Origin of the sequence: Jejuibacter sp. L23 (assembly GCF_050815825.1) — a bacterium.
In the GTDB taxonomy this organism is placed as follows: domain Bacteria; phylum Pseudomonadota; class Gammaproteobacteria; order Enterobacterales; family Enterobacteriaceae; genus Jejubacter; species Jejubacter calystegiae.
This window is the reverse complement of record NZ_CP138199.1, coordinates 5,025,271-5,082,583: the sequence shown is the minus strand read 5'-3', so window position 1 is coordinate 5,082,583 and position 57,313 is coordinate 5,025,271. Positions and strand designations below refer to the sequence as shown.

51 protein-coding genes, 1 tRNA gene and 2 pseudogenes (2 of these 54 running past the window's edge) are annotated in these 57,313 nt (G+C 53.7%); 27 read left to right on the top strand and 27 right to left on the bottom strand.

Annotation, left to right across the window (positions count from 1 at the left end; all coding sequences use genetic code 11):
• From SCU88_RS24255 to SCU88_RS24245, 3 genes are all read right to left on the bottom strand, one after another.
• Nucleotides 1–31, bottom strand: partial view of an RNA polymerase sigma factor FliA gene (locus tag SCU88_RS24255; RefSeq protein WP_175340226.1) — the 5' end (the start) only. 695 nt of this gene lie to the left of the window's left edge; only the first 31 of its 726 coding nucleotides appear in the window; the start codon lies at nt 29–31; the stop codon falls past the left edge of the window.
• Nucleotides 32–177: 146 nt separating this feature from the next.
• Nucleotides 178–1,299, bottom strand: coding sequence for a FliC/FljB family flagellin (locus SCU88_RS24250; RefSeq protein ID WP_175340138.1), 1,122 nt, complete (start codon nt 1,297–1,299; stop codon nt 178–180).
• A 107-nt stretch (nt 1,300–1,406) separates the two neighbouring features.
• Nucleotides 1,407–2,483 carry a FliC/FljB family flagellin gene (locus tag SCU88_RS24245; RefSeq protein ID WP_138094896.1) on the bottom strand — a complete coding sequence of 359 codons (1,077 nt, stop codon included), beginning with the start codon at nt 2,481–2,483 and terminating at the stop codon, nt 1,407–1,409.
• A 408-nt stretch (nt 2,484–2,891) separates the two neighbouring features.
• On the opposite strand from SCU88_RS24245, the gene fliD reads away from it, so the two are divergent.
• Genes fliD through SCU88_RS24230 form a run of 3 tightly spaced genes read left to right on the top strand, consistent with a single transcriptional unit; the run spans nt 2,892 to nt 5,160 of the window.
• Nucleotides 2,892–4,340: a flagellar filament capping protein FliD gene (fliD, locus tag SCU88_RS24240; protein WP_175340137.1), complete on the top strand. Its 1,449-nt coding sequence runs from the start codon at nt 2,892–2,894 to the stop codon at nt 4,338–4,340.
• Nucleotides 4,341–4,400: 60 nt separating this feature from the next.
• Nucleotides 4,401–4,787 carry a flagellar export chaperone FliS gene (fliS, locus tag SCU88_RS24235; protein ID WP_138094894.1) on the top strand — a complete coding sequence of 129 codons (387 nt, stop codon included), beginning with the start codon at nt 4,401–4,403 and terminating at the stop codon, nt 4,785–4,787.
• A 13-nt stretch (nt 4,788–4,800) separates the two neighbouring features.
• Complete coding sequence (locus SCU88_RS24230) at nt 4,801–5,160, top strand: flagellar protein FliT (protein ID WP_138094893.1); 360 nt, start codon at nt 4,801–4,803, stop codon at nt 5,158–5,160.
• Nucleotides 5,161–5,243: 83 nt separating this feature from the next.
• On the opposite strand, the gene SCU88_RS24225 is transcribed toward SCU88_RS24230, so the two are convergent.
• Together SCU88_RS24225 and SCU88_RS24220 are read right to left on the bottom strand one after the other, a co-directional pair.
• Nucleotides 5,244–6,320, bottom strand: a complete 1,077-nt coding sequence (locus SCU88_RS24225) for a tartrate dehydrogenase (RefSeq protein WP_175340136.1) — start codon at nt 6,318–6,320, stop codon at nt 5,244–5,246.
• Nucleotides 6,321–6,336: 16 nt separating this feature from the next.
• Nucleotides 6,337–7,653: an MFS transporter gene (locus SCU88_RS24220; RefSeq protein WP_138094891.1), complete on the bottom strand. Its 1,317-nt coding sequence runs from the start codon at nt 7,651–7,653 to the stop codon at nt 6,337–6,339.
• 70 nt (nt 7,654–7,723) lie between these two features.
• Here SCU88_RS24220 and SCU88_RS24215 point away from each other — a divergent pair, with 70 nt between their 5' ends.
• Nucleotides 7,724–8,695: a LysR family transcriptional regulator gene (locus SCU88_RS24215; RefSeq protein WP_431810071.1), complete on the top strand. Its 972-nt coding sequence runs from the start codon at nt 7,724–7,726 to the stop codon at nt 8,693–8,695.
• A gap of 56 nt (nt 8,696–8,751) precedes the next feature.
• On the opposite strand, the gene SCU88_RS24210 is transcribed toward SCU88_RS24215, so the two are convergent.
• The gene (locus SCU88_RS24210; protein ID WP_175340135.1) at nt 8,752–8,916 is read right to left on the bottom strand and encodes a hypothetical protein; all 165 of its coding nucleotides are present in this window, start codon (nt 8,914–8,916) and stop codon (nt 8,752–8,754) included.
• 157 nt (nt 8,917–9,073) lie between these two features.
• Between SCU88_RS24210 and SCU88_RS24205 the strand changes: the two genes are divergently transcribed.
• Entirely contained in the window at nt 9,074–10,264 is a 1,191-nt protein-coding gene (locus SCU88_RS24205) for an MFS transporter (protein WP_175340224.1), read from the top strand.
• 646 nt (nt 10,265–10,910) lie between these two features.
• Here SCU88_RS24205 and SCU88_RS24200 read toward each other — a convergent pair.
• The 3 genes from SCU88_RS24200 to SCU88_RS24190 form a co-directional block, all read right to left on the bottom strand.
• Entirely contained in the window at nt 10,911–13,922 is a 3,012-nt protein-coding gene (locus SCU88_RS24200) for an autotransporter outer membrane beta-barrel domain-containing protein (RefSeq protein WP_175340134.1), read from the bottom strand.
• A gap of 117 nt (nt 13,923–14,039) precedes the next feature.
• A complete protein-coding gene (locus SCU88_RS24195; protein WP_175340133.1) occupies nt 14,040–14,519 on the bottom strand; it encodes a hypothetical protein in 480 nt (159 codons plus the stop codon).
• On the bottom strand, nt 14,516–15,391 hold the full coding sequence (locus tag SCU88_RS24190) for a winged helix-turn-helix domain-containing protein (protein WP_175340132.1): 876 nt from the start codon (nt 15,389–15,391) through the stop codon (nt 14,516–14,518). The genes SCU88_RS24195 and SCU88_RS24190 overlap by 4 nt, the downstream gene beginning before the upstream one ends.
• 539 nt (nt 15,392–15,930) lie before the next feature.
• Here SCU88_RS24190 and SCU88_RS24185 point away from each other — a divergent pair.
• The 8 genes from SCU88_RS24185 (at nt 15,931) to SCU88_RS24150 (ending at nt 25,296) form a co-directional block, all read left to right on the top strand.
• Complete coding sequence (locus tag SCU88_RS24185) at nt 15,931–16,458, top strand: fimbrial protein (RefSeq protein WP_175340223.1); 528 nt, start codon at nt 15,931–15,933, stop codon at nt 16,456–16,458.
• 60 nt (nt 16,459–16,518) lie between these two features.
• Complete coding sequence (locus SCU88_RS24180) at nt 16,519–17,184, top strand: fimbria/pilus periplasmic chaperone (protein ID WP_175340131.1); 666 nt, start codon at nt 16,519–16,521, stop codon at nt 17,182–17,184.
• Nucleotides 17,185–17,297: 113 nt separating this feature from the next.
• The gene (locus SCU88_RS24175) at nt 17,298–19,793 is read left to right on the top strand and encodes a fimbria/pilus outer membrane usher protein (protein ID WP_431810070.1); all 2,496 of its coding nucleotides are present in this window, start codon (nt 17,298–17,300) and stop codon (nt 19,791–19,793) included.
• A 52-nt stretch (nt 19,794–19,845) separates the two neighbouring features.
• Nucleotides 19,846–20,787 carry a fimbrial protein gene (locus SCU88_RS24170; protein WP_175340129.1) on the top strand — a complete coding sequence of 314 codons (942 nt, stop codon included), beginning with the start codon at nt 19,846–19,848 and terminating at the stop codon, nt 20,785–20,787.
• Nucleotides 20,788–20,908: 121 nt separating this feature from the next.
• Nucleotides 20,909–21,238, top strand: a complete 330-nt coding sequence (locus tag SCU88_RS24165; protein WP_175340128.1) for a hypothetical protein — start codon at nt 20,909–20,911, stop codon at nt 21,236–21,238.
• A 62-nt stretch (nt 21,239–21,300) separates the two neighbouring features.
• Nucleotides 21,301–22,593 (top strand): HlyD family efflux transporter periplasmic adaptor subunit, encoded by a 1,293-nt coding sequence (locus tag SCU88_RS24160; RefSeq protein WP_175340127.1) that lies wholly within the window; start codon nt 21,301–21,303, stop codon nt 22,591–22,593.
• Nucleotides 22,586–24,682, top strand: a complete 2,097-nt coding sequence (locus SCU88_RS24155; RefSeq protein WP_175340126.1) for an ABC transporter transmembrane domain-containing protein — start codon at nt 22,586–22,588, stop codon at nt 24,680–24,682. The genes SCU88_RS24160 and SCU88_RS24155 overlap by 8 nt, the downstream gene beginning before the upstream one ends.
• Nucleotides 24,679–25,296 (top strand): LuxR C-terminal-related transcriptional regulator, encoded by a 618-nt coding sequence (locus SCU88_RS24150; RefSeq protein ID WP_175340125.1) that lies wholly within the window; start codon nt 24,679–24,681, stop codon nt 25,294–25,296. Before SCU88_RS24155 ends, SCU88_RS24150 begins: the two co-directional genes overlap by 4 nt.
• Nucleotides 25,297–25,549: 253 nt before the next feature.
• Here the strand turns inward: SCU88_RS24150 and SCU88_RS24145 are convergent.
• The 4 genes and pseudogenes from SCU88_RS24145 to SCU88_RS24130 all read right to left on the bottom strand — a co-directional run.
• A pseudogene (locus SCU88_RS24145) lies at nt 25,550–25,765 on the bottom strand (DUF4942 domain-containing protein); the annotation flags it as partial.
• Nucleotides 25,766–25,771: 6 nt separating this feature from the next.
• Nucleotides 25,772–25,912 (bottom strand): annotated as a pseudogene (locus SCU88_RS24140) (Arm DNA-binding domain-containing protein); the annotation flags it as partial.
• A gap of 85 nt (nt 25,913–25,997) precedes the next feature.
• A tRNA-Sec gene (locus tag SCU88_RS24135) sits at nt 25,998–26,092 on the bottom strand.
• A gap of 31 nt (nt 26,093–26,123) precedes the next feature.
• A complete protein-coding gene (locus tag SCU88_RS24130; protein ID WP_175340124.1) occupies nt 26,124–26,285 on the bottom strand; it encodes a hypothetical protein in 162 nt (53 codons plus the stop codon).
• A gap of 808 nt (nt 26,286–27,093) precedes the next feature.
• Here SCU88_RS24130 and SCU88_RS24125 point away from each other — a divergent pair.
• Complete coding sequence (locus SCU88_RS24125; protein ID WP_431810069.1) at nt 27,094–27,774, top strand: prepilin peptidase; 681 nt, start codon at nt 27,094–27,096, stop codon at nt 27,772–27,774.
• Nucleotides 27,775–27,811: 37 nt separating this feature from the next.
• Here the strand turns inward: SCU88_RS24125 and fdhE are convergent, their stop codons facing one another.
• From fdhE to fdnG, 4 genes are read right to left on the bottom strand one after another with little or no spacing between them, the layout of a single operon-like run.
• Nucleotides 27,812–28,741: a formate dehydrogenase accessory protein FdhE gene (gene fdhE / locus SCU88_RS24120; RefSeq protein WP_175340122.1), complete on the bottom strand. Its 930-nt coding sequence runs from the start codon at nt 28,739–28,741 to the stop codon at nt 27,812–27,814.
• Nucleotides 28,738–29,373, bottom strand: coding sequence for a formate dehydrogenase cytochrome b556 subunit (gene fdoI / locus SCU88_RS24115; protein ID WP_138094888.1), 636 nt, complete (start codon nt 29,371–29,373; stop codon nt 28,738–28,740). Before fdoI ends, fdhE begins: the two co-directional genes overlap by 4 nt.
• Nucleotides 29,370–30,275: a formate dehydrogenase subunit beta gene (gene fdxH, locus SCU88_RS24110; RefSeq protein ID WP_138094887.1), complete on the bottom strand. Its 906-nt coding sequence runs from the start codon at nt 30,273–30,275 to the stop codon at nt 29,370–29,372. Before fdxH ends, fdoI begins: the two co-directional genes overlap by 4 nt.
• A gap of 12 nt (nt 30,276–30,287) precedes the next feature.
• The gene (gene fdnG, locus SCU88_RS24105) at nt 30,288–33,335 is read right to left on the bottom strand and encodes a formate dehydrogenase-N subunit alpha (protein ID WP_175340121.1); all 3,048 of its coding nucleotides are present in this window, start codon (nt 33,333–33,335) and stop codon (nt 30,288–30,290) included.
• A gap of 191 nt (nt 33,336–33,526) precedes the next feature.
• On the opposite strand from fdnG, the gene fdhD reads away from it, so the two are divergent.
• A complete protein-coding gene (gene fdhD / locus SCU88_RS24100; RefSeq protein WP_431810068.1) occupies nt 33,527–34,318 on the top strand; it encodes a formate dehydrogenase accessory sulfurtransferase FdhD in 792 nt (263 codons plus the stop codon).
• Between the two features lie 498 nt (nt 34,319–34,816).
• Here the strand turns inward: fdhD and rhaM are convergent, their stop codons facing one another.
• The 5 genes from rhaM to rhaB form a co-directional block, all read right to left on the bottom strand.
• Nucleotides 34,817–35,131, bottom strand: a complete 315-nt coding sequence (rhaM, locus tag SCU88_RS24095) for an L-rhamnose mutarotase (protein WP_175340119.1) — start codon at nt 35,129–35,131, stop codon at nt 34,817–34,819.
• Nucleotides 35,128–36,276, bottom strand: coding sequence for a lactaldehyde reductase (gene fucO, locus SCU88_RS24090; RefSeq protein WP_175340118.1), 1,149 nt, complete (start codon nt 36,274–36,276; stop codon nt 35,128–35,130). Before fucO ends, rhaM begins: the two co-directional genes overlap by 4 nt.
• Before the next feature lie 73 nt (nt 36,277–36,349).
• The gene (gene rhaD / locus SCU88_RS24085; protein ID WP_175340117.1) at nt 36,350–37,174 is read right to left on the bottom strand and encodes a rhamnulose-1-phosphate aldolase; all 825 of its coding nucleotides are present in this window, start codon (nt 37,172–37,174) and stop codon (nt 36,350–36,352) included.
• A 228-nt stretch (nt 37,175–37,402) separates the two neighbouring features.
• Nucleotides 37,403–38,662: an L-rhamnose isomerase gene (gene rhaA / locus SCU88_RS24080; protein WP_175340116.1), complete on the bottom strand. Its 1,260-nt coding sequence runs from the start codon at nt 38,660–38,662 to the stop codon at nt 37,403–37,405.
• On the bottom strand, nt 38,659–40,131 hold the full coding sequence (gene rhaB, locus SCU88_RS24075) for a rhamnulokinase (protein ID WP_175340115.1): 1,473 nt from the start codon (nt 40,129–40,131) through the stop codon (nt 38,659–38,661). The genes rhaA and rhaB overlap by 4 nt, the downstream gene beginning before the upstream one ends.
• A 323-nt stretch (nt 40,132–40,454) precedes the next feature.
• Between rhaB and rhaS the strand changes: the two genes are divergently transcribed.
• A complete protein-coding gene (rhaS, locus tag SCU88_RS24070; protein WP_175340114.1) occupies nt 40,455–41,294 on the top strand; it encodes an HTH-type transcriptional activator RhaS in 840 nt (279 codons plus the stop codon).
• A 72-nt stretch (nt 41,295–41,366) separates the two neighbouring features.
• The gene (gene rhaR, locus SCU88_RS24065; RefSeq protein WP_175340113.1) at nt 41,367–42,236 is read left to right on the top strand and encodes an HTH-type transcriptional activator RhaR; all 870 of its coding nucleotides are present in this window, start codon (nt 41,367–41,369) and stop codon (nt 42,234–42,236) included.
• A gap of 29 nt (nt 42,237–42,265) precedes the next feature.
• Here the strand turns inward: rhaR and rhaT are convergent, their stop codons facing one another.
• Entirely contained in the window at nt 42,266–43,300 is a 1,035-nt protein-coding gene (gene rhaT, locus SCU88_RS24060; protein WP_138094876.1) for an L-rhamnose/proton symporter RhaT, read from the bottom strand.
• 311 nt (nt 43,301–43,611) lie between these two features.
• On the opposite strand from rhaT, the gene sodA reads away from it, so the two are divergent.
• From sodA to yiiM, 5 genes are all read left to right on the top strand, one after another.
• Nucleotides 43,612–44,232, top strand: coding sequence for a superoxide dismutase [Mn] (sodA, locus tag SCU88_RS24055; RefSeq protein WP_175340112.1), 621 nt, complete (start codon nt 43,612–43,614; stop codon nt 44,230–44,232).
• A gap of 246 nt (nt 44,233–44,478) precedes the next feature.
• Complete coding sequence (locus tag SCU88_RS24050; protein WP_175340111.1) at nt 44,479–44,700, top strand: hypothetical protein; 222 nt, start codon at nt 44,479–44,481, stop codon at nt 44,698–44,700.
• Between the two features lie 64 nt (nt 44,701–44,764).
• Nucleotides 44,765–44,983 (top strand): hypothetical protein, encoded by a 219-nt coding sequence (locus SCU88_RS24045; protein ID WP_175340110.1) that lies wholly within the window; start codon nt 44,765–44,767, stop codon nt 44,981–44,983.
• A gap of 389 nt (nt 44,984–45,372) precedes the next feature.
• A complete protein-coding gene (locus tag SCU88_RS24040) occupies nt 45,373–45,603 on the top strand; it encodes a hypothetical protein (protein ID WP_138094874.1) in 231 nt (76 codons plus the stop codon).
• 137 nt (nt 45,604–45,740) lie between these two features.
• On the top strand, nt 45,741–46,415 hold the full coding sequence (gene yiiM, locus SCU88_RS24035) for a 6-hydroxyaminopurine reductase (RefSeq protein WP_175340109.1): 675 nt from the start codon (nt 45,741–45,743) through the stop codon (nt 46,413–46,415).
• Nucleotides 46,416–46,422: 7 nt separating this feature from the next.
• On the opposite strand, the gene SCU88_RS24030 is transcribed toward yiiM, so the two are convergent.
• The 4 genes from SCU88_RS24030 to SCU88_RS24015 all read right to left on the bottom strand — a co-directional run bounded on the left by SCU88_RS24030 (nt 46,423) and on the right by SCU88_RS24015 (nt 50,588).
• Nucleotides 46,423–46,788, bottom strand: a complete 366-nt coding sequence (locus SCU88_RS24030) for a YibL family ribosome-associated protein (RefSeq protein ID WP_138094872.1) — start codon at nt 46,786–46,788, stop codon at nt 46,423–46,425.
• Nucleotides 46,789–46,859: 71 nt separating this feature from the next.
• Nucleotides 46,860–47,393, bottom strand: a complete 534-nt coding sequence (mtlR, locus tag SCU88_RS24025) for a mannitol operon repressor MtlR (RefSeq protein WP_138094871.1) — start codon at nt 47,391–47,393, stop codon at nt 46,860–46,862.
• Between the two features lie 40 nt (nt 47,394–47,433).
• On the bottom strand, nt 47,434–48,582 hold the full coding sequence (mtlD, locus tag SCU88_RS24020; RefSeq protein ID WP_138094870.1) for a mannitol-1-phosphate 5-dehydrogenase: 1,149 nt from the start codon (nt 48,580–48,582) through the stop codon (nt 47,434–47,436).
• A 98-nt stretch (nt 48,583–48,680) separates the two neighbouring features.
• Entirely contained in the window at nt 48,681–50,588 is a 1,908-nt protein-coding gene (locus tag SCU88_RS24015; protein ID WP_138094869.1) for a PTS mannitol transporter subunit IICBA, read from the bottom strand.
• A 470-nt stretch (nt 50,589–51,058) separates the two neighbouring features.
• Between SCU88_RS24015 and SCU88_RS24010 the strand changes: the two genes are divergently transcribed.
• From SCU88_RS24010 to SCU88_RS23990, 5 genes are all read left to right on the top strand, one after another.
• A complete protein-coding gene (locus SCU88_RS24010) occupies nt 51,059–51,667 on the top strand; it encodes a glutathione S-transferase (protein ID WP_175340108.1) in 609 nt (202 codons plus the stop codon).
• A 73-nt stretch (nt 51,668–51,740) separates the two neighbouring features.
• Nucleotides 51,741–53,123 (top strand): L-seryl-tRNA(Sec) selenium transferase, encoded by a 1,383-nt coding sequence (selA, locus tag SCU88_RS24005; protein ID WP_138094867.1) that lies wholly within the window; start codon nt 51,741–51,743, stop codon nt 53,121–53,123.
• Nucleotides 53,120–54,961 (top strand): selenocysteine-specific translation elongation factor, encoded by a 1,842-nt coding sequence (selB, locus tag SCU88_RS24000; protein WP_138094866.1) that lies wholly within the window; start codon nt 53,120–53,122, stop codon nt 54,959–54,961. The genes selA and selB overlap by 4 nt, the downstream gene beginning before the upstream one ends.
• Before the next feature lie 302 nt (nt 54,962–55,263).
• Nucleotides 55,264–56,415: an L-threonine dehydrogenase gene (gene yiaY, locus SCU88_RS23995; protein ID WP_175340107.1), complete on the top strand. Its 1,152-nt coding sequence runs from the start codon at nt 55,264–55,266 to the stop codon at nt 56,413–56,415.
• A gap of 68 nt (nt 56,416–56,483) precedes the next feature.
• Nucleotides 56,484–57,313 carry the 5' portion of an aldehyde dehydrogenase family protein gene (locus tag SCU88_RS23990; RefSeq protein ID WP_138094864.1) on the top strand. 697 nt of this gene lie beyond the right edge of the window, so the window shows 830 of its 1,527 coding nt (coding positions 1–830); its start codon is at nt 56,484–56,486; the stop codon falls past the right edge of the window.

Below are 57,313 nucleotides of genomic sequence, written 5' to 3'. Positions count from 1 at the left end.
CCGTGCCTGCCGCAGTATATAAGTTGTTCACCATCACGCTTATCCGACAATCTAAAACCCGCGTTTATTATCGTTGGTTAATGTGGAATCAATGGCCGGAATAAACCCGTGAAACGCCCCCTTATTGCGGGTATAAAAAACGCTGTAGAGCATTGGGGGCTGTCGGTGGCTTGCGAATTAACGCAGCAGAGACAGGACGTTCTGCGGAACCTGGTTGGCCTGAGCCAGAACCGTGGTGCCCGCCTGCTGCAGGATCTGCGCGCGGCTCATGTTAGACACTTCGGTCGCGTAGTCAGCGTCCAGGATACGAGAGCGGGAAGCAGACAGGTTGTTAACCGTGCTGTCCAGATTGTTGATAACAGAGTCAAAACGGTTCTGTACCGCACCCAGGTTGGAGCGCAGTTCGTCAACCTGGGCCAATGCGGCGTCAATAGTACTCAATGGTGTAGTAGCCGACGCTATTCGTTTAATTTCGGCTGCATCATCGCTGGCGTCTAGTGGCTCTGCCGTCATAATGCCTTTCCCTGTGTCTGTATCCGTACCCGCTGAGAATTTCAGTTTGCTGTAGGTGATGTTACCGTCTTCATTGCGGGTGACGCCATAAATGGTGTTTTGGCCCGAGTCATCTTTCAGTGAAAATATTCCCCCGTTATATGTCTGCAGATCTGAGCTGGATAGCGTATATTGTACGGTTTCCGTTGTAATGCCGTTTTCATCCGCTGGTTCCCCGTGAATGATTATTGTATGACCAGCCTTCAGAGAGGTGGTCTGTTGGAGATCAAAATTGTTCATGCCCAGTGTGGTGACGTCTATTTGGTTCAATCGAATAGCAATAGACTGGCCGTCATTGGCGCCGACCTGGATGCTCAATATCTGATCGTTGCCCAGTACTTTCACGCCATTGAACTCGGTTTGTTCGGATATTCGGTTAATTTCAGACAGGCGCTGGTCGATTTCATCCTGGATGGATTGACGGTCAGACTCGGTATTAGTGGCGTTCTGGACCTGTACAGTCAGGCGGCGGATATTCTGCAGGTTGTCGTTGATTTCGTTCAGCGCGCCTTCGGTGGTCTGAGCGAGGGAGATACCGTCGTTGGCGTTACGGGAAGCCTGAGTCAGACCGTTGATGTTGGCGGTGAAGCGGTTAGAGATCGCCTGGCCAGCGGCATCGTCCCTGGCGCTGTTGATACGGAGACCAGAAGAGAGGCGTTCAATAGTGGTTCCCAGTGCGCTTTGTGCGCGGTTCATGTTGCTCTGGGTGGTCAGAGACAGTGTATTGGTATTAATAACCTGTGCCATATTTAATCCCTTTTTGCTTATTGCACAGTTATATTCATGCTGCTCGGTGTGAAACGCCCCTCCTATAGAGGAAGGGGCGTCTTATCCGTTGTTCTGCTTAAGTCGAATTAACGCAGCAGAGACAGGACGTTCTGCGGAACCTGGTTGGCCTGAGCCAGAACCGTGGTGCCCGCCTGCTGCAGGATCTGCGCGCGGCTCATGTTAGACACTTCGGTCGCGTAGTCAGCGTCCAGGATACGAGAGCGGGAAGCAGACAGGTTGTTAACCGTGCTGTCCAGGTTGTTGATAACAGAGTCAAAACGGTTCTGTACCGCACCCAGACCGGAGCGCAGATCGTCAACCTGAGCGATAGCGGCATCGATGTCAGCCAGCGGGGAAGAGGCAGCATCGATTTTTGCGATGGTAGTCGTATCCGTCATCGCGGCTGAGTCCAGCTCGCTCGGATCGCCTGCGTTAGTGCCCGCTTTTGCTGTCAGTGTAAAGTAGGTCTTGGCGCCATCAGCCGCTTCTTTAATACCATAGACAACGTCGTCGCCACTGTCATTTTTCATGGATACCACGCCGCCATTGTAGGTGGTCATATCCGTAGCAGTCAGCTTATAAGACTCACTACCTGTAGTGATGCTAGAACCTTCTTTCAGCTTGGTGGCAACGTTGTTTACGTTAAAGCCATCCATACCCAGGGTGGTGGCATCCATCTTGTTCAGGTTGATTTCGATGGTCTGGCCATCGTTAGAACCTACCTGAATGCTCAGAGTCTGATCTTTGCTCAGTACCTTCACGCCGTTGAACTCGGTCTGCTCGGAGATACGGTTAATTTCAGACAGACGCTGGTCGATTTCGTCCTGGATGGACTTACGGTCAGAGCCGGAGTTGGTGGCGTTCTGCGCCTGTACGGTCAGACGGCGGATGTTCTGCAGGTTGTCGTTGATTTCGTTCAGCGCGCCTTCGGTGGTCTGAGCGATGGAGATACCGTCGTTGGCGTTACGGGAAGCCTGGGACAGACCGTTGATGTTGGCGGTGAAGCGGTTAGAGATTGCCTGACCAGCGGCATCGTCCTTGGCGCTGTTGATACGCAGACCGGAAGACAGACGCTCGATCGCGGTACCCAGCGCACCCTGTGAGCGGTTCATGTTGTTCTGAGCGGTCAGAGACAGAGTATTAGTATTGATAACCTGTGCCATGATTCATTCCTTTTTTGCTTGCTGTGCTGTTACAGCCGTTCGTGTCGTTTGCGGTTTCCCGCTTGCACTACAGTTATCGGTGAGGTTTTTTTTTACTTTAAAGAAATTTTTCAGTTAGCGGAAAAACAAATCAACTATTTGATTTTTAGCTATTTTGTTTTTCTCATTTAGCTTTCCGGTCTCTGAGTTGCCGGATTGTCAGGCGTTTTTTCCTTCTTTATTTATCTGTCTGTTTTACCGTTCCTGGAGCGTGCGAAGAAAAATCTTAAGCCGAAATATAGCGACGGTTTTACCGCCTTCTCTCGCCATTGACCCTGGCGAAAAGGATTAAACTTTTGCTCGCGACAGGCCGATAGGTATGGCTGAAGAACAGAAGATTTCTACAGCACAGGAAAAGGGCAAAACGTTATGGCAACCATTAGTGGACTTGGAGTTGGTACGGGGGGATTAGATACTGCCGCCCTGTTGACTCAGATCGCTGCGGCGGAGCAGACGCGCTTAACGCCTTATACCAATCGGCAAAGCAGCTTCCAGGCCAAAATTTCCGCCTGGGGGCAGATTACAGACGCAATGAAAACGCTGCAGACCACCACGAAGCAGTTGAGCGGCGATGCGTTTAATACTCAGAAACTGAGCTCCAACGAAGCCTTTACCGCCACGGCTAGCGCTGGCGCGCTGTCCGGCACCCATAAGGTGGTGGTGACTCAACTGGCGTCCTCCCACTCGCTGGCGACGGATGGCAGCAAGGTCAGCGATGCCGACGAACGCCTGGGTACTAACGGCAGCGGTAACCGCACTCTGGTGATTGCCCATAAAAATGGCGAAGAGATGCGGATCGACCTGGCGGACGATGAAACTTCCCTTAACCAGATCGCCAAAAAGATTAACCAGGCCGAAGGAGACGTTAAAGCCAGCGTGGTGCGTAGCGATGAGGGCTACCAGCTGATCCTGACCTCGAAAACCTCCGGCGAAGAGGGGCAGATGAGCGTTCGGGTTGAGGGGGACAATAAGCTGGGTGAAGTGCTGAGTTACGATCCAGCGCTTGGCAAAAACAATAATATGAGCGAAGTCGGGGAAGCCCGCGACGCCAGGCTGGAAGTGAACGGCATTAAGTATACCCGCCCGAGCAATAACATTACCGATATTATCGATAATGTGACCCTGACGCTGAATAAAGTTTCCAAGGATGGTGATGGCGAGCAGTTGATTCTGACCAAAGATACCAGCGTTGCCAAAACCGCCATCCAGGACTTCGTTAAGAACTACAATGCGCTACTGACCCAGACCTCCAGCGCCAGTAAATGGGTCGCGAACGATACTTCCGGCCTGCAGGATGGTGAAGTTGCCACCCCAAATAGCCAGAACGGCGCCCTGATGGGCGATTCGACGCTGCGCGGTATGGTGGATGAGATTCGCGGTATATCCAACGGCATCTATGGCGATTCGGATGCCGATATTCGGGCGCTGGCGGATCTGGGTATCAAGATCGATGCTGCTACCGGCCAGATGACGCTGGATGAAACCAAGCTGGATAAAGCCCTGGCGGACAACCCCGACCAGGTAGAGAAGATGTTTGTGGGTACCAGCAGTAATCCCGGGCTGGCCGTGCAGCTGGGCGAGGTGATCACTACCTACGCCGGGGATGAAGAGAAAAAAATCGAAGGCACCATCAAGCAGACCAAAGATGGTCTTGATGAGCAGCTCAAACTGGTGAAAACGCAGATTGATAAGACCCAGAAACTGATTGATGCTCAGGTTGAACGCTACCGTAAGCAGTTCCAGAACCTGGACTCCATTATGACGCAGATAACCGGAACCAGTAATTCAATGGCCGCGATGCTGATGCAGTACTCATGATGAAAGTAAAAAATAGTGATGGCGCCCGCGCGGCGCTTAACTCAGGGAAGGAGATGAAATATGTACGGTAGCCAGGGCGTTAAAGCCTATGCACAGGTCGATCTGCAGAGTCGGGTTCAGTCTGCCAGCCCGCATCAGCTGATTTCGATGCTGTTTGATGGCGCCCACAACGCGCTGGTTCGCGCCCGTATCCTGATGGAAAAGGGCGATGTATCGGCCCGGGGGGCGGCGATAACTAAAGCCATTAACATCATTGATAACGGGCTGCGTGCGTCACTCGATCATGAGAAAGGGGGCGAAATATCGCTCGATCTGGAGCAGCTTTATGATTACATGACGCGGACGCTGATGCGGGCCAACCTGGATAACAATATTGATACTTTACAACACGTCGATGAGCTCTTAATGAGTATTTCGGACGCGTGGAAACAAATAGCGCCGAACTAAAGGTTGAAACTGAATGGCTAATTCTGCACCTATGGCTAATATGGCCCTTTCTGCTCAGAAATATCAGCTTGCCCTACAGTTAAGTGATGACATGCTGACTAAGGCAAAGCAGGGTAACTGGGATGACTTTATTGAACTAAACACCCACTACATCTCTGCCGTGCAAAATCTGCTGGGGGAAAAAGGAGGGCTGGCGTTTGATGATGAAGAGCAGGCTTTCAGCTCGCTGACTTGCTTGTTGAATAACGAGAAAGAGATTCGTCAGCTGTTGCAGGCGCGTCTGGATGCGCTGAGCGGTAAGATTGATAATATTCGCCAGAACCAGAAGTGCAGTAACGCCTATTCCAGCCAGATGTTTTCTCCGTACCGTTAACCCTTTCTCCACACCGGGAGGCCCGTTATTAACGTGAGTCGTTGAAGCCGCACCTGTCAGGGGGCGGCTTCTGTATTATGCCGTCAGGATTCCTGCCAGCCCAGAATGGCCTTCACCACGGCCTGGGTTACTTCACGAGTGGTGGCCTTACCGCCGACATCGGGCGTCATAATCCCAGCCGCACAGACCTGTTCCACCGCCGCCATTAACACGGTTGCCGCTTCCTGTTCGCCTAAATGTTCCAGCATCTGAGCCGCTGTCCAGAAACTGGCGACCGGATTGGCGATGCCTTTGCCGGTAATATCAAAGGCTGAGCCGTGGATAGGTTCGAACATGGAAGGGAACCGGCGTTCAGGGTCGATATTCGCCGTTGGCGCGACCCCCAGGCTTCCGGCCAGCGCCCCCGCAAGGTCAGAGAGGATATCGGCGTGCAGGTTGGTCGCCACAATGGTATCCAGAGATTCCGGGTGCAGCGTCATACGTACCGTCATGGCGTCCACCAGCATTTTATCCCAACTGACGTCCGGAAAATCCTGCGCGACTTCAGCCGCGATTTCGTCCCACATCACCATGCCGTGGCGCTGCGCGTTAGACTTGGTGACCACGGTCAGCAGCTTGCGGGGGCGCGACTGCGCAAGCTGAAAGGCGTAGCGCATAATGCGGGTAACGCCGGTGCGGGTGAAAATCGCGACTTCGGTACCTACCTCTTCCGGCAGTCCTTTATGGGCCCGGCCGCCGTGGCCTGAGTATTCCCCCTCAGAATTCTCGCGCACAATAACCCAGTCCAGCATGCCTGGGACGGCTTTGCGCAGCGGTGACTGAATACCGGGCAGGATACGGGTTGGCCGCACGTTAGCGTACTGGTCGAAACCCTGGCAGATCGGCAAACGTAAGCCCCAGAGCGTGGTATGGTCCGGGACATCCGGCGCTCCTACGGCACCAAAATAGATAGCGTCAAAATCTTTCAACTGCGCCAGTCCGTCTTCCGGCATCATTACGCCATGCGCTTTGTAATAATCTGAACCCCATTCGAAGGTCTGCACGCTGAATTCAATATTGCCCTGGCGCTGAGCCAGCGCCTGCAAAACGTCAATGCCTGCGGAAATCACTTCCGGGCCGATACCGTCGGCAGGAATAGCGGCTATAGCATATTTCTTCATGATATTTCCTTAATAATTAATGTATTTTGGGGTGTGTGATAGCGCTGTCCCGCGAGGTTGGTTTCCTGTGCGACATGGATGACAGAGCAAATACGGTTAAAGAGGAGAGCACCAGCAGCCCGGCGACAAACCAGAGCCCCCAACTGAAACTGCCGGTGTGCTGCTTAATCAGGCCAATCATAAACGGACCAATAAACCCGCCAAGATTGCCGATGGAGTTGATGGTGGCGATGCCTGCGGCCGCAGCCGGGCCGGAAAGGAACAGCGTCGGCATGCTCCATAAGGGCGGTTTCGAGGCGCTGATACCGCAGTTGACCAGCGTCAGCGCCAGGATCACTGTCACCACAGTCCCTGCCGTACCGGCAAACAACAAACCGCAGGCGGCCAGCAGGCAGGCGGCAATCACATGCCACGAGCGTTCGTTGGTTTTATCCGAATGACGCGCCCACAGCACCATGGCCAGCACGGAAACAACGGCGGGAATGGCGTTAAGCAGGCCAATAGTCATGGAAGAGAGGCCCAGTGTTTTAATGATCTGCGGCGACCAGATTCCCAGGGTGTAGAGCCCGGCAGAGGTGCCGAAATAGACCAGCGCCAGCGCGAGTACTCGTTTATCAAGCAGCCCACTCCAGATGCTGTGTTGAGCCGAAGCTGGTTTGCGGGCCTGCTCCGCCGCAAGAGTTGAGATGAGCCATGCACGTTCATCTTCTTTCAGCCAGCGGGCTTTTTCAGGTCGATCGGTCAGCCAGAACAGCACGACTATGCCCAGTATGATTGCGGGAATGGCTTCCAGAACAAACATCCACTGCCAGCCCGCGAACCCCAGAAAACCGTGCATTTCCAGCAGCGCTGCCGAAATGGGGGAGCCCAGGGCGGTAGAGATTGGCGCCGCCGCCATAAAAATGGCGGTCACCTGGGCACGTTTTTGTGCGGGAAACCAGTAACTTAAATAGAGAATAATGCCCGGGAAAAAACCAGCTTCCGCCACGCCCAGCAGGAAGCGCAGGGTATAAAAACTGGTGGTGCCCTGAACGAAGGCCATGGCGCCTGAAACCAGCCCCCAGGTAATCATGACCCGGGCTATCCAGATGCGGGCTCCGACTTTATGCAGAATAAGGTTAGAGGGAACTTCGAACAGGAAATAACCCAGAAAAAAGATCCCCGCGCCCAGACCAAATACGGTAGGTGAAAAGCCCAGATCCTCATTCATGGTCAGCGCCGCAAAACCAATATTGACACGATCGAGAAAAGCGATGAAATACAAAATCATGATGAAGGGCACGATGCGTAAGGTTATTTTTCGCATCACCCTTTTTTCGAGTTCGCAGGTCATGTGAGGTTATCCTCTGTCATTATTTTGTAGGGTAAGCAGCAGGCTGCTCATTCCAGTATGCAGAGTTTTGTTGCATGATCATGCGCATGGGTTTATACAAAAAAATCATATAATCGCGTTGGGAGCTATTATGGACCTTCATCAGTTGCGCTGTTTTCTTGCTGTCGCACAGACGCTGCATTTTGGTCAGGCCGCGCAACGTATGGATATGCTGCCTTCCGCGCTGGGAAGGCATATTCGCCTGTTAGAAGAGTCACTTGGGACCCGATTATTTACCCGTTCTACCCGGCGGGTGGCGTTGACGGATAGTGGTCTTTTGTTGCGTGAAGAGGCCAGAAAGCTACTGGCTCATGCGGATGCATTAATGTTGCAGTTTCGTCAAAAGTCACATCATTCATATCCGCTTTTACGGGTGGGGGCTATCGATAGTGCGGCCATTGGTTTATTGCCTCAGTTAATCCAGCTCTTTAAAATAAAATATCCGGAGGTTGAGGTTCAGATATATGAAGATAAAACAGTGAACCTGCTCCCAAAAATTTTAAATGGCCGACTGGACATTGCCTTTATCAGACCCCCCGAAATGATGTCTGCGGAAATCGCTCACCACTTTCTTTGTTTTGAACCGGGGCTGGTGGCAGTGCCACAGCATCATTCTCTGGCTGCTCAGGGGAGTATTGAGATTCGCCAGCTGGAAAATATGCCGATGATTGTGCCGGAGCGGCGCTCACGACCTCATAGCCATGATATGACCATGAACCTGTTCCATGAGGCAGGGATTGAGGCATCAATTTCACAGGTTGCTAATGAGAAGCAAACCATCATTAATCTGGTGGCGGCGGGAATGGGGCTGGCGATAGTGCCGTTATGGATAAGCCGTTTTGCGGTGAATGGCGTGAAGTTTCTGCCCATCGCATCGGCGTCGGCGCTGGCGGGGCTACCGCTATCGGTGGTATGGCTTAAAGACAGAGAAGATGATATCCGGCAAAGCATGCTACAGGTGATTGAAGATCATGCGGAGCTTTATGGCGACATTAGCCAGTAATGGCATGATGCAATGGCTTCCATGCAACGGTCAGGAGAGTAGCTGATATCTGACGATTAACGCTTTTTTCCCTCTTTGAGTTGCTCTGCTTTCGATTGCATGATGTTGAAAATCGGACGATATTCCGCTTTGGCTAATCGTTTATCGGTGATGGGCTTTTCACTGAACCGGACAGGCCAGTCGCAGAGAATATTTGCGATGAATTCCAGCAGTTCCCTCATTTTCCCTCTATGTATCGTGCGTCGGCATGGAGTGTAACGCATTTTAGCGGGGGGGCGAAATCAAGCGTCGCGGCGCCGGTTGCCGCTTATCTCAGGGGGTTGCGCTTTTGGTCGCGCTGAATATTACATCATTGACTAAGGGGAACAGGTGAACGGACTGGATACTGAATTTTCTGTCGCGCAACAGAACCGTAATATCGTTCGGCTGGCGGCGGCCCAGGCGCTGGCCGGGGCGAACTCGGTGGTCTTTTATGTGACAGGCGCTATTGTGGGGAACGCCATTGCGCCGGACAGTTCGCTGGCGACACTGCCCATCACGATCTTCGTGCTGGGTATGGCGGCCTCTATTTTGCCCTTAGGCGCGCTGGCCAGACGCCGTGGCCGCCAGGCGGCATTCCAGGCGGGAACCGGAATGGGCGTTCTGACCGGGCTGCTGGCTTCAACTGCCGTCATCGCCAGCTCTTTTCTGCTGTTTTGCCTGGCGGCGTTTCTGGGCGGCGCCTATGCCGCCGTTGCGCTATCGTTCCGTTTTGCGGCTACGGATGGCGTGGCCAAAGAGCGCCAGCCGCGGGCGCTTTCTCTGGTGATGGGGGGCGGTGTAGCGGCAGGCGTTATCGGTCCGATGCTGGTGACGGCAACCATGGATCTCTGGCCCGCTCATACCTTCGCCGTCACTTTTCTGGCTCAGGGTGCCGTGGCGGCGATTTCCTCGCTGATACTGGCGGGGGTGAAAACGCCGGAATTGGTGGGCGGCCCTGCGACAGGCGGACGGCCGCTGGGGGAGATTGTCCGTCAGTCGGGTTTTGCCCGTATCGTTTTTGGCGGTGCTGTCGCCTATATGGTGATGAATTTTCTGATGACGGCGGCGCCGCTGTCGATGCATAAGCATGGTCTTTCGCAGCAGGTGTCGAACCTGGGGATTCAGTGGCACGTGATTGCCATGTACGGGCCCGCTTTTTTCACGGGCAGGTTGATTAACCGCTTTAGCGCTAACCGGGTGGGCATCGCCGGTCTGGTGATTACCGGGCTGTCGATCGCGGTAGGGCTGGCGGGGACCGAAGTAGCACACTACTGGCTGTCGTTGATCTTGTTGGGTCTTGGCTGGAATCTGGGATTCACCGGCGCATCGGCCAGCATTATCGACTATCACCGCCCGGAAGAGAAAACGCGGGTCCAGTCGCTGAATGACTTTATTGTGTTCGGCGTGATGATGGTGGGGTCGTTTTCTTCGGGAGCGTTACTGAATCAGTTTGGCTGGAATGCTGTACTGTGGGGCGCGCTGGCGCCTGTCGTGCTCGCGCTTATCGCCTTAGCGAGCCGGGAAAGGAGGGATTGGCGAACATTATAAACATATTCTGGTTAAGGTCGTTTTTCACGACAGTTAAGTATCTCTTCGCTTTTATCGCTGGCTAGTGGCGTCGACGAACCGGGCAGTCGGTTGGTGTTCAGAGATGACCAGGGTTTGGTTAACTTCAGGAAGGTTCGGGTGATCACAGGAGTCACATATGTGAATTAACTATTTGATATATGGTAAATTTAATTGAGAAATAATATGCCCCCAAAAGTACCCCCAGAGATATTAGCTTAACGGTTTTTGGTTGAAAAACTAGCAAGTTAGGGGAGGACAACATTACTCAATATTTGGATAGGCTCACTATACCATTTGCTATATCGCTGACGCTAATCTGATCTCTTCCCTTTGTTCGTCACCGGTGTATAACGAGTTGCTGTCCAGATGAACGGTAGGGAATCGTTCAATGGAGTCCGTTTCATATTCCCAGTGTGTAGCGGCGAGGGGGCGCTCAGGCAAGCCGAAATAGGCCAGTACGTAAGCGCCAGGACAAAGCCCTACGGTTTCTGCGCCACACTGTTGATTTTAATGGTTTTTATCGTGTGGGCTTTAACAGATATTCCGGGCGTGTTTGCGTTGCTCACTGGCGGAACTTAAACACGCAACATGCCAGTAAAATACCCGCCTGTCGGCGGGTAAAATATCAAAAGCTGTATCGATAACCAAGATTAACCGAACGCTGGTTGAACTGATTCCCTGTCGAACTATCCACATCCAGATATAGCGTGTGCTGTTGCGTAAACTGCGCGCTGACACCCAGACCATTGTTCCACCAACCACCACGGAAACTGTGATCTTCGGATGAATCGTTAAGCTTATAGCCTGCATTACCTTTAAATTCACGTAGATAACCTGTTTTCAGATAAAGGTTGATCGACGTGTCGGCATGGTTGAGCTCATAACCTGCCAGAATACTTGCCCGACCAATGACGGATTCATAGCTGCTCAACCCGATGCGCAATCCGTTACTGGCGTGTAAATGCGAAGCGTTCTGATGACTCCAGATTAACTGAGCCTGCGGCTCCAGATAGAAACCGTTCTGCGACGTATCACCCAGTGAGAATTTACGTCCCCCCTCCAGCGAAAAACTGACGCCACCCGAGTTGCCCTGGCCATCCACGATCGCGCCTTGCGAATCAACAACGTTAAAGTCATTTTTCAGATGACTGTATTTCAGCACTGCGTCGCTATAAAACCCATTTGCCGCCATCCAGGAACCGTAAATACCCACGCTGTGGGATTTCACGGTGCCGTCGCCGCTGCGGTAGTCAGGGCTTCCGTGGGTCATACCCATAAAGACGCCCGTATACAGCGGGATATTCTCAAAAAAGCGTTTATCGGCGCCAAACTGGGTTCCGCTATAGTTGAGTGTAAACCGGCTGAGCTTGCCGCCAGCGAAATGATCGAAACGACCAGCGTAGCCACGTATCCACATATTGCCACCACCGCCACTCTGGCGTAGATCCCCCATGCGCTGCATGAGTGTCTGGGTCTCCGCGAAGTTAAGCAGGTATCCCACATTCAGGAAATTAGCACCGGCGTCCGCTGAAGTGGTGATAACTGGCTCAGCCGGCTTTGGTGGGGGAACGACATTATTATCGCCATCTCCGCCTGGTGTATCAGGATTTGGTGAGGGGGGATTTTGGTTGTCGCCATTGCTGCCATTGTCGCCATTGCTGCCATTGCTGCCATTGCTGCCATTGCTGCCATTGTCGCCATTGTCGCCATTGTCGCCATTGTCGCCATTGTCGGGGGGAAGGGGAGACTCTGCTGCATAAAGCTCCCAGTGGGTGTCCTGTTTACGCAGATCGTAGAGATATCCTCCCAGTTCAACTTTATGCGTACTGGTGAAGACGGCGGCACCGTCTGGTGTTTCTACCACGGTTAATACCTCATTCCCTGTGGTCGCGGCGCTTCCCTGATTGGTAAAGTCCAACTGGTGATTACCGGCACTGGTACCGGTTACAATTATTTTATCGCCGCGGTTGTTCAGGCCACCACCTTCACCCGCGATATCCGTCTTCATAAAAAACTGACCGCTGCCGCTAAGGTTGGCCACTGTGAGTGTGCGCCCCGGAGTGGATCCCGATAAATATACCTGGCTATCGGTCAGGTTAAGGGTGTTTACGCTGGAGTTTCCCGTCATATTCCAGCGGCTGCCGGCCATCGTAACATCCAGTACGCCGCTTTGCTCTTTCCCCTGGAACCCTGCCCCCGTCCATTCGGAACCTGAACGCATATTCATATTGATAGCGCCGCTATTGGCGTTAACGCCGCCAGTGATAGTCATCACGCCGTCAGCGCGAATACTACCGGAACCGGCACCATAGTTTTCATCGCTATCAACCATCATAGCGGTGTCGTCCGGACTTGCCATCGCGATAGAAACAGCGTTAGTCAACGAGACCTCACCGCCGGAGACCGCGTAGATCCCCCTGTTGCCCGTTTCGGCCTGGAGGCTCAAATTATCCCCCTGAATCTGCCCGTTTGCGACGGCCCATAGCCCGTAACCAGGTTTTTGGGGATCGTGCTGGCCCTGTGCAAAAATTCGGGTATAGGCAAGGTTGAGCCTTGCGCCTGATTGCGCAGAAGCGACGGCGCCTGCTTGTGAAGTCAGGGTGTTCTGGTTATTGCTGGAACCGTTAAAGTTGATTAGAGTTTCTGCTCCCGATCCGACTAGCGCGGTGCCGCCTGCGGAAAAGAGCTGGCTACCAGCGCCAATGTCGACGAGGGCGCCATAACCAGCCTCCAGTGCGTTGGCTCCGGTACCGCGAGTATTAATGGTCAGGGCGTCAGCCTGTAGGTGCTGCCGATCGCCTACGGCCCAAATTCCCGTCGCATTAGCGCCGCTGGTTGTAATGGAAGAACCGCTGCCTAAATTGACCTCTGAGTTTGACTGGATGTTTAGGCCATAGGCATTAGCGCCAGCAGTATGAATATTAAGGTGGGAAGCGGCCAGCGTCGCCGGACCCTCTTCGGCGTCTCCGTTCGCACCAAAAATATAGATCCCCACGCCGTTATTTCCGGTGGTAGTGATGGAGCTGTGCTCACCTAAATCAACCTGGGTGCCCTGACCATCAATATGGAGCCCTTCTGTGTTATTACCATCAGCCACCAGGATAAGACTGTCCGCCGTTAGCCGGGAAGCTCCCTTGATATAGATAGCTGAAGCCTGAATGGGATCACCCTGGTCAACGGTATTAATTCGACTATTGGAGCCTAAATCAATCTGGACGTTACCGCCATTTACCGTGATACCTTCGGAAAAAGTACCGCTACTATTTACCGTCAGGCGATCTGCCGTCAGGGAACTATTATCGCCGTTCATAATAATACCGCGAGACCAAAGCGTTTCCTGATTGCTGTTGATAGTGACATCACTACCCAGGTTGTAGACCCCGCCAGCACTATTATTCAACACTCCATAGCCGGTTCCTTCCCGGTCAATGGCTGTTGCTGTAATGGTATCGCCGTCATTTATTATAAATCCCGGCTGTGAAAAATGAGAATCATTAAGGCTGCCCAGTGCCGCACTATTGGCAAAGGACGTGAAAGTTAGCATTCCGGTAAAAAGAAATATGTGTTCGATTCGCCATTTTTTGATGGTAACGAATATACAGTGAGTTGAAGGTTTATGAGTACGCCACAATATCATTGTTCTACTCCTTGAGAAGATGATATGGTCAAATTGCAGAGTTTCACATGCTTTTCCCGTAGTCATGTGATTTTTCCTTTTTTATCTTATTAAAGCGTTTTAAGTGATCGAGTTAGGTCATTCGCTAGTAAGAGTATTTTTGCAGATGTAGATAGGGACTGGATCGATAAAGAACAAGTAATTACTTTCACTGTTTTTAAGTATTTTTAATACCATGCTTTTATCTTTTTTTGTGAAAAAAGAAGGCATCCTTTTTTCCAGAGTGTCAGTATTCACGCGGTCATCTGGAAAGATGATGCTTTCTGTAGTTTTCAGGTAGTAGTCACTACCATCTTTGTGGTAATTAAAAATGATTTTGCGATTTAATGTATACATCCTGCCGTCGTTTTCCTGCAAGTTGCCCATCAGATTGATGGTGCCTCGCCGTTCTCCAAAATCATAGCCGATGGATAAATTTATCGATGCATTATCGTTATGTTGTATATAGTTGGCCGTGCAGGAAAGACTATCATGGACTTTTTTCACTTGCATTGAGATATAGATTAGTATAGTTAATGCAACAAGAAAAAAGATTATGGCTGGAGCATTTCTTATCATTTATCCGTTCCTTCTATAAAATATTCAGAGATACATTTGTTTCCTGTACCAATTTCGGTATCGCAACGAATAACAGAAGCTCTTGGTAGTATTTTGTACAGGCTGATATAAAGATAAGGATGTTTAACGCAGTCCTGAGAGAATCGCTTTGCCCATTGGATGACTTCCTCTTTACTGACTGAACTTCCAGATATAGTGTCATAATAGATCTTACAATATCCTATATCACCAATTTTCGTATATTCGTAATCCTGAATATTAACACTGTCATTAAACTGGGTAGCGCCCAATGCTGCCAGAATAATCAAGATGACTCCCGCTGCATAAAGTATATTACGTACATTATTGCGGGGCTCGGGCATGGACAAATTGCTAACGGGCGGATCTACTTCTGTTTGTGGTCGAGGTGCAAAGCTTTCTTCGCTGCTGATGTTAATATCAACGAATTGCAACAAAATATCGTCTTTCCTTTCCGGCTGCTGAGTGGTATACAACTCCTCTTCCTGCTGAAAAAGTGTGGGTGTTGTAGACTCCCGGTAGTCTATAGTGACACTCGCGGATAGTGTGACGCCTACGCGGGGAACAGTAATAACAACATCTTCACTGATACCAACGCTTTTAAATCCTCTACGTAATATAGAGATATTTTGATAATAGGTATTGGGTGTGACGTGCGATCCACTTTTGTGCCAGACTTCATTCATCATTTCTTGCTGTCCGACAACGGTTCCCTTCCTTTTTATCAGCAGCAACAGACAACGGCTTGCTGGCGAGTTCAATTCGATATGGCTTGTCGAATCCTCCAGCGACCTTAATGTACCAGTGGCGGGATGAAATTCAACCCTACTGTTTAAGATGTAGTAGCTATGCATTTACTCAAGTCCATTGTTTGGGCAGTTCTATCTAGGTGACGCCATTATAGGTAAATCGCATCTAAAGTAAATTCTTATCAAATAGTGAGATTCTATTTTGGATGTGTGAAAATAAAAATGAGGATCTTATTTTATATCAATGAATTGTATCGATATTTTCACGCGTCAATGTAACTATGTGGTCTTATTAAAACACATGAAATCGCCACTGTCGTTTAGATGTGCCTTATTATTTTCCTTTAATAATAATGAGATATGACTTGCTCCATTGGCCAGGAAGGTACATTTCCGTCATTTAAGAAAAAAAAATATGAAATAAAAATAAATCACTTCTTGTTTCTGTGGGTATGCCAGAAAATGAGCTGGCTGAGGATGAATCAACACTCTTTTTAATGTCATCTAAAGCAGAATCACTCTAATGTGCAAGCGCGCATAGAGTAATAAGTGTGGATTAGTAATTAGAGTGGAAAAGGCTCAAGGAACTAATTTGCACCTGGAAATGGCATGTTATATGTTATATTTAAGGAAAAACTATGAGCATGAAAACTGGTCTTTCTCTGACTGCTGTAGGGATGATGTTGCTGGCAGGAAGTGTTTCTGCGCAGGCTTATGATGGCACCGTTAATTTTCAGGGGGAAATCGTTGATTCAGCCTGTACAGTTGATATCGGTGCAGGTAATACCATGACCGTCGATATGGGGAAAGTAAATAAAAGCGCCTTTACTGGCGCCGGTTCTACCGCCTCGGCGACAAAGTTTACGCTGAAACTGAAAGACTGCCCGGAGACTATTACCAGTGCGACCGTGAAATTTGACGGTACGGCTTACTCTGGTGATGATTCTGTACTGGCATTGACTCAGGAAACGGGTGTGGCAACTGGTGTAGGTATTCAGCTGTCAGATCGTACTCAGAGTGTTCTTCCTCTGTTTACCGCTTCCGGTTCTTATCCGCTGGCAGCTAATACAGAAAACACCCTGGACTTCTATGCTCGTTATATCGCAATGGCGGATACTGTGACTGCTGGTCCGGCAAACTCAGTTGCTACGTTCACTATGAACTATAACTAATTTACTTCTTATTGGGTCGGGGTTCCCGACCCAATATTAAATCTTTCCGGAATGTGGTACATGAAAAGAATAGTATTTTGTTTGTCACTGATGCTGTTCAGTAGCGTCACGGCGCATGCCGGGGTAATCATTGGTGGCACACGTGTTATTTTTGAAGGCGGGAAGAAAGAAACTTCCATTAGTGTAAATAATCCTGACTCATCACCTTACTTAATCCAGTCATGGGTTGAGTCTGTTGGTGGTAAAGCTGCGCCATTTGTTATTACACCGCCATTGTTCCGGTTGGATGGGCAGCAGCAAAATATATTAAGAATACTAAACAATGGTTCTGGAATGACAGAGGACCGCGAGTCTCTTTACTGGGTGAACATTAAGTCAATACCGTCACAGGCAGAAGGAAAAGATAACGTGCTGCAGGTGGCGATTAAGACTCGGATAAAACTTATTTATCGTCCGCAGTCTTTGAAAGAGAAAAGCCCAGAGGATGTGGTTGAACAGTTGCGCTGGACACGTAATGGAAATCGTCTGCAGGTAAATAACCCAACGCCTTACTATATGAATTTTTACGAAATTAAAGTAGGTGGGAAGAAACTGCAGGACCCACAGTGGGTGGCTCCGTTTTCAACAAAAGAGTATTCAGTTAACAGTGCTGATTCCGGAAATATTACCTGGAAATTAATCAGCGATTTTGGTGCTTCAGGAAAAGAACACCACGCGATTCTATAAGCCGGGATACTGGCAGGGCAGTGGCCGCCTGGTCTGGATGGGAAAGGAATCAGTAAATTATGGCAGTGAATAAATATAAAAATTTATTTTCGGTGTTACTTGGCATATTTGTTATGTCGGACTCCGTTACATATGTTCAGGCCAAAGCGCTGTTTAACCCCGCTCTGCTGGAGCGTCAGGGAAGTGACCGTCCTCGAGTGGATCTTTCCGCATTTGAGGCAGATACACAGCAGGCTGGTGTTTATCACGTTGATGTATTGGTTAATCGGCAGGAAATTGAAACTCGTGACATCGCATTTGCATTGAAAGAGGACAGCAGCGGTAAAAAGCATCTGTCTCCCTGTCTGAGCAGAGACGATCTTATTCGCTATGGCGTACGCGTGGAAAGTTTTCCCGGGCTGGACGCCAGTGCGAAATGTGTCGATCTGATGGCAATTCCGGATGCTGATGCGCAGCTGGTATTTAGTGAACAAAGGCTGGTTTTGAGTATTCCTCAGGCGGCACTGACCAATCAGATCCGCGGCTATGTCCCGCCGGAAAAGTGGGATGAGGGAATTAACGCCTTCTGGCTTAATTACAGCTTCACCGGCGCCGACTATCACGCGAAAAAACCGGGGATGCGCGACAGTAATAGCCAGTATTTAAACGTGCGTCCTTCACTCAATATCGGCCCCTGGAGGTTGCGTAACTATACGACATGGAATCGCAGTAGTCAGGGCGATTCTCACTGGGACACGATTTATACCTTTCTGCAGCGCGATATTATCGCACTGAAGAGCCAGCTGACGCTGGGGGAAAGCAGTTCGCCTTCGGATATTTACGACAGCGTTTCATTTCGCGGCGTTCAACTGGCGTCGGACGATGAAATGCTGCCCGACAGCCTGAAGGGTTATGCTCCGGTGGTGCGTGGGATTGCTCGTACTAATGCCCAGGTCATTATTCATCAGAACGGTTACATCATTTATCAGAGCTATGTGGCGCCTGGTGCGTTTGAAATTTCTGATATGTATCCGACCGGTGGCAGTGGCGATCTCTACGTCACAATTAAAGAAGCGGATGGAACCGAACAGCACATCGTTGTGCCTTTTGCTTCGGTTCCGGTCCTGCAGCGTGAAGGGCGTCTGAAATATAGCATCACCAGTGGGACCTATCGCTCGTACCAGAACGATAATGCGAACCACTCCTTTTTTACTCAGGGAACGGGGATCTGGGGTCTGCCCTACGGCTTCACGATTTACGGCGGAACTCAGCTTTCTTCCCGCTATCAGTCCGCCGTTGGCGGCTTGGGTAAGAACCTGGGGATGATGGGAGCGCTTTCGGTGGATATGACCCAGTCCTGGGGAAAGCCGAAAAATGAGAAACGCCAGACCGGGCAGTCGTGGCGCATACGGTATAGCAAGAACTTCGTCGAGACCGGAACCAACTTCGCTATCGCGGGTTATCGCTATTCGACTCGCGGCTTTTATACCCTGAATGAGGTGATGGATTCCTGGTATAGCGATGATGACAGCTATGGGCTGTGGCAGGAACGCCGACGTAATCGTGCGGAAATGACGCTCAGCCAGAGCCTGTGGCAGGGGGCCGGTGCGATGACGCTCAGCCTGATTGGCGAAGACTACTGGAATAACAATCGCCAGATGCGTTCCGTTTCCGTGGGTTACAACAACAGCTGGGAGGGCATTAGCTACAGTGTCAACTACAGCTATAACCGTAACTCCTATAAGCAGGATGACGATATTGGCGCAACCAGTGGAAGAATCTACGACAAGGATCAGATCCTCGCTTTTAACGTCAGTATTCCGCTGGAGCGTTGGCTGAACAACACCTGGGTTAACTACAGCATCAACACCCAGCGTCGGGGGGATACTTCCCAGACCGTTGGACTGAATGGTACCGCGTTGGCTGATAACAACCTGAACTGGAACGTGCAGGAGTCCTATACCAACCACGGAGAGGGGAGTGGTGGCAATCTGGATGCCGACTATCAGGCCACCTATGGCGAAGTCAACGCCGGCTATGCCTGGGATAAGAACAGTCGCCGTATCAACTATGGCGTAAAAGGTGCCGTTATGCTGCATGGCGATGGTATTACCCTGAGCCAGCCGCTGGGGGAAACCGTGGCGCTGGTGAAAGCACCAGGCGTAAGCGGTACTCGCGTCATTAACCAGACCGGCGTTAAAACCGACTTCAGGGGCTATACCATCGTGCCCTATATGAGCGCCTATCGTCGCAATGAAGTCTCGCTCGATCCGGAAACCCTGGCGGAGAACGTCGAGCTGGAACAGACCTCCCGTAATGTGGTTCCGACACGTGGGGCCGTGGTCAGAGCTGATTTTTCAGGCCGTGTCGGACAACGCCTGTTAATCGGGCTGACGCGCCCGAATGGATTGAAGGTGCCTTTCGGGGCAACGGTTGTACCGGAAGGTGAAGACTCGTCCTACAGCAGTATCGTTGGCGATAACGGAGAGGTCTATCTGAGCGGACTTTCAGAAACGGGAACGCTAAAAGTTTCCTGGGGCAATTCGGCTGAAAGCCAGTGTCGGGCAGCTTACCGCCTGAGCGACAGTTCCGGACAGGGGCTGCAGATGACAACGGCAGTTTGCCGATAAACAGAGTCAGTTAAGTCGACCCAGGCAGAGTATGAAATCAGGACGAAAACCAATGCTAAAAACCCGAATGCTGAGTTTACTGTTAGCGCCGCTGTTACTTCTTTCCGTCAAGGCATTTGCCGGTTGTACGATGGCGGCCTCGCCGGAAACAATCAGGGTGGTGCTCCCCACGTTTGCCGTGGACCCGAATATCCCGGTGGGTGGGGTGATTGGTGGGAAGACGGTCAGTGCCGCAAGATTATTAACAGTGATGTGTACCGGTAGCACCACGTATCGCTCAGCGCTGCTGGGAAACTGGGCGACGCCCAGTGCCACGGTCCCCGGGGTTTATGAGACGGGACTGCCGGGTATTGGCGTCAAAGTCACCGACTTTGTCATGCCCGAGCGATATGTGCCTGTCACCAATGCCGCGCTTCCTCCTAACCAGACTATGGGGTTAAGCGGCTCGGATATTCGCTTACTGTTTTATCGTACCGGTGAAATTGTTCCCGGTAATTTCCCAACGGGGATTGTTGCCCGTTTTTCATTGGGGACAACCGCCAATATTTTATCGCTCCAGATAACTGCTGGCGGCGCGAAAATCAAGAGCTGCTATGCCAGTTCGCCCAGTATAACCGTACCGCTTGGCAGCCATCAGCGCAGCGTATTTAACGGCGTGGGCAGTACCAGTGAGATGAAGAGCTTTAATGTCGAGTTGACCTGCCAGGGGGACAATATGCCGGTCAATGTCTCTTTCAGTTCCAATGGAGCGACTTCGTCGCCAGAGCCAGGTGTGATTCCGTTAGATGGAAGCGAAGGCTCAGCCACTGGCGTTGCGGTTAAGGTTGTCAAAGGAGATGGTTCGCCATTGCAGTTTGATACTGCAGAGACATATCACACAGCGGGTGAAACCAGTATTTCGATTCCGTTGCGAGCGGGATATGTACAGACCGCTGGCACCATAACGCCAGGTGTGGCTAATACGGCAATGACATTTACTATTACGCAGAATTAATTCTGCGAATAGTTATCCGAATTCATTCATATAAGTGAATGAAGAACCCTGTTATCCAAAATATATGAGTTATGGATAACATTATCTCAGTATCATTGATTGATATATAAGGAAGTTAAGAATGAGAGAATTAACTGTTGTTGAAATTGAAGATGTTGCAGGCGCATACGGCAATGGTTTCTTTGCTGATATTGGCGAAGCTATCCAGAGCGCTGTAGTCGGTGGTGTGGCTGCTGGTTTTGCGGGAGCCATTATTGGCGGTAAGCACGGTGGTGATGGTGGTGGTGCGCTGGGCTTCGGCATCATCGGTCAGGGGGTCGGCATGGTTGCTGGCGGTGTCATTGGTCTGGTCGGTGGGGCTGTGGCCGCAACGACCGTAGGCTGGGACACCACCTGGAACGTAGTCGATCGTGTTATCGATGGTTTCGCTAACGGTACCCTGGTACCTTAATTTGTTATTCAGGCTGGGGATTTTCCCCGGCCTGTCATTGAAAATAATAATAGTATGGCTATATGAGTAACAAGGGCATTTTTCGTTTACAGGCCATTAATCGCCAGAAGGCTGAATGGAAAGGGCGTGCGTTATTAATTCGCGGCTTATCTCCATTGCTGATCGCTCTTCTGTGTGTGTTTTTTATTGGCTTGTTATTATCGTTCTTATTTTTATGTGACTACACACGAAGAATTGAAGTGAATGGAGAGGTCATCACTTTTCCACACGCTATTAATATATACTCTCCTCAGCAAGGTTATATCAGTAAAGTTTTTGTTAAAGTAGGTGAAAGGGTAAAGAATGGCGATCCAATATACAGTATAAATGTTTCCCGACAGACAACCTCAGGTAATGTCAGTACCGAAACATTGTCGGTACTGAAGAAGCAGATTGCCAATATTGAGCAAATTATCGCCAAGCTGGACAGCAATAAAAAAGAGACTATCAGTAACCTGCAAGAGCAGTTGGCAAACTATGAGAGCAATCATAAACAAACAACGCGCTTGATTACCAGCGTTCGTGGTGGTGTAGATAAGATGCGTGAGGGCATGACCAGTTATGAGAGCTACCGTAAGAGAGGTTTGATCACTACCGATCAGCTAAATAACCAACGATTTATGTTTTATCAGCAACAGAGCAATTTGCAGTCATTGAATAGCCAGGCGATTCAGGAAACATTGCAGATCTCACAATTACGTAGCCAAATACTTACTCGTGCTGCAGAGTTTGATAATAATATTACTCAGAATATCTATCAACGTAACGAATTACAGCGCAAACTCATTGAATCTGATGCCGGTGCTACGATTATTGTTTTTTCTCAGGGCGCCGGACGTGTGGAGTCCCTTAGCGTTACTCCAGGCCAGATGGTGAATAGCGGCAGTTCGTTGGCACAGATACAGCCCGAGGGCAAAAGCCATTATTATATAGTGTTATGGTTGCCGGATAGTAGTCTTCCTTATGTTAAAGTTAACGATACGATCAATATCCGTTATGCTGCCTTTCCATCAGAGAAATTTGGTCAATTCCCCGGAGTGATAAAATCTATCTCTTATATTCCAGCCTCAAGAGAAGAGATGCTGGGCTATAGCAGTGCCCCTAAAGAAGGCGCGGGGACTGGTGGGAATTTTTATAAGGTATTAGTCAACCTGAAGGATGCTGATATTAGCGACAAGGGAAATAAAATGCACCTATCGGGCGGTCTACAGGCTAAAACTGTTGTTTTTCTGGATACCCGTAAATTATATCAGTGGATGTTTATGCCATTTTATGATGTAAAGCACAGCGTGACGGGGCGGGTGACAAATGAGTAAAGATATATTTTCCACCCTCCGTCAAAAGCTTGATTTCGGTCTGGCCAGAAAGGTTCCTCAAATATTACAGATAGAATCTACCGAGTGTGGACTGGCCTGTCTGGCAATGATTTGTGGCTACCATGGGCTGGATGTCGATATGCTGAACCTGCGCCACCATTTTTCTGTGTCATCGCAGGGAACGACGCTAAAGGGGATGATTTGTACTGCTTCGGCCGTGGGGCTAAAAAGCCGTTCACTCTCTCTTGATATTGATGAGGTGGGGCAGCTTAAATTACCCTGCGTTTTGCACTGGGATATGAACCACTTTGTTGTGCTGGTGAAGCGCCGTCGGGCTGGCTGGGTGATCCACGACCCTGCGATGGGGAAGCGGATCGTCGGTATTAAAGAGCTGTCGGAACATTTCACTGGCGTGGCCGTGGAATTTTGGCCGGACAGCAATTTTGAAAAGGGGGACTACAAGACCCGGGTTAAATTACTGGATCTGGTGCGTAATGTTGAAGGGCTGAAAGGTGCTCTGGTAAAAATTGCCGCGCTCTCCGTCGTTATCGAGGCGATTAATCTTCTACTCCCTGTTGGTATGCAACTGGTTACCGACCATGTGATTGTCGCTCACGACAGCGGTTTGCTCATGGTTATTTGCTGTGGGTTGTTGTTGTTTATGCTATTCCGCACTTTTATGGGGATGACGCGTTCATGGATAAACCTGGTAACCGCCACTCTTATTGATGTGCAGTGGAAGAATTCCCTTTTCGATCACATGATCAAACTACCACTCGCTTTTTTTGAAAAACGCCAGGTGGGGGATATTCAGTCCCGTTTCTCGTCGCTGGATGTTATACGTCGTACTTTTACCCAGGATGTTGTCGGCGGTTTGATGGATTTAATCGTCTCGGTGGGACTCCTGATAATGATGGTTCTGTATGGTGGATGGTTAACCTGGGTAGTTATCGGCTTTACCGCATGTTACGCGATTCTTCGTTTAAGCACCTATGGAGTTTATCGGCGTATCTCCGAAGAGCAGATAGTCAAAAGCGCCCGGGCGGGTTCCCACTTTATGGAGACGCTGTATGGTATTGGCACAATAAAAGCGTTGGGATTAAATACGAGTCGTTCGGGGGGGTGGTTGAACCTTAATATTGATGCGGCTAACACTGGCGTGCGCCAGGCCCGCTTTGATATGTTTTTCTCCGGACTTAATATTTTTATTAGCACTGTAGATCAGATTGCCATCCTGTGGATTGGGGCTCTGATGGTCATCGATAATTCGATGACGCTTGGGATGTTTATGGCGTTTAGCGCCTATCGGGGACAGTTTTCCCAGCGGGCGGGTAACCTGGTGGATATGACTATAAAGTTGCGAATGCTGACCCTGCATAATGAGAGGATCTCCGATATCGTCTTTACTGAGCCGGAAAAAGAGAACCCACCGCAGCGTCCGTTTGCCCCGGGCATGCCGGTACAATTAGAGATTAAGAACGTTACTTTTCAGTATGATCCCCTCACACCGCCGATTTTTAGTGGAATGAGCTTAACCGTTAATCCGGGGGAAAGCGTGGCGATAGTTGGCCCATCAGGTAAGGGAAAGAGTACCCTGATGAAAGTGATGTGTGGTCTGCTAACCCCTGGTGAGGGCGAAGTTCTGGTTGCTGGTATAAATATTAATAATATTGGGCTAAATAATTATCGAGAGTCAATCTCCTGTGTGTTACAGGAAGATAAATTATTTTCTGGATCTATTGCTGACAATATTGCAGGGTTTGACAGCAGTATCGATATGAAAATGGTCTCAGCCTGTGCCATTTATGCCAATATTCATAATGAAATTATGAAAATGTCTATGGGTTATGAAACTTTGGTCGGTGAGTTAGGGATGGGGCTGTCAGGGGGACAGAAACAGCGTCTGCTTATCGCCCGTGCGCTTTATCGGCGCCCTTCTATTCTTTTTATGGATGAGGCTACAAGTCATCTCGATCTTGAAAATGAAGCATTTATTAATAACTCAATATCACAGTTGAAAATTACTCGGGTTATTATTGCTCATCGCCCATCTACTATTTCTTCTGCTGATAGAGTTATATCATTATGAGTGAGTTTTTTTCCATTGTTGCCCGGGATCCATACTTCAGATATGGAGTTAAATATTTGCTTGAAAAGATGGGCTATATCTGTTTGCAGGAATGGGAGACCTTTGATGATATACAGGGCTGTATACCTGAAAAAGCACCCGGGTTATTCATGGTGGACAATGTCCCGCTAACCAGAAAAGCGCATGCTGGCCTTATGGACATTAAACAAGCCTATCCTGATGTGAAGCTGTTCGCTATATGTAAATCAAGTCGCTTTCTGTTTCTTTGTGCAATGAAGAATAATTTTTATAGTTATATGTCAAACTCTTCTTCATTGCCTGAGATAATCCATGCAATAAATTTTATTGAAAAAGGATTGATTTATAGGACATTTATAGAAAATGATAAGAATCAATGGATGGCAGATGTGAGAAAATTTAATAGTCTTGCATCCAGGGAAATTGAAGTCCTTCAGGGGTTTATGCGTGGAGAAAGCGTGCGGACCCTATCCGAAACGCTCGGCATTAATGCGAAGGCAATAAGTATGATGAAGTCGAGAATCATGTTGAAACTACAAGTTAATAATATGGTTGAATTGCTGTCGCTTTCAAAAGCTAACATTATGGAATACTGACTTTAGCCTGGGGATATCAAGAAAGATAACAGGGAGCGTCTGGATCGGTTAATTCTGTTGATGTTAATGGTTTTTATCGTGTTTGATTTTGACGTATGCCCCCAGATGATTTTTCTTATGGGGGAAGGGGGCAGGGCCAGGGGTAAGATTTTATCAGTTGTTGTAGGGAAAGATGCCACCTGGCGCAGTAATGAAGCGGCTGTGGCTGATGCTCTTGTTTATATAACGCTAGATCTTTCGTAGGTTGCGATGACTATCTGGCTGGTAACGTTCCCGGATAGTGTTTTGCCACAATATCGTTCATCTTTTCCACCCGATCCAGACGCTTAAAGGTGATGTGTCCGGTTCCCTTCTGAAAATAGCGGATGCTGAACAGCCTACCTTCGTAGGTTTGTTGGTGAGGGTTATCACAGATATGCTCCATCAACCGGATGGTAATATCGTGGCGGTTGTCCGGAATTATTTTGCCACCCGTATAGCGGTACTTTAACCGCCAGTAGCGGGAGCCGCTGGTTGTCACTTCAAGATAAAGCCCGCCGCTATCGGAGAACTTGTACGACTTGTCTCTGGGGTTGGCCGTTTCACCTGTCGGACTGTTAGCTTCATTTGGAGGCATCACTTATGCCCCCAATGATGCCCCCGTAGTGTCTTTGATTCTGGTAGACATACGTTGACTTCAGGAGAGTTTGAGAGAAGCAAATTGGCGGAAGATCACAGGAGTCGAACCTGCCCGGGACCGCTGGCGGCCCCAACTGGATTTGAAGTCCAGCCGCCTCACCGGAGACGACGATCTTCCGCGCCTGCATTGCTACATGGAGGCGGGTGCATTATAGCGCCTTTCTTTCGCTAACCACTAGCCCTGGCAGGGTTTTTGCTCGTTTTTGCGCCGCCAGGGGCTTATTTTGCTTTTCAGGTATCGTTAAGAGCGGTAAGTCCTGACTTGCAGCAAAGAGGCTATCACTGTCCGTAATGTTTTTTACCTCTATCATAAATGTTATTCCTGTGATTTATGTCTGCCCCGTAAATAAAGCTTTCTGCGTGACTAATGATATGCTTTCAGTCTACTGTTTTTTTATTTTCAGAGTGCAGAGCATCTTTTTTATCGGCAGCTTACATAATTCGAGAATCTGAGGTCAATCTGCTCTCTCCATTGATTAAAAGTAATTCGCTTTCATTGGTGAATAAAAATGCGAGTAAAATTCCGGTTAACAAAACAAAAAATGAAAGCGTCTTGAGATTAACTTTTATTCTTTTCACCAACAGCTATCACTTTCCCGGTTTCCAGAGAGCGGGTTCTCTGTATATCGGAGATACATCCTGTTATATCAATCAGTTCCAGATGGCTGCGTTTTTTCGGTGTTAACATTCGTGATATATGAAATTTAGGGGATGCTTGAGGTTGTGTATATAAAAAGTGTATTTGCATTTTGGTTTTTATTGCGAAATGGATCGCATGGATTAGTAATAAATTGCTCTTAATTTTATTTTTTGTGAATAAATGGTTCGGTTGGGTATATATCTGTTTTCGCCGCGGGTTTGATATGGGCCAGAGCGGCGAAGAAGACAGATATATCCGTCGGCTTATAAGGCGTGGAGCCGGTGATGGCGTTGTTGAGACGGCGAATGAATAACACCGGCTTTCCATCTGGCTAAGGCGTGATTCAGTGATTGTCGCGCCTTTTTTATCATGGAGAAGGTTGCATGGACGTCGAGGTCGCTATCCCATACATCTTTTTGGGGCTCTTCGGGCTTTGCCTTGGGAGTTTTATTAATGTCGTTATTTGGCGGATTCCTGCCATGGAAGCCAGGAGAAGCAGCCATGGTTTTAATCTTCTGGTGCCCGGCTCTCACTGTACTCACTGCCGCCATAAACTGAGTCTCTGGCACAACATACCGGTGATTAGTTGGCTGATGTTGCGCGGGCGCTGCGCCTTTTGCCGCCAGGCGATTGGGTGGCGCTATCCGGCCATTGAGTTGCTGTTTATGGCGCTGACGCTACTGTGCTGGCGTTATGCTACCGAACCGCTGTGCATGGCCTTCTGGCTGTTCTTTTGTGGGAGCATACTGGCGCTGGCCGTTATCGACTTCCAGCATATGCTGTTGCCCGATATGTTGACGCTGCCGCTACTGTGGGGCGGTTTATTATTCCATCTGTTGTTACCTGATGACTCGCCGATCAATCTTGAAGAGGCGGTGCTGGGGGCCGCTGGCGGCTATCTTTTCCTCTGGATAATCTACTGGCTGTATTGGTCTGTCCGGCGGCGCGAGGGGCTGGGATATGGTGATTTCAAGCTGCTGGCGGCGCTGGGCGCCTGGCTGGGGTGGCGGGCTATCCCGGAGGTGCTGTTGGTCGCTTCCCTGATGGCGCTGGCGCTGGTGGTACTGGCAAAGCTATTTTCCGGGAAAGCGCTGGGTGAAGCGGTGCCATTTGGTCCCTGGCTGGCACTGGCCGGGTGGGGCGTCTGGCTGATGGGATAATGATATCTGGCGCGGCTTTCGCCACGCCAGAAAGGCGCTATTCCCCTTCGCCGGGGAACAGGAATGGATTGATGCTGCTGCGGGCGAAGCCTTCCTGCTCCATGCGCGCATCCAGCACCAGCGAGGCCAGATCGTCGGCCACGGCTTCGACCTTCGGTTCTTTCTCCTGGTAGAGAATCTTCAGGTAGGTGCCGCAGTCGCCGCAGCTTTCTGCTTTGATGGCCGACTCTTCGCTTTCCAGCGACCAGTAGTGCAGGTCGCGGGTCTGCTCGCAGTTGCTACACTTCACGCGCACCACGTGCCATTCGGTTTCGCACAGGTTGCAGTGCAGATAGCGCAGGCCGTTGGTCGTGCCGATGTGCACCATGCTGGAAACCGGCATACTGCCGCATACCGGGCAGAACTGACGCTGCTCGCCGTATTCGGCGCGCGCTTTGCCCGGAATCAGGCTGGCCATCTGGGCCCAGTAGAGCGATAGCGCGGCCCAGATAAACGGCGCTTTGTCGCTGCTGACGGCGCTGAAATCGCTGCTGAACAGCGCGCTGGCCATCTCTTCCAGCTCCTGTTCAGAGGCTTTTTCCAGATTTTCTATGACCGCCAGCGCCGGGCCGCTCATTTCCGGCTTCAGCTCGGCGATCAGCGAATGCAGCAGACGCTGCCAGTGTTTGTCGCGGGGCAGAACGTGAATGTCCAGCGGCGGCTTGCCCTGTTCGGCTGCTTCACGAATGCGCGCGGTCAGATCCATCTCCAGTGGGTGGTCATACAGCACCACTTCCTGGGCATGGGCGATGAGGGCGGCAAAGCGCAGGTAGTCGCCCAGCGGATTGCTTTCCGCCAGTTCACGCAGACGCTCGGCGCGGCGGTTATAAAGATTTTTCAGTCTGGGGAACAATAACGGCGGAATCACTTCCGCCGCACGTTTATCGCTCTTCTCCAGCTGATCTTGCGGGATAATGCGAATACTCATTCAGTCGATTTTTCCTGTTTCTGGCGCAGTTCCCGGTACCAGCGTGGGTGATGTTTCTTCGCCCAGCTTTTGGTAACCCAGCCCTCCACCATGGCGGTAATGGTGCCTTTAACCCAAAGGGCGGCGTAGATATGCACCATAATAACCACAATTAACCCCACTGCGGCAAATGAATGCAGCATCAGGCCAAAGCGGATCACAGGAATCGGGAACGCGGGCGCAAACCAGGGGCGCCAGATAATCACGCCGCTGACCAGCAACAGTATCAAAAGCAGGATAGCCGACCAGAAAACGAACTTCTGGCCGAGGTTGTAGCGCCCAACGTCGCCGACCTCCTCATTGGCGATAATCTTACGAATATTCTTCGCCCAAAAGATATCCTCCTTGTTGATTAGGTTGTGGTGCCAGTAGCGGAAAAACATGATGATGAAGGAAGCAAACATCACCACGCCCACGAAGGGGTGCAGTATCCGCGCCAGCTGGGGCGTGCCCAGAACGTACATCAGCCAGTTAAAGGAGGGGAAGAAGAACCCCAGCCCGCTGATGGCCGCCAGCATAAAGCAGAAGGCGGTTATCCAGTGGTTGATTCGCTCCGGCGCCGTGTAGCGCACGATGGTGTCACGTTTTTTCATTTGCGCACCTCATCGCTTTTTGTGTCCGTATCATCGTCGTCGTCATCGTCCACGCGGTTGGGACCCATGCCCACGTAATGGAAAATGCTGGCGGCGAAGGTGGCCGCAAAGCCGATGGCGGCCAGAGGTTTCCAGATTCCCTTCCAGAACTTCACGGTTTCGCTGATTTCCGGGTTTTCCGGCAGGCCGTGATACAGATTCGGCTTGTCGGCGTGGTGCAGCACGTACATCACGTGCGTGCCGCCAACGCCCTGAGGATCGTAGAGGCCGGCATTTTGGTAGCCGCGGGTTTTCAGCTCTTCCACCCGCCCGTTTGCCACGTTCTTCATATCCTCTTTGCTGCCAAAGTGGATAGCCCCGGTGGGGCAGGTCTTCACGCAGGCGGGCTCCTGACCCACATTGACGCGATCCACGCACAGTGTGCACTTGTAGACCCGGTTATCGTCCGCGTTCATACGCGGCACATCGAACGGACAACCGGCAATACAGTAGCCGCAGCCAATGCAGTGCTCGGACTGAAAATCCACAATGCCGTTGGCATACTGAATGATAGCCCCTTCCGCCGGACAGGCCTTCAGGCAGCCCGGATCGGCGCAGTGCATGCAGCCGTCCTTGCGGATCAGCCACTCCAGCTTGCCGTTCTCTTCCACTTCCGAAAAACGCATGACCGTCCAGGATTTCGCGGTGAGATCCGCCGGGTTGTCATACACCCCCACGTTGTGGCCAATTTCGTCGCGGATGTCGTTCCACTCTGAACAGGCCACCTGACAGGCCTTGCAGCCAATGCAGGTGGTGACGTCAATAAGCTTCGCCACGGGCTCCTGGTGATTTCGCGCCTGCGGGGCAGGCGTGAAACCGTTGGTGGCGGAGCGGCGAATAATGTCTTGTGATTGATAAGCCATATCTCGTCTCCGTTACACCTTTTCAACGTTAACCAGGAACGCCTTGAACTCCGGCGTTTGGGTATTGGCATCGCCGACGAACGGCGTCAGGGTGTTGGCAAGGAAACCTTTCTTCGCAATTCCCTCATAGCCCCAGTGGATCGGAATACCGATGGTATCCACCTCTTTGTCATGGACGTTCAGGGTGCGGATACGCCTGGTCACCACCGCTTTGGCTTTGATGTAGCCGCGGTTAGAGGAAACCTTCACGGTATCGCCCTGAGCAATCCCCAGCTTATTCGCCAGTTTTTCGCCAATTTCGACGAACTGTTCGGGCTGGGCGATGGCGTTCAGCATTGCGTGCTTGGTCCAGAAGTGGAAGTGTTCGGTCAGACGATAAGTGGTGCCCACATAGGGGAACTTATCGGCCTTGCCCATGGCTTCCAGATCGCCTTTAAAGACGCGGGCCGCCGGGTTAGAGACCACGTTAGGATGCAGCGGGTTGGTGCCCAGCGGCGTCTCAAAAGGCTCGTAGTGTTCCGGGAACGGACCTTCGGCCATCTTATCGATAGCAAACAGGCGCCCCATGCCTTCCGGCTGCATGATGAACGGCCCGACGTCGCTGCCCGGTGCCGCCGTGCTGTAGTCGGGGATGTCCACGCCGCCCCATTTGGCGCCGTCCCATTCCAGCAGTTTGCGCTTCGGATCCCAGGGGTTACCCTGCGGGTCGGCGGAGGCGCGGTTGTAGAGAATGCGGCGGTTAAGCGGCCACGCCCAGGCCCAGCCCAGGGTGTTGCCCAGGCCAGAGGGATCGGCGTTGTCGCGGTTCGCCATCTGGTTGCCCTGTTCGGTCCAGCTACCGGCGAAAATCCAGCAGCCGCTGGAGGTGGTACCGTCGTCCCGTAAATGGGCGAAGGTCGAGAGCTGCTGCCCTTTTTTCACCAGCACGTTGCCGTTGTCGTCCAGAATGTCGGCCAGCGCTTTACCGTTGCTCTCTTTCGCCACCTCTTCGGAATCCGGTGCTTCCGGGGTTTTATAATCCCAGGTCATGTTCAGTACCGGTTCCGGCACCGCGCCGCCGTCGCGCTGATACATTTCGCGCAGACGCAGGAAGATACCCGCCAGGATTTCACCGTCGTTCAGCGCATCCCCGGGGGCGTCGGCCCCTTTCCAGTGCCACTGTAGCCAGCGACCGGAGTTGACGATAGAACCATGTTCTTCGGCAAAGCAGGTGGAGGGCAGACGGAAGACCTCGGTCTGAATTTGCGACGGATCCACATCGTTGGATTCACCGTGGTTCTGCCAGAAGGTAGAGGTTTCGGTGTTGAGCGGGTCGATGGTCACCAGGTACTTCAGCTTGCTCAGGGAGCCCACGACCTTGTTCTTGTTGGGGAACGAGGCTACCGGGTTAAAGCCCTGGCAGATGTAGCCGTTGACCTTGCCTTCGTTCATCATCTCGAAGTACTGCAGGACGTCGTAGCCCTTGTCCCATTTCGGCAGCCAGTCGAAGCCCCAGCTGTTCTCCTTCGTCGCTTTATCGCCGAAGAAAGCTTTCATCATCGAAACGAAGAATTTCGGGTAGTTACCCCAGTAGTTAACCTGGCCTTCCAGCAGTGGCTTCGGCGTATTGGCGGCAAGATAGGTTTCCAGATCCAGCTGTTGCTCGTTGGGCAGGTTCATATAGCCCGTCAGATTGGTGGAAAGCAGCCCCAGGTCAGTCAGTCCCTGAATGTTGGAGTGGCCGCGCAGCGCGTTAACGCCGCCGCCCGCCATGCCCATATTGCCCAGCAGTAGCTGAACCATCGCCATGGTGCGGATGTTCTGAGCGCCGATGGAATGCTGAGTCCACCCCAGTGCGTAGAGGAACGAGGCGGTTTTGTCTTTGGCGCTGGTTTCGGCGATATATTCGCAGACCTGCAGGAAGTCCGCTTTCGGCGTGCCGCAGATGGTTTCGACCATTTCAGGCGTATAGCGCGAAACGTGGGTTTTCAGCAGATTCCAGACGCAGCGCGGATGGCTGAGCGTGGTATCGCGCTTCGCGAAGCCGTTTTCATCCAGTTCGTAGTGCCAGCTTGTTTTGTCGTACTGGCGTTTGCTGTCGTCGTAGCCGGTGAACAGACCGTCGTCGAAACCAAAGTCTTCACGCACGATCAGGCTGGCGTTGGTATAGGCTTCAACGTATTCGCGGTTGAATTTATTGTTGGTCAGCAGGTACAACAATACGCCCGACAGGAAGGCGATGTCGGTACCGGAGCGGATCGGCGTATAGAAGTCGGCGACCGATGCCGTGCGGGTAAAGCGCGGATCGATGACGATCAGTTTGGCGCCGTTGTGGATCTTGGCTTCCATCGCCCAGCGGAATCCGACCGGATGCGCTTCGGCCGCGTTCCCGCCCATTACGACGACGAGGTTGGCGTTCTTAATATCCACCCAGTGGTTGGTCATGGCGCCGCGACCAAATGTTGGAGCAAGACTTGCTACCGTTGGTCCGTGTCAGACACGCGCCTGGTTGTCGACCGCCAGCATCCCAAGGGAGCGGGCGAACTTCTGGGTTAAATAGCCGGTTTCGTTACTGGAAGCGGATGCGCACAGCATACCGGTAGAGAGCCAGCGGTTAACGGTGGCGCCCTGGTCGTTTTGGGCAATAAAGTTAGCGTCGCGGTCGGCTTTCATCAGCTTCGCGATACGCTCAAAGGCGTCTTCCCAGCTGATGCGCTGCCATTTATCGGAGCCAGGAGCGCGATATTCCGGATACTTCAGGCGGCTTTCGCTATGAATAAAGTCCACCAGTCCTGCGCCTTTCGGGCACAGGGCACCGCGGTTCACCGGATGATCCGGATCGCCTTCGATGTGGAAAATTGAGGCTTTGGCGTTTTTTGCACCGTCGCCCAGGCTGTACATCAACAGCCCACAACCGACGGAACAGTATGTGCAGGTTTGCCGGGTTTCCCGGGAACGCAGCAGCTTATACTGCCGCGTTTCTGCCAGCGCGACGGCGGGTGCAAAACCCAAAGCTGCCGCAGTGGTGCCTGCCATACCGCCAGCGCAGATCTTAAAGAACTGCCTTCTGCTGACCTGCATGGGTCACTCCTTGTTATTCGACACGTCACATTGAGAGTTTTTTTTGCGGTTGGAGCCGCTTAGGTTCAGAATTGAACACATTGCCCCTTCTGAGTGAGGGGTAATGGTTAAAGAATACCATAACGCCGTTAAAACAGTTCATATACGGTTAAAAAATAGTGAATGAGTTTACAAAAAAAAGACAAAAAAATGTGATTGAGAGTGCTTGCTATCGTGCAGCACCGGTCTGGTCACGTGCCGATCTGCATAACGCCAGCGATGACTGGCTGGCCGAAGAGGTACCGGTCGCGCTGGTCTATAACGGTATTTCACACGTTGTGATGATGGCGACACCCCGGGATTTGGAATTTTTTGCATTAGGTTTCTCGTTATCGGAAGGCATTATTGAATCCGCTAATGATATCTACGGCATGGATATCGAGCGGGGCTGTCGGGGAATCGAGGTACATATCGAGCTTTCCAGCCGCCGCTTTATGGGGCTGAAAGAGCGCCGTCGTCAGCTGGCGGGCCGCACCGGCTGCGGCGTCTGTGGGGTTGAGCAACTGAATGAGGTAGTTCGCCCGGTCACGCCGTTGCCCTTTACTCAGCGTTTTGAGCTTTCCGCCCTCGATCGTGGCCTTGATCAGTTACGTCAGTTTCAGCCCGTGGGCCAACTGACCGGTTGTACCCACGCGGCCGCGTGGCTGATGCCCGACGGCGAGATAGCCAGCGGTCATGAAGACGTGGGGCGCCACGTGGCGCTGGATAAGCTGCTGGGTCATCGCAGCCGCGAGCAGTGGCAGGAAGGGGCCGCGCTGGTTTCCAGTCGTGCCAGCTACGAGATGGTGCAGAAGGCCGCGATGTGCGGCGTGGAAATTCTGTTTGCCGTTTCTGCCGCCACATCGCTTGCTGTTGAAGTGGCGCATAAAGCGAATCTGACGCTGGTGGGGTTCAGCAAGCCGGGACGCGCTACGGTTTATACCCATCCTCAGCGCCTGTACTAATGGCGCTGATTTTTTATGCATGGTTTACCAAATCGCTAATCTGTTGTTATTCAATCTATTGCGATCGGTAATCGCCCTGTTGCCAGTTAATAACCGCTTACATCTTGACCGGTTTTCGCGCTGATATGCGGCTTGAATTGTGGATTGACTGATTTACATTGGAAGCGCGTTTTTTTGACTCCTCCCTTTCCCGGAATCCGGGAGATGCAATGAAACCCAACCAGAGGTTGCCTGCGTTATTGCGCCGGGGAGAGGCGGCGTGCAGGGAATAAAATATAAAAATGGCGGGAACAACAGGATATTTAAATGAAGTTAATAAAAATAGCGTGTTTGATGACAATGGCGCTGTTGCTGAACGGCTGTGTGATACATGATCATGACCGTCATCATCACGATCGCCACGATAGTCGTCCGCATCATCATGAACATCATGATTCGGATCACCATAAGGGGCATCACCGTTAATAAAAGGCGCCTGCCAGTGGCAGGCGCTACGCGTTAGTCCAGATAAAACACCGCTTTCAGCTCTTCACTCACCGGACTGTTATCCGGGTTGCTCGGCATAATTTCCCGCATATGTTTCCACCAGCGCTGGCAGACCTCGGTCTGCGCCACGGCGTTCCAGCGCTCCTCGGATTCGACCTCTACCGTCGCGAACAGCAGATTGCGCGCGGCATCCAGCCAGATGGCGTAATGGTGGGCGCCATGGGATTTCAGCACCGCTTCCAGTTCCGGCCAGATGGGCGAATGACGACGCTGATACTCTTCGTGAGCGTCGGGGTTAACCTGCATAACGAAAGCTTTACGGATCACAGAGCCTCCAGATAGAGCGCGCGCACTTCGTCCCGGCTGGCGATGCGCGGGTTACAGGGCGCGCAGGGGTCGGCCAGGGCTTTATCCAGCCAGCCTTCGATATCCGCTTCGCTGATACCCAACTCGCGGAAACCAGAGGGAATGCCCACTTTTTCCGACAGTGCGCGAATGGCGTCGATAGCCGCCTGGCTCGCCCGATCATCGTCCATCCCCTGGGTATGAACCCCCATGGCCCTGGCGATACGGGCAAAGCGGGCAGGCGCCTGCGGACGGTTAAAGTTTTCCACCACTGGTAGCAGAATGGCATTACAGACGCCGTGGGGCAGGTTGTGGGTGGCGCCCGGCTGGTGGGCCATGGCGTGTACCAGCCCCAGACCGGCGCTGTTAAAGGCCATACCCGCCAGATACTGGCCATAGGCCATCATCTCGCGGGCTTCCAGATTGTGGCCCTCTGCGACTGCGACAGGCAGCCACTGGCTGATAATGCGGATGGCTTCCAGCGCATTGGCATCGGTGAGCGGATGCGCGCCGACCGAAACCACGGCTTCGACGGCGTGGGTCAGGGCGTCCATCCCGGTGGCTGCGGTAACGTCCGGCGGAATCCCCAGCATTACGCTGGCATCATCCACGGCGATATCCGGGATGATGTTGGTGTCGATAATCACCTCTTTCACCTGGCGTGCGCTGTCGGTAATAACGGCGTTGCTGGTCATTTCGGCGGCGGTGCCTGCGGTAGTATTAATGGCGACCAGCGGCACGCCGGGATGGGTCACTTTACCCACGCCGGAATAGGCGGTGGAGGGGCCCGGGTTAGCGGTCAGGATCTTAATGGCTTTGGCGGTGTCGATGGGGCTACCGCCGCCGAAGGCGATCAGGTAGTCGCAGTGGGCTTCCTGGTATTCCCGGTAGCCGCTCTGCACCAGGCTTTCCGTGGGGTTGGGGAATACGCCGTCAAACAGATGCCAGGTCAGACCCTGACCCTCCAGCGCGCTGAACAGGCTGTCGAGCAGGCCCAGTTTCACCAACTGCGCGTCGGTGACGATCAGCGCCTTGCCCCAGTTCTTTCCGGCGACCATCTTTACCATATCGCCGATAGCGCCTGCGCCGTGCAGGCTGATTTTCGGCAGTGCCAGCATAAAGCTCATCTCTTTCTCCTTAAAGGGCGGCCCATCGGGCACGCCTGAACCTTGTATCCTGTGCGATCCACCGCCCGGGCCGTCAGAGATCGATAGCGCTCTGCAGCGGCGTTACGCCAAAGCGTTTAGCCAGCGCGATAAGATCGTCGCGGCTGATAGTCTGTTTCATTCCGCCCATAGACTCGACCTTTACCAGCACCTGGGCCGATTTTTCCGCGGTGTCGATAAGGCCAAAGGTTTCGTCCAGTGTCGGGCCGCTGCCGAAGACGCCGTGGAACGGCCAGAGCACCAGCGAGCGATGCGCCATTTCATCGGCGGTCGCCTGGCCTATCTCATCGGTGCCGGGGACCATCCACGGCAAAATGCCCACGCCGTCCGGGAAGACCACCAGGCACTCGGTGCTGCCTTCCCACAGTTTGCGGGTAAAGACGTCACTGTCGTTTTCCAGTACGTAGGTCAGGGCGATCAGGTTGGTGGCGTGGCAGTGCATAATAACGCGATCCTGGCCGTTGGTAGCTTTGATGCGCGCGGAATGTGACAGGAAGTGGGCCGGGAGTTCAGATGTGGGAACTGCGTCATTTTCCAGGCCCCACAGGATGTGGTAACCGGCGCCGTCGTTGTCGACCTGTACCACCCCCAGGTTGGCGGCGGGATCGAGCTGCACGTTACGGAAAAACTTGCCGGAGCCGGTGACGATAAAGGGCATGCCGGCAAGCTCCGGCATTGGCTGGCTCAGGGCGATGTAGCGCGGTTGTGCGTGGAAGTCAGCATGGTATGGCTCAATGTCGGCAGCGTCCAGGCGCAGCGTCAGGTTACCGCCGTTACGCTCGTCCCAGCCTTTCAGCCAGGCGTCGGAAGTGGCCTTGATCATGCCCTGGACGAACCAGGCGTTGAGGATGTTCTGCATAGTCTTGTGTTCTCTGTTGGGTTGGTGAGGTTTTTCCCCTCACCCTGACCCTCTCCCCTGAGGGGAGAGGGAACTATTTGGTCCTTCCCCTCTTCCTCTTTTGGAGAGGGAACGGGTTAGTGCTGGTTTTCCACCTCTCCCCTCAAGGGAGAGGAACTGTTTGGTCTTTGTTTTCCCCCTCTCCCTCCGGGAGAGGGCCGGGGTGAGGGGAAGGCCGGGGTGAATCAATCACCCACGCTGACGCAATACGTCCTGCTCATAGCCGCGGACCTTATCCAGCCATTCGCTACCGGCCGGGGTGTCGTGACGCTGGCAGTAAACTTCCCAGACCGCCTGCCACGGCAGCGACTTCTGCTCTTCCAGCAGTGCCAGACGGGCGGTGTAGTCGCCGTCCAGTTCCAGTTCGCGCAGTCTGGCGGTCGGTTCCAGCAGGGCGCGCAGCAGCGCTTTCTTCATATTGCGGGTGCCGATAACCCAGGCGGCGATGCGGTTGATGGACGCATCGAAGAAGTCCAGACCGATATGCACCCGGTCGAACAGGTCATGGCGGATAATTTCGCTGGCGATGGCCTGGGTTTCGTCGTCCAGCAGTACCACGTGGTCGCTGTCCCAGCGAACCGGGCGGCTGACGTGCAGCAGCAGGCGCGGTACATAGAGCATGGCGCTGGAGATCTTGTCGGAGATCACCTCGGTGGGGTGGAAGTGACCGGCATCCAGGCAGAGCGCGGTCTGGCGGCTGGTGGCGTAGCCCATATAAAACTCGTTGGAGCCGACGGTGTAGCTTTCGGCGCCAATGCCGAACAGCTTGCTTTCTACCGCGTCGATATGGTGTGCCGGGTTCAGCTTCTCGCTGATAACGTCGTCCAGCGCTTCCATCAGGCGGCGGCGCGGCCCCAGGCGATCTACGGTGATGTCCTTCATGCCGTCCGGTACCCAGATATTCATGACGGACGGCGTGCCTAACTGTTCACCGAAGTATGCGGATACGCGGCGGCTGGCCTTACAGTGATCGATCCAGAACTGGCGGATTTTGTCATCGGCGTGGGACAGGGTAAAACCGTCAGCGCTCAGCGGGTGTGAAAAGCAAGAGGGGTTGAAGTCCAGCCCCAGTTGGTTGGCTTTGGCCCACTCCACCCAGTTCTTAAAGTGTTCCGGCTTGATCTGGTCGCGATCGACATGGCTATCGCTTTCCAGATAGATAGCGTGCAGGTTCAGGCGCTTCGGCCCCGGAATCAGGCTCAGGGCCTGTTCCAGGTCGGCGCGCAGTTCGGTGGCGTTGCGCGCTTTACCCGGATAGTTACCGGTGGCCTGAATGCCGCCGGTAAGCTGGCCTTCGGGGTTTTCAAAACCGGCGACATCGTCACCCTGCCAGCAGTGCATAGAAACCGGCAGGCGATCCAGCTGGCGCAGTGCCGCTTCGACATCAACGCCGACGGCGGCGAAACGCTCTTTAGCCAGGCCCCAGGCCTGTTCGATGGGGGTAGTCATGCGCAAAGCTCCTTGTTTTGACGTTGTGGCTGAAACTGCGCAACGTAGCGGGCAATTTCACTGTTCGAATCGGGATTAAAAGGGATCAGGGTGTGGCTCTGGGCCACCAGGCGGCGGAACTCGTCCACATCGGCGACCTCATCCAGCGCCATCAGCTGGCAGCCGATATTGCCAAGGGTCGAGGCTTCTACCGGACCGGCCAGTACCGGAATACCGCAGGCATCGGCGCACAGTTGGTTGAGCAGTTCGTTCTGGCAGCCGCCACCGACGATATGCAACCGGGTAAAGGGGCGGCCACGCAGCGCCGCCAGTTCATCCAGCACTTTGGCGTACAGCAGCGCCAGACTGTCGAAGATACAGCGCGCCAGTTCGGCATCGCTGTTGGGAACCGGCTGCCCGCTCTCACGGCAGGCGGCCTGAATCTCCTGGCTCATGTTGTCCGGATTAATAAAACGGTCGTCGTTGGGGTTGATCGTAAAGGTGCAGGCCGGGATCTGGCGGGCGTGGTCGATAAGACTCCCCAGATCGCTGACCTTCTGTTCGCGCAGGACTCGCTGTAGCAGCCACAGCCCCATGATGTTTTTCAGTACCCGGTAGCGCCCTTCGGCGCCGCCTTCATTAGTGATATTGGCGGCCAGGGCCTGGTCGCTGGTGTATGGGGTTTTACTCTCAAAGCCCATCAGCGACCAGGTACCGGAAGAAAGGTATGCGGCATCGCCATCTTCCAGCGGCGCGGCGAGTACTGCGCTGGCGGTGTCGTGGGTCGCCACCGATACCACCGGAATCTGATTGCCCTGAGGGCAGATCCAGTGGCCAATGGCGTTACCCGGGTGGCCCGGCGTACCGAACCAGCGGCGCGGAACGCCTGCCCATTCCAGCAGGCGATCGTCCCAGTTATCGGTGTTGATGTTCACCAGTTGGGTGGTGGTGGCGTTGGTATATTCCCAGTTCATCTCGCCGGTCAGGCGGTAGCAGAAATAATCGGGGATCAGCAGGGCATGGGCCGCTTTCTCTACCAGATCAGGCCGCTGTTCGCTCAGCGCCCGGAACTGATAGAGAGTGTTAAAGGGCAGGAACTGAATACCGGAACGGCGGTAAATCTCTTCGCGGCCCAGTTGCTCCACGGCGCGGGCCATGACGCCATCGGTGCGGTTGTCCCGATAGGAAACCGGCAGTCCCACACGCTCGCCGTTGTCGTCGATAAGAACAAAGTCCACGCCCCAGGTATCAATGCCGATGCTGTCCGGGCGAATAGTCTGCTCTTCGCACACCTTGCGCAGGCCGGTACGGATCTCCGTTTCCAGGGTATCCACATCCCAGCAGTCGGTGCCGTCAACCTGGCGCAGGCAGTTGGCAAAGCGATGGATCTCCCGGAGTTCCAGGCTGCGTTCAGTTCGGCTATAGCGGGCCAGCATTACGCGACCGCTGGAGGCGCCCAAATCAACGGCGACACAATGGCGAACAGTCATGATGGGGTCCTTCTGATAATCGTTGGTCCTCAGTCTAAAAAGTCGTGTTGTGCGACACCTTCTTGTTACTGACAGCGCAAACAGGCCGCTGGCAAGGAATCAAAGGTGAACGTGAGAGAGTTCACAAATTAAAGCCCGATAAACGCGATGACAGCGCCTCAGACGTTTGCAGAGGGGTGTGATGCCTGCCGCAAATTCGCACACTAGCCAGCGGGATCTTGAAAAACGAGCAGCTTTTGCCGCCGTTCACGCCGAAATTTTAAGGTGAGAATAACTCTCGTTTAATACTATCGCGGGCAGGTTAACAAACTGAGGGGACGATAATGACGGTACTGCACAGCTCGGACTTTTTCTCTTCCGGTCGGGTTCCTGTGGCGATTGAGCCCCGGATACCGCAGTCCGCGTTCCCGGAGCATCATCATGATTTCTATGAGATTGTTATCGTTGAGCAAGGAACCGGCACCCATATCTTCAACGGTCAGCCCTATACCCTGAGCGGCGGTTCGGTCTGTTTTGTGCGCGACCACGATCGTCATCTGTTCGAACATACCGAAAACCTGTGCCTGACCAACGTGCTCTATCGTGCGCCGGACGCCTTTAACTTTCTTTCTGGCGTTGAACAGCTTCTGCCGCAGGAGCGTGACGGTTACTATCCTTCCCACTGGCGGGTAAACCCCGATGCGCTGAAGCAGGTGCGGCAGTTGATTGCCAGTCTGGAACGGCCCGGCGGCGAAGAGGGAGAGGCGCACGATGTTGCCAGCCGCGAGATCCTGTTTATGCAACTGCTGGTGCTGCTGCGTCAGAGTTGCCGCAGCGACGGTGATGGCGAAAGTCCAGGCCGCCTGAATCAGCTGCTTTCGTGGCTGGAGGCGCATTTCGCTGAAGAGATCTGTTGGGAAGCGCTGGCCGACAGGTTTACTTTGTCGCTGCGTACGCTGCACCGCCAGATTAAGCAGCGCACCGGCCTGACCCCCCAGCGCTATCTGACCCGTCTGCGTCTGATGCGCGCCCTGCACCTGCTGCGCCATAGCGAAGAGAGCGTCACTGGCATCGCCTTCCAGTGCGGCTTTGGCGACAGCAACCACTTTTCCACGCTGTTTAAGCGGGAATTTCACTGGTCGCCGCGCGATGTGCGCCAGGGGCGCGATATCCAACTTCAGTAACGCGAAGGGAGTCACCCTTTTTTGCGGTGTAACAACAGATAATACCCGGCTCCCGATTTCTAAGGAGGCGCCGTGGCCGGTCTGACCCTTCACAAGACGGATTTTTTCGCGTTTTCCACCCAGTCGGTGGCGGTGGCGGACCGTTATCCCCAGAGCGTTTTTGCTGAACATACCCATGACTTTTGCGAGCTGGTGGTGGTCTGGCGCGGCAACGGTTTGCACGTGCTGAACGGGCGACCATACCGCATTACCCGCGGCGATCTGTTCTATATTCGCGCTGACGATTGCCACAGCTATGCCTCGGTTAACGATCTGGTATTGCAGAACATAATCTGGTGTCCGGAGCGGTTCCGGCTGCGCGTTAACTGGGACGAGATGATTCCCAATATGGCGCAGCAGCGGGCCTGGCGGCTGAGCAGCCAGGGGATGAGCCTGGCGCGTCAGGTGATCGGCCAGTTGGAGCTGGAAAGCGTCCGACGCGATACGCTGTCGCAGTCGATGGCGGAAGCCCTGTTTTTGCAGATTTTACTGCTCCTGCAACGTCACCGTTATTTGCCAGAGCAGATTGAAGGCCAGGAAACCGAAGGCGGCGCGCTGGATCGGCTCATTACCGCACTGGCGGGGAGTTTGAGCGCCCCTTTCGATCTGGAGGCTTTCTGCGCCGTGCAGCAGTGCAGCGTGCGTACTCTGCGTCAGCAGTTCCGCCAGCAGACGGGAATGACCGTGGGCCAGTATCTGCGCCAGTTACGCATCTGCCATGCCCAGTACCTGCTGCGCCATACTGCTATGCGAATCAGCGAAGTGGCGATGCAGTGTGGTTTTGAAGACAGTAACTACTTTTCGGTGGTCTTTACCCGGGAGAGTGGGGCTTCGCCAAGCCAGTGGCGCCAGCGGGAGGAGGGGAGCGCGAGTGAGCCAGTACTCACCCGCGCTGGTCTGTAGCCGTATCGTTCCGGGTGCCACAGCGCGCGTTATTTCGCCATGCCCAGGCCAACGATGTTGGCGGCAATGATAATCACGATACATCCAATGCTCAGAACCCCTACCGGGCGACGTCCTGCGTTGCTCCACTCTTTCAGGATCAGCCCCACCAGGCCGCCGCACAGTACGTAGAAGCTCATATGCAGCATCCAGCTCATGTAGTCATACTGGGCCGGGATTTTGGCGTGGCCCCAGGCGTAGAAGAAAAACTGGAAGTACCACATCAGGCCGCCCAGTGCGGAAAGCAGGACGTTGGTAATCAGCAGAGGCTTCATCACCGACAGATCCGCCTTCAGGGAGATTCCGGGCACTTTTGCCAGGCGCACGAAGCAGAAACCCAGGTTGATCAGCGCGCCGCCGCCCATAATCACCACATAGCTGGGCAGTGCGACATACATAGGATCAACACCCAGCGCCGCTGCGGCTTCGTGCATCGGTTTGGCGGCATCCATGGCGAAGGACATACCGGCAGAGAAGATGCCGCACATCACCGCCAGAATCAGCCCCTTCTTCAGGTTGAACTCTTCGGCCCTGATGCCCATCTGGCGCTCTTTCAACTGGCCTGCGCGGGTGACTATTGCCACGCCGATCAGTGCTACCAGAACGCCCAGCAGGGTCATCTGGCCGCCTGGGGTGCCGATCAGCACGCCAAACTTGCCGTTCAGGATAGGCGTCATCAGCGTACCTACGATAAGGGTAATACCAATGGCGATACCGATGCCCATCGACATACCGAGATAGCGCATGGTAAGGCCGTAGTTGATATTGCCGATCCCCCACATGGCGCCAAACAGGAATACCGGCAGCAGGGTAGAAGCGTTAAAGGAGCCGTAATAGGCCCAGAAGTTGGGCAGTAGCGCGGCGCTGATTGCCCAGGGCAGGATTATCCAGGAGACAATACCGCCCACGGACCACATGGTTTCCCATGACCAGTTTTTGACCTTTTTAAAGGGGGCATAAAAGCAGGCGGCGCTGGCGGCGCCCACCAGATGCCAGAGGATGCCCGTTGAAATTGCGTCATTCATTTTTTTGTTCTCCCTGGGGGTTGTCGGATATCGCTCGCGGCGCTACCCGTCTGGCAGTCTAAAAAAGAGACGCCTGGGAGAACCTTTACACTGCTGCCGCAATGGCGTGTCGGCTGGCAAAATGATCAGGAATTGCTTGTATGGCTTCACATTTTTACTATCATAACCAAAAGTTATGATTTGGTGATATGCGCACGAAATGTGTGGCATTGATAAACATTTTCAATATCATTTAATTAACTATAATGAACCGAATGCTTACGCGGCATTAACAAAAACTCTGCCGCCCGACAATAAATGGAGAGAAGAGTATGAGCTATACACTGCCATCCCTGCCGTACGCCTACGACGCGCTGGAGCCGCACTTTGACAAGCAGACGATGGAAATTCATCACAGCAAACACCATCAGACCTATGTAAACAATGCCAACGCTGCGCTGGAAAGCCTGCCGGAGCTGGCTGCTCTGCCGGTAGAAGAGCTAATTACCCGTCTGGATCAGGTTCCGGCCGATAAGAAAACCGCGCTGCGTAACAACGCTGGCGGTCACGCTAACCACAGCCTGTTCTGGAAAGGTCTGAAAACAGGCACCACCCTGCAGGGCGATCTGAAAGCCGCCATCGAGCGCGATTTCGGTAGCGTTGAGAAATTCCAGGAAGAGTTCGAGAAAGCGGCTGCAACCCGCTTCGGCTCCGGCTGGGCATGGCTGGTGCTGAAAGGCGACAAGCTGGCTGTGGTTTCTACCGCAAACCAGGACAGCCCGCTGATGGGTGAAGCTATCTCTGGCGCTTCCGGCTACCCGATCCTGGGTCTGGACGTGTGGGAGCACGCTTACTACCTGAAATTCCAGAACCGCCGCCCGGACTATATCAAAGCATTCTGGAGCGTGGTGAACTGGGACGAAGCTGCAGCGCGTTTCGCCGCTAAAAAATAATCGCGTCACTTAAGACGGATAAGCGAGCCTTAGGGCTCGCTTTTTTTTGGTTTTAAGTCAGAGAAGGAGAACGGTTTGATCGGCTGGAGTTTTTCTTAATTTCACGCTAATTCATTCGAGTTGCTAATGTTTGTACCAGGCTTTATGGCGTCATGAATGTCGAAACTCCTGATGATGGGTGGAACGATATCATAGTGTCGCAGGGTTAGATATTAATTATCTGAATGAAAGTGAGAAGAAACAGGCATGATTGATAAAGCGGGCGTACAACGTGAAGTGGCCATGGTTGAACTGTCAGACGAGATGCTGGATGAGGTTGCGGGGGGGTCTGTTATCGGCATTGTGAAAGAGGTGATAGGTACTGTTGGAGATCTGGTGGAAGGCGTTCTTGGTGGCGTTGTTGGCGGTGTTCCTGGCGGCGGCTCTGACGGTGCTGCTCATTTTCTGAGTGGGCTTACTAAGTTCTGACGGGAGCTTTCCTTTAACGAAATCAGGCCTGGGCCATAAGTGGCATACAAATATGGGTGGAAACATGATGACAGATAACGCCAAAGCATCCATGACCGAACTGTCGGTGGATATGTTGGATGACGTTGCGGGGGGTTCAGTTGTGGGTTTGGCCGGAGAAGTGTTGGATACCATCGGCTCCGCGGTGATAGGTATTGGTGAAGTTGCTCGCGGCATTGAGAGTGGACTCTACATTATCGTATCAGGGGAAAGGGCATCGGCGACTTCCGACAGGACTCTCTGAGAGAGACTCCAGGATTGGATCTCATGACAGATGTTCTGCAGTGCGGTTAGGCAATGAAAAGAAGCGATCCTTCGGGGTCGCCTCTTTTTTATCTGCCTGCCCGGCTCCGCCGTTCGGATAAAGATCGTTGTGTATCAATAGATAAGAATTATTTATTTATCAAATGATGAATGAATTGTTTTTAGCGTATTTTACTCACAATTAGCATGTGGTTAACGATTTTTTAATAAAACTAATCCTAAAAACATTCACAATTCTAATGTTTGTGCCAGGATTTAACTCGTCACGGAAATGGCAGCTCAGCCAGGAGGGTGAAAGGAAGCAGGGGCAGTTATGGTGACATCACGGTCTGAACCATTATGTAAACACTGATAAAGAGTGAGGAAACTATGATGACAGATAAAGCAGAAGCAAACATGATCGAACTGTCGGACGAGATGCTGGACGATGTTTCAGGTGGTTCCGTTTTGAGCACTGTGGTGAGCATAGCGAAACTGGCAGATAAAGTGATTGGCGGTGTTGGTGACACTGCGGGTGAGGCTGCGGGGACCGTAGGCGATACCGTGAGCGGCATTCTGAAGGGCGTACTGGGCGGACTTTTCGGTTCCTCTTCGAAGTAAGCGTTATCCCGGCGCGTCCTCCACAGGGAACGGGAGGACGCCCATCCCACCTCAATCCCTCGTTTTCGCTGGTCCATCGACGTCCTTTTTTATACCCTCATACTTTCAGGCAAAGGTGCTCAGATGAGGGGGAGAGGATGCACTATCCCGTGCAGGTCTACACAGGAAAGGTTCGCGACTATCCGGGCGGGCGTCCCAGCGCTATTGAAAAATATCAGGTTGATGGCGAACTGATGCTGACGCCGACGGGACTTTCTGGCGACTGTCAGGCAGAGCGCAAATACCACGGAGGCCCTGACCGCGCGCTGTGCCACTATCCCCGCGAACACTACGATGACTGGGCGCTGGCTTTTCCCGAGCAGGCTGAATGCTTTAACGCGCCGGGCTTCGGTGAAAACCTCTCTACCACCGGGCTGACGGAACAGAACACCTTCATTGGTGACGTATGGCGCTGGGGAGATGCGTTGATTCAGGTCACCCAGCCGCGTTCCCCCTGCTTTAAGCTCAACTTCCATTTTGAGATAGAAGATTTATCGCAGCTAATGCAGCAAAACGGGAAAACCGGCTGGCTGTATCGGGTGATCGCTCCGGGGGCGGTCAGCGCCGATGCGCCGCTGGAGCTGGTATCGCGGCTGAGCGATATCAGCGTGCATGAGGCGGGCGTCATCGCCTGGCATCAACCTTTCGACGATGAGCAGTATCATCGCTTGTTGAGCGCCGCCGGGCTGTCGGCCAGTTGGACGCAGACCCTGCAAAATCGCCGGATTTCCGGCGGAATAGAAGGCTTTTCGCGGCGGTTATTCGGTCACTGACGGCAAATCAGAATGAGGTGCGAGCGAAACCGGTCATCTCTGTGAGCTCCATCTCGCGGCCCAGAGCGGTCATGGGGTGTACCACGACCAGACCGCGTACGCTCTTTTTCAGCTTACCCATATCGGCCTGCTCTTTTTTGGTGATGGCGCGGCGGAAGGGCATTTTCATCAGCTTTTGCGCTTCCTTACTGAGCTTCTGGTGGCGCACCGCGTTCAGACGCGCGATTTCACTTTCCAGTGTGGCTATCTCTTTTTCGTTCTGAGCGTACTTTTCCGCTTGCTCGACCAGTGACAGCTCGGCCTGCTGATGGCGCAGGGCATCAAGGCGGTCGCTCAGGCGTTTAATTTCGTTCTTTTCGATCTCTTTTGACATGGTATTCAGGATAGTTGTGATCAGACAGGGCGGCAAGGATACATCAGTCAGGGGGCGAGAGGGAAAAGCCTTTACTTACTGAACGCTTTTTTTAAGCCGATCCGGGCGATCAGCTCAGTGAGGGAAAGCACCATCGTGGAACGCACGATCTGCTGATAGCGCAGCTTTTGCATGGTAGCCAGTTCGGGATCATCGCCTGGCGGCGGCGCTGGAGGTAGCGCCGACACGCAGTGCAGCTCGCCGAAAGGCCCCAGGATTTCGTCATCGATGAAGGTGTATTCGGTGCCGTCGTGATTCAGCTCTTCACGTAGCGCCATCAGCAATTCGCAATCCTCATAGTCGGCACGGCTAATGACGCCAAGCCCGTAAATAAGCTTCAGGCGCACCGACATGTTGCCCAGCGGACCGTTGCCGTCGAGCAGCGGTTCAACGGCATATTTCACCGCATAATCATCTTTCCGGAATACCTGGAGTACCAGCATGTCGACCGCTTCGGTCAGCATTTCTACAGCGGCAATCAGCAGGCTCCTGACGCTGTTGCCGGCATTAAGATGCTCCAGCACGCGGTTTTCAAAGACCTGGGTTTCTTCCATTTCAGCCTGCATGGTTAGACAAAGACGCCGGGCGCAGTGCGCCCGGAAGCTATTATGCCTGAGCCTGCCAGGCCTGTACCACCTCTGCGACCACCTCGCTTGCGGCATCCAGACCGGAAATTTGTACCAGCGTCGCCGCAGGGCCCTTTTCCGCCAACAACTGCGCCAGTTCCTGGGCCTGAGGATCTTCCGGGCTATGGTAATGCAGACCGGCGGCAATGCCTTGTACCAGATTGGTGTGAGGCAGGCCGTATTCCAGGGTGCCGAGCAGCGGTTTGATCAGACGGTCACCGGCGCTCAGCTTGCGCAGCGGCTGACGCCCCACACGTTCCACGTCGTCTTTCAGGTAAGGGTTTTCGAAGCGGCCCAGAATTTTATGAATATAGGCAGCGTGTTTTTCAGGATCGAAGCCGTAACGCTTGATAAGCACCGCGCCACTCTCTTCCATTGCGCCTTGCACAACGGCGCGAACGTTCTGGTCAAGAATCGCGTCACGAATGGTTTTGTGGCCCGCCTGCTGACCCAGCCAGGCGGTAATAGCGTGGCCGGTGTTCAGAGTGAACAGTTTGCGCTCCACAAAGGCCATCAGATTATCGGTCGGCTCCATACCCGGAATGGCGGGAAGGGCGCCTTTAAACTGGGTTTTATCGACAATCCATTCGCTGAAGGTTTCTACGGTGACCGCCAGCGGGTCGCTGTCGGCAGATTCGGACGGCGGCACAATGCGGTCAACGGCGGAATCGACGAAGCCTACGTGGGCTTCCACCCAGTCACGCTCTTCCGGCGCCAGAACCTCAAACAGATGGTCTTTCAGCTGCGAGGTGCCGCGTACCATGTTTTCACAGGCGATGATGTTCAGCGGCTGCTCGTTACCGGCGGCGCGGCGCTTAGCCAGTCCTTTCGCCAGGGTCGGGGCGATAAGCTTCAGCACCACGGGACCGACGGCGGTAGTAATAAGAGAGACCTGGGCTATCAGATCTTCAGCCGCTTCGCTGCTGCTGTTAACGGCGTTGACGTTGGCGACGGTATCGATCTGCTGCTGTTCGCCAACAACCCGAACCTGATAGCTGTGGCGGTCGTTCAGAGCATCCAGCACCGTCTGGTTAACGTCGGCAAACGTCAGTTGAATGCCGGCATCCACCAGCAGTTTGCCGATGAATCCGCGTCCGATATTACCTGCACCAAAGTGTAATGCTTTCATTGTCTGAACCCTTTTCAATTTGACTGACCCCGAGAGGGCTGGGGTGAGGCATTGCCCCTCACCCTAACCCTCTCCCCGAAGGGAGAGGGAGTTTAAGGTTACTTCGCTCCCAGCAGCGACAGAACTTCGTCCACGCTGGTGGTATTCGCCAGTTTTTCGATAACCGACTCATCATCCAGCGCGTTGGTCAGGCTGGTGATCACCTGGATGTGTTCGTTATTGCGCGCGGCAATACCGATAACCAGACGTGCGACATCGTCTTCCTCTTCACCGAACAGGACGCCTTGCGGGTACTGGCAGAAGACAACGCCGGTCTTCAGCACGCGATCCTTGGCGTCTACGGTGCCGTGCGGCACGGCGATGGATTCGCCCAGGTAGGTCGGCGTCAGTTTTTCACGCTCCAGCATGGCTGCGACGTACTCCGGCTCAACATAGCCGCCTTTAACCAGTTGTTCACCGGCAAAGCGGATAGCCTCCTCTTTGCTGGCGGCTTGCAGGCCCAGGAAGATATTGCCTTCACTCAGTTTGAACAGGCGGCTGTCATCCTGATCGAAGCTGTCTTTCAGGCTGCTCTGCACCTTCTCTTCGTTTTCGCTGTGGCGCTGTGCGGCGATCAGACGCTGGGTCAGATCGCTGTACATCGCGTTATCCAGGAAGTTGGTCAGCGAGAGATGTTGCGCGTGCGGCGCCTGGCGCATGGCCCGCTCGGTCAGATCGCGGTGTGTAATCACCAGATCCACATCGCCCGGCAGGCTGTTGATGGCGCAGTTGGTGACCGAGATATTGGTCAGACCCGCATCCTGAATTTTCTTACGCAGTACCCCGGCACCCATAGCGCTGGAGCCCATACCGGCGTCGCAGGCCACGATAATCTTACGCACGTGGCTCAGGTCGCCTGCATCACTGGCTGCCGCTGTATTGCCGCCTTTGGACTGCGTTTTCATCTCCTTCATACGGCGGGTGGCCGCATCGATATCGTCATCCTCTTTCACCTTGCTGGTTTTCAGCAGGATGGCGGAAACCACGAAGGAAACTACCATCGCAGCGACAATAGCGGCGATATTGGCGAACCAGGCGCCTTTCGGCGTCATAGCCAGCACGGCCAGAATCGAACCCGGAGAAGCCGGAGAAACCAGGCCGCCGTCCAGCAGGTTTAGCGTGAACACGCCGGTCATGCCGCCCAGGATGACGGCGATAATCAGACGCGGATTCATCAGCACGTAAGGGAAGTAGATCTCATGGATACCGCCCAGGAAGTGGATGATGGCCGCACCGCCTGCGGACTGTTTCGCACTGCCGCGACCGAAGAACATATAGGCCAGCAGGACGCCCATCCCCGGACCCGGGTTGGCCTCAATCAGGAAGAACAGGGATTTACCCATTTCCTGAGACTGCTGAATTCCCAGCGGCGAGAAGATGCCGTGGTTAATGGCGTTATTCAGGAACAGAATTTTTGCCGGCTCGACAAAAATCGAAGCCAGCGGCAGCATGTCGTGCGTCACCATAAAGTTAACGCCAGCCGCCAGCAGTTTGGAAAGTATCTCCACCGCCGGACCGATGCCGAGAAACGCCAGAATCGCCAGCAGCATACCGATAATGCCGGCAGAGAAGTTATTCACCAGCATTTCGAAGCCGGACTTGATCTTGCCGTCTACGGCCGCGTCGAATTTCTTAATGCACCAGCCGCCCAGCGGACCGGCAATCATCGCGCCAAGGAACATTGGCATATCGGCGCCGGCAATCACCCCCATCGTGGTAATTGCGCCCACCACGCCGCCGCGCTCGCCGCCAATCAGTCGGCCACCGGTATAACCGATCAACAGCGGCAGCAGGTAGGTGATCATCGGGCCGACCAGCCTGGCCAGCGTTTCGTTAGGCCACCATCCAGTGGGAATAAAGAGAGCGGTGATGATCCCCCATGCGATAAACGCCCCGATATTGGGCATCACCATATTGCTGAGAAAACGACCAAAGCTTTGCACTTTGATCTTGATATCGGATGACATATTACACCCCTTATTGTGATGTCGAGCAGGGCACAGCCCGGTGTTTTTCCAGGCCGCATGAGGTGGCGGGGTCGCCAACCTTTCGTCCATGACGCGAAATCTGGCACCGAATGGGCAGACTGTCCAGATGTCGGATTTTTTTGTGATAAATGTCACTTAATGTTAGGGGGGTGACCGGTTTTTTTGGTGATTATGATCACAAAAACAGCGAGTGTAAAAACGTCAGCGATGAAAAAAACGTCGCGAAAGGTGGTTTTATGTGATTTTGGTCACAATTTAATATTGTGTTTTTGTTTGGTTATTGTGATGTTAATCACAATTTGTGGCCGTGAATTACTCCGCTTGTGATCGGGATCGTCTGATGAAAAGCGAGAGCCCATCAAAATGCCATGGCGGCCCTGGAATAACCCCCCTCTTCATGCCGTCATGCACCATAATTATATGTGGTTGGTTCGAAAAGGGACGGCGATATGAAACTGATAGGCAGTTACACCAGCCCTTATGTCCGCAAGATCTCGGTGGTTCTGCTGGAAAAGGGCATTGCGTTTGAATTCGTTAATGACACTCCCTGGGAGGAGGCGACGCAGGTACCGGATTACAATCCGCTGGGAAAAGTCCCCACCCTGGTCACTGATGATGGCAGCATCTGGTTCGACTCCCCGGTAATTGTCGGCTACCTGGAACTGCTGGATATTGCTCCGGCGCTGGTACCGCGTGAGCCGAAGCTGGCGCTGTGGGAGCGGCAGGTGGAAGCTCTGGCCGACGGTATTCTCGATGCCGCCGTGCTGCTGGTGCGCGAACGTCAGCGTCCGGCGCAGCAGCAATCTGAAGCGTTCCTGCTGCGTCAGCGCCAGAAGATCGCGCGCGGTCTGGACTGGCTTGAACAGCAGATCAACGACCAGAATATTGAAAGCGAACCACCTCGGCTGGGAGCCATCGCCCTGGGGTGCGCCATTGGCTATCTTAACTTCCGACGTATTGCGCCTGGCTGGTGCGCTGAACGCCCGCTGTTGGTCCGCCTGGCGGGAAAGCTCTTCGAACGTGAAAGCTTTGCCCGCACCGAACCGCCAATGCCATGATCTGGCTCTTATGACAGGGGGGACCCCCCCTGTTAAACTGATCGCCACACTTTTTCCGGAATGACACAGTCTCATGAGTCAACACGCACTATTCAGCCAGCTTCCCGCGACGGATCGTCTGCTGCGCGAACCGGCGTTCACGGCGCTGTGCGCCGAATTTGGTCACACCCGACTGGTGGATACCCTGCGGCAGATGCAGACGGCGGCGCGCGACGAAATCCGCGCGCATCAACGGTTGCCTGAATGGCGTGACGACTGGGCGGCGGAAGCGCGAAGACGCCTGCATAAAGATGAAGAGAGCGCCCTGCGTCCGGTGTTTAATCTGACGGGCACGGTATTGCATACCAACCTTGGGCGCGCCATTCAGGCCGAGGCGGCGGTAGAAGCCGTCAGCCGTGCGATGCGCTCGCCGGTCACTCTGGAATATGACCTGGATGACGCAGGGCGCGGCCACCGGGACCGCGCGCTGGCAGCACTGCTTTGCGAGCTGACCGGCGCGGAAGACGCCTGCATCGTCAATAACAACGCGGCAGCGGTGCTGCTGATGCTGGCGGCCTGCGCTCAGGGCGGCGAAGTAGTGGTTTCCCGCGGCGAGCTGGTGGAGATTGGCGGCGCTTTCCGAATCCCTGATGTGATGCGTCAGGCGGGGTGCCAGCTCCATGAGGTCGGCACCACCAATCGCACTCATCTTAAGGATTACCGCCAGGCCATTGGGCCGGAAACCGCGCTGTTGATGAAGGTGCATACCAGCAACTATCAGATTAGCGGCTTTACCAAATCGGTGAGCGAAGAGGAGCTGGCGCAGTTGGGGGCGGAAAGCGATATCCCGGTGGTGGTGGATCTGGGTAGCGGCTCGCTGGTGGATCTCACGCAGTACGGTTTGCCCGCAGAGCCGATGCCTCAGCGCCTGATTGCGGCTGGCGTCAGCCTGGTGAGCTTTTCGGGTGATAAGCTGCTGGGGGGCCCCCAGGCTGGTATTATCGTCGGGAAGAAAGGGTTGATCGCCCGCCTGCAGTCTCACCCGCTGAAGCGGGCGCTGCGTGCCGATAAAATGACGCTGGCGGCCCTGGAAGCCACGTTACGTCTGTATCGTCACCCTGAAAAACTGGTGGAGCGTTTACCCACGCTGCGTCTGCTCACCCGTAAACCGGCGGAGATTCAGGCCCAGGGCGAGCGTCTGCTTTCACTGCTGGCGCCGCTCTACCCGGATTTTGAACTGCGGGTGGAGCCCTGCCTGTCGCAGATTGGCAGTGGTTCGTTACCGGTTGACCGCCTGCCTGGCGCTGCGTTGACCTTTGCCCCGCGCGACGGCAGCGGCAGCGCGCTGGCCAGGCTGGCGGAACGCTGGCGCGGTGCGGCGCGCCCGGTCATTGGCCGCATCAATGATGGACGGATGTGGCTGGATTTGCGCTGTCTGGAGGATGAGGCAGGCCTGATGGAGATGTTGCAGTCATGATTATTGCCACTGCCGGGCATGTGGACCACGGCAAAACCACGCTGTTACAGGCGTTAACCGGCGTCAATGCCGACCGGCTGCCGGAAGAAAAGAAGCGCGGAATGACCATCGATCTGGGTTACGCCTGGTTGCCGCAGCCCGACGGTGAGGTAATCGGTTTTATCGATGTGCCCGGGCACGAAAAATTCCTGGCCAATATGCTGGCGGGAGTGGGGGGAATCGACCACGCGCTGCTGGTGGTGGCCTGCGACGACGGCGTCATGGCTCAGACCCGGGAGCATCTGGCGATTTTGCAACTGACCGGCCTGCCATCGCTGACGGTGGCCCTGACCCGGGCAGACCGGGTTAGCGAAGAGCGCATCCGTGAAGTGGAGCAGCAGGTGCGTGAACGGGTGACTTCGCTGGGCTGGCCGACGGCGTCGCTGTTTGTCACTGCGGCCCCCCAGGGCACGGGTATTGAGGCGCTGCGCGAGCATCTTCGACAGCTAAGCGGTCGTGAGCATCCCGCTAATCGACGTTTTCGTCTGGCTATCGACCGTGCTTTCACCGTTAAGGGCGCCGGGCTGGTAGTGACCGGTACTGCGCTTTCCGGTGAGGTGAGCGAGGGCGACACCCTGTGGCTGACCGGGGCGGATAAACCGATGCGCGTGCGTGGTCTGCATGCCCAGAACCAGCCGGTGGAAAAAGCCCGTGCCGGGCAGCGTATCGCACTGAACATTAGCGGCGATGCGGAAAAAGCGGATATCCAGCGCGGTGACTGGCTGCTGGCGGCGCGCCCTGGCGAACCTTCCGAACGGATTATCGTGCAACTGAGTGGCAACACGGCGCTTCAGCAGTGGCAGTCGCTGCACCTGTACCATGCAGCTCGCCACATAACCGGGCGGGTATCGCTGCTGGAAGGGGAGCTGGCGGAACTGGTGCTGGATACGCCGCTCTGGCTGGCGGATAACGATCGTCTGGTGTTGCGGGATATCAGCGCCCGAACCACCCTGGCGGGAGCGCGGGTGGTGCTTCTGAATCCGCCACGGCGCGGCAAACGCCAGCGTCCATTCCTCGACTGGCTGGCACAACTGGCGAACGCCCGGGACGACGACGCCTCCTTCACGGCCTGGCTCGAACGTGGCGCCGTGCCGCTGGCGACCTTCGCCTGGGCGCGCCAGCTTTCACCCGCGGGCATGGCGCAGCTCACGCAACGTCCCGGACTGTTACTGGCCGGGGATCACGCCCTGAGTCCGGAGGTGGCCGCCGCCTGGCAGCAGACATTGCTGAAAACCCTGGCGCGCTATCACGAACAGCATGACGACCAGCCGGGCCCCGGGCGCGAACGTCTGCGACGCATGGCGTTACCGATGGAAAATGAGGCGCTGGTGCTGGGGCTCATTGAACGTCTGCGTCAGGAAGGGCTGGTGGAAAGCCGTCGCGGCTGGCTCCATCTGCCGGACCATAAGCCGGGCTTTTCCGGCGAACAGCTGGCGCTGTGGCAGCGGGTTGAGGCGTTATTTGGGGATGAACCCTGGTGGGTGCGCGATCTGGCCCGGGAAACCGGCCAGGAGGAGCAGGCCATGCGCCAACTGCTGCGTATGGCCGCCCAGCAGGGGCTGATCACGGCGATCGTTAAAGATCGCTACTACCGCCATGAACGGATCCGCGCTTTCGCGAACCTGGTGCGGGATCTGGACCTGGAGCGGGGCACGACCTGCGCCGCTGACTTCCGCGATCGGCTGGGCGTTGGCCGTAAGCTGGCGATTCAGATTCTGGAATACTTCGATCGCATCGGCTTTACCCGGCGGCGTGGCAACGACCATTTGCTGCGCGATAACGGGTTGTTCGATACCTGATTGCTGAATCTGCTGTCAGGTCGTGTCCCTTAACGCTGCATAGATGACAGCAGCGTTAAGGGATCAGTCTGGACGTCGCAGCCTGCCACCTGTAAAACCGGTTTTTCCCGTTGCGTGATGGAGACCTCGCATTCATTGACTGAACTTGCAGTAATTCATCCATACTTTAGAAGTGATTCGATTAAGTAAAAAAAATAAAACCATTCAAATTAAATGGTTTTTGGCGTCGGTAATTCGGTCACAGTATTCGTCGCAGCGGTTGTTATTTTCATCAAGCCATATGGAAATCTGGAGGATGAATAATGACGACAAGCTGTTTTTATATGCCTTCCGTTAACGTTATCGGTCAGCATAGCGTTAATGATGTGCCTGGCTACCTGAAGGCGTGGGGATTTCAACACGCATTGATAGTGACGGATAAGGGGGTATCCGGGCTGGGTATGACAGATATGCTGGTTAAGATCTTAGCTCAGGAAAATATCGCGACCGCCGTTTATGACGGCACTCATCCCAATCCAACCACCGCGAATGTAGAGGCGGGACTCGCATTATTGCGGGAATCTGATTGCCAGTGCGTTATTTCTTTAGGCGGCGGTAGTCCGCATGATTGTGCGAAGGCGATTGCTTTAGTGGCGACTAACGGCGGTACGATTCGTGATTATGAAGGCGTCGATCGCTCTCGTCAGCCGCAACTTCCTGTGGTGGCGATTAATACCACGGCTGGCACGGCATCGGAGATGACCCGTTTTTGCATCATTACCGATGAAGAACGGCACATCAAAATGGCGATTGTGGATAAGCATGTCACGCCCAGGCTTTCCGTTAACGATCCGCAGATCATGCTGGGCATGCCTGCGATGTTGACCGCCGCAACCGGTATGGATGCCCTGACGCATGCGATTGAAGCCTACGTTTCTACTGCGGCGACTCCGATTACTGACGCCTGCGCCCTGAAGGCGATGGCGATGATCGCGCACGCGCTGCCGACCGCCGTTGCCAGCGGTAATGACTGCCAGGCTCGGGAGGAGATGGCCTGGGCGCAATTCCTGGCGGGTATGGCGTTTAATAACGCTTCGTTGGGTTATGTTCATGCGATGGCTCACCAACTCGGTGGATTTTACGACCTGCCGCACGGCGTCTGTAATGCAGTGCTGCTGCCTCACGTACAGATGTTTAACCGGCAGGTTTCAGCGGACAGGCTGCGTGATTGCGCCAGCGCGCTTGGCGTGGCGGTTGAAGCGTTGAACGCCGCAGAGGGGGCCGATGCCTGTATTACGGCTATCAGGCAGTTGGCCCAACGCGTTGGTATTCCGCGTGGTCTGCGCGAATTAGGCGTGAAAGAGCAGGATTTTTCCGTGCTTGCTGATAACGCCCTGAAGGACGCCTGTGGATTCACCAATCCGATTCAGGCGACACACGAGGAGATCGTCGCTATCTACCGTGCGGCGTTGTAAAGCGCAGTATCAGCGCGAAGCACCCAGCGCTTCGCGATGACCCGTGACAATCAGCAAGGAGTCGAACGATGAGTGAGAATACATTAACGCCCGGTGAATATGGTTATCCACTGCGTCTGAAAGCCCGTTATAACAACTATATTGGCGGAGAATGGACGCCTCCACAGGCGGGGGAGTGGTATCAGAATCTGACGCCTATTACTGGACAGCCGCTATGCGAGGTGGCTAATTCTACGGGGCAGGATATTGAACTGGCTCTGGATGCCGCTCATGCGGTTAAGGCGCAGTGGGGAAGCACATCGGTACAGGAACGGGCATCGCTGCTGTTAGCGATTGCCGATCGCATGGAGCAGAATATTGATCTGTTGGCGGCCGCTGAAACCTGGGATAACGGTAAGCCTGTTCGTGAAACCCGGGGCGCCGATGTTCCGTTATCCATTGATCATTTCCGTTACTTCGCCGCCTGTATTCGCGCTCAGGAAGGGGGAATCAGCGAACTGGATGCTGATACTGTCGCTTATCACTTTCATGAACCTTTGGGCGTCGTGGGGCAGATAATTCCATGGAATTTTCCGCTACTGATGGCCTGCTGGAAAATGGCGCCTGCGCTGGCGGCCGGGAACGCTATTGTTCTTAAACCCGCCCGTCTTACGCCGCTGTCTGTTCTTGTCCTGATGGAGCTTATTGGCGATTTGCTGCCTCCGGGGGTGATTAATGTCGTGAATGGGGCGGGTGGAGAAATTGGCGAATATCTGGCAACTTCGCCGCGTATCGCGAAAGTCGCTTTCACCGGATCAACGGAAGTGGGGCGGCAGATTATGCAATACGCTACCCGCAATATCATTCCAGTGACGCTGGAACTGGGAGGTAAGTCTCCCAATATCTTCTTCGAGGATGT

What these genes read in the sequence shown, in the direction of transcription:
- SCU88_RS24045 (WP_175340110.1), top strand. Translation starts at nt 44,765, where the DNA reads ATGATGACAGATAACGCCAAAGCATCCATGACCGAACTGTCGGTGGAT.
- rhaS (WP_175340114.1), top strand. Translation starts at nt 40,455, where the DNA reads ATGACGGTACTGCACAGCTCGGACTTTTTCTCTTCCGGTCGGGTTCCT.
- SCU88_RS24210 (WP_175340135.1), bottom strand. Translation starts at nt 8,916, where the DNA reads ATGAGGGAACTGCTGGAATTCATCGCAAATATTCTCTGCGACTGGCCT.
- fliS (WP_138094894.1), top strand. Translation starts at nt 4,401, where the DNA reads ATGTACGGTAGCCAGGGCGTTAAAGCCTATGCACAGGTCGATCTGCAG.
- rhaT (WP_138094876.1), bottom strand. Translation starts at nt 43,300, where the DNA reads ATGAATGACGCAATTTCAACGGGCATCCTCTGGCATCTGGTGGGCGCC.
- mtlR (WP_138094871.1), bottom strand. Translation starts at nt 47,393, where the DNA reads ATGCAGGCTGAAATGGAAGAAACCCAGGTCTTTGAAAACCGCGTGCTG.
- SCU88_RS24180 (WP_175340131.1), top strand. Translation starts at nt 16,519, where the DNA reads ATGAAAAGAATAGTATTTTGTTTGTCACTGATGCTGTTCAGTAGCGTC.
- SCU88_RS24245 (WP_138094896.1), bottom strand. Translation starts at nt 2,483, where the DNA reads ATGGCACAGGTTATCAATACTAATACTCTGTCTCTGACCGCTCAGAAC.
- SCU88_RS24225 (WP_175340136.1), bottom strand. Translation starts at nt 6,320, where the DNA reads ATGAAGAAATATGCTATAGCCGCTATTCCTGCCGACGGTATCGGCCCG.
- SCU88_RS24165 (WP_175340128.1), top strand. Translation starts at nt 20,909, where the DNA reads ATGAGAGAATTAACTGTTGTTGAAATTGAAGATGTTGCAGGCGCATAC.
- SCU88_RS24170 (WP_175340129.1), top strand. Translation starts at nt 19,846, where the DNA reads ATGCTAAAAACCCGAATGCTGAGTTTACTGTTAGCGCCGCTGTTACTT.
- sodA (WP_175340112.1), top strand. Translation starts at nt 43,612, where the DNA reads ATGAGCTATACACTGCCATCCCTGCCGTACGCCTACGACGCGCTGGAG.
- SCU88_RS24050 (WP_175340111.1), top strand. Translation starts at nt 44,479, where the DNA reads ATGATTGATAAAGCGGGCGTACAACGTGAAGTGGCCATGGTTGAACTG.
- SCU88_RS24160 (WP_175340127.1), top strand. Translation starts at nt 21,301, where the DNA reads ATGAGTAACAAGGGCATTTTTCGTTTACAGGCCATTAATCGCCAGAAG.
- fdoI (WP_138094888.1), bottom strand. Translation starts at nt 29,373, where the DNA reads ATGAAAAAACGTGACACCATCGTGCGCTACACGGCGCCGGAGCGAATC.
- SCU88_RS24015 (WP_138094869.1), bottom strand. Translation starts at nt 50,588, where the DNA reads ATGTCATCCGATATCAAGATCAAAGTGCAAAGCTTTGGTCGTTTTCTC.
- SCU88_RS24125 (WP_431810069.1), top strand. Translation starts at nt 27,094, where the DNA reads ATGGAAGCCAGGAGAAGCAGCCATGGTTTTAATCTTCTGGTGCCCGGC.
- SCU88_RS24175 (WP_431810070.1), top strand. Translation starts at nt 17,298, where the DNA reads ATGTCGGACTCCGTTACATATGTTCAGGCCAAAGCGCTGTTTAACCCC.
- SCU88_RS24220 (WP_138094891.1), bottom strand. Translation starts at nt 7,653, where the DNA reads ATGACCTGCGAACTCGAAAAAAGGGTGATGCGAAAAATAACCTTACGC.
- SCU88_RS24230 (WP_138094893.1), top strand. Translation starts at nt 4,801, where the DNA reads ATGGCTAATTCTGCACCTATGGCTAATATGGCCCTTTCTGCTCAGAAA.
- SCU88_RS24250 (WP_175340138.1), bottom strand. Translation starts at nt 1,299, where the DNA reads ATGGCACAGGTTATTAATACCAATACACTGTCTCTGACCACCCAGAGC.
- rhaA (WP_175340116.1), bottom strand. Translation starts at nt 38,662, where the DNA reads ATGACTACCCCCATCGAACAGGCCTGGGGCCTGGCTAAAGAGCGTTTC.
- SCU88_RS24150 (WP_175340125.1), top strand. Translation starts at nt 24,679, where the DNA reads ATGAGTGAGTTTTTTTCCATTGTTGCCCGGGATCCATACTTCAGATAT.
- SCU88_RS24200 (WP_175340134.1), bottom strand. Translation starts at nt 13,922, where the DNA reads ATGATATTGTGGCGTACTCATAAACCTTCAACTCACTGTATATTCGTT.
- SCU88_RS24195 (WP_175340133.1), bottom strand. Translation starts at nt 14,519, where the DNA reads ATGATAAGAAATGCTCCAGCCATAATCTTTTTTCTTGTTGCATTAACT.
- fdhE (WP_175340122.1), bottom strand. Translation starts at nt 28,741, where the DNA reads ATGAGTATTCGCATTATCCCGCAAGATCAGCTGGAGAAGAGCGATAAA.
- rhaD (WP_175340117.1), bottom strand. Translation starts at nt 37,174, where the DNA reads ATGCAGAACATCCTCAACGCCTGGTTCGTCCAGGGCATGATCAAGGCC.
- mtlD (WP_138094870.1), bottom strand. Translation starts at nt 48,582, where the DNA reads ATGAAAGCATTACACTTTGGTGCAGGTAATATCGGACGCGGATTCATC.
- SCU88_RS24030 (WP_138094872.1), bottom strand. Translation starts at nt 46,788, where the DNA reads ATGTCAAAAGAGATCGAAAAGAACGAAATTAAACGCCTGAGCGACCGC.
- SCU88_RS24155 (WP_175340126.1), top strand. Translation starts at nt 22,586, where the DNA reads ATGAGTAAAGATATATTTTCCACCCTCCGTCAAAAGCTTGATTTCGGT.
- selA (WP_138094867.1), top strand. Translation starts at nt 51,741, where the DNA reads ATGAGTCAACACGCACTATTCAGCCAGCTTCCCGCGACGGATCGTCTG.
- fdxH (WP_138094887.1), bottom strand. Translation starts at nt 30,275, where the DNA reads ATGGCTTATCAATCACAAGACATTATTCGCCGCTCCGCCACCAACGGT.
- yiiM (WP_175340109.1), top strand. Translation starts at nt 45,741, where the DNA reads ATGCACTATCCCGTGCAGGTCTACACAGGAAAGGTTCGCGACTATCCG.
- SCU88_RS24190 (WP_175340132.1), bottom strand. Translation starts at nt 15,391, where the DNA reads ATGCATAGCTACTACATCTTAAACAGTAGGGTTGAATTTCATCCCGCC.
- SCU88_RS24040 (WP_138094874.1), top strand. Translation starts at nt 45,373, where the DNA reads ATGATGACAGATAAAGCAGAAGCAAACATGATCGAACTGTCGGACGAG.
- rhaB (WP_175340115.1), bottom strand. Translation starts at nt 40,131, where the DNA reads ATGACTGTTCGCCATTGTGTCGCCGTTGATTTGGGCGCCTCCAGCGGT.
- selB (WP_138094866.1), top strand. Translation starts at nt 53,120, where the DNA reads ATGATTATTGCCACTGCCGGGCATGTGGACCACGGCAAAACCACGCTG.
- SCU88_RS24010 (WP_175340108.1), top strand. Translation starts at nt 51,059, where the DNA reads ATGAAACTGATAGGCAGTTACACCAGCCCTTATGTCCGCAAGATCTCG.
- fucO (WP_175340118.1), bottom strand. Translation starts at nt 36,276, where the DNA reads ATGAGCTTTATGCTGGCACTGCCGAAAATCAGCCTGCACGGCGCAGGC.
- SCU88_RS24185 (WP_175340223.1), top strand. Translation starts at nt 15,931, where the DNA reads ATGAAAACTGGTCTTTCTCTGACTGCTGTAGGGATGATGTTGCTGGCA.
- fliD (WP_175340137.1), top strand. Translation starts at nt 2,892, where the DNA reads ATGGCAACCATTAGTGGACTTGGAGTTGGTACGGGGGGATTAGATACT.
- SCU88_RS24130 (WP_175340124.1), bottom strand. Translation starts at nt 26,285, where the DNA reads ATGATAGAGGTAAAAAACATTACGGACAGTGATAGCCTCTTTGCTGCA.
- yiaY (WP_175340107.1), top strand. Translation starts at nt 55,264, where the DNA reads ATGACGACAAGCTGTTTTTATATGCCTTCCGTTAACGTTATCGGTCAG.